This is a genomic window from Phytobacter palmae (assembly GCF_039409775.1).
Taxonomy (GTDB): Bacteria; Pseudomonadota; Gammaproteobacteria; order Enterobacterales; family Enterobacteriaceae; genus Phytobacter; species Phytobacter palmae.
The window spans coordinates 1-50,671 of record NZ_JBCIVJ010000024.1; the positions used below are offsets into that span (position 1 = coordinate 1).

Annotated in this window: 58 protein-coding genes and 2 rRNA genes; 18 read left to right on the forward strand and 42 right to left on the reverse strand. The window is 52.3% G+C overall.

Translation table 11 applies throughout. From position 1 onward, the window contains the following. Window positions 1-132 precede the first annotated feature (132 nt). From AAIG39_RS21585 to AAIG39_RS21715, 28 genes are all read right to left on the reverse strand, one after another. Window positions 133-1,275: a major capsid protein gene (locus AAIG39_RS21585; protein ID WP_343194697.1), complete on the reverse strand. Its 1,143-nt coding sequence runs from the start codon at window positions 1,273-1,275 to the stop codon at window positions 133-135. 90 nt (window positions 1,276-1,365) lie between these two features. Continuing rightward, on the reverse strand, window positions 1,366-2,118 hold the full coding sequence (locus AAIG39_RS21590; protein ID WP_343194698.1) for a DUF6651 domain-containing protein: 753 nt from the start codon (window positions 2,116-2,118) through the stop codon (window positions 1,366-1,368). 167 nt (window positions 2,119-2,285) lie between these two features. Next, entirely contained in the window at window positions 2,286-2,465 is a 180-nt protein-coding gene (locus tag AAIG39_RS21595; protein WP_343194699.1) for a hypothetical protein, read from the reverse strand. A gap of 34 nt (window positions 2,466-2,499) precedes the next feature. Beyond that, window positions 2,500-3,612, reverse strand: coding sequence for a phage minor head protein (locus AAIG39_RS21600; RefSeq protein ID WP_343194700.1), 1,113 nt, complete (start codon window positions 3,610-3,612; stop codon window positions 2,500-2,502). A gap of 17 nt (window positions 3,613-3,629) precedes the next feature. Continuing rightward, entirely contained in the window at window positions 3,630-5,021 is a 1,392-nt protein-coding gene (locus AAIG39_RS21605) for a DUF4055 domain-containing protein (protein ID WP_343194701.1), read from the reverse strand. Window positions 5,022-5,024: 3 nt separating this feature from the next. Continuing rightward, on the reverse strand, window positions 5,025-6,332 hold the full coding sequence (locus AAIG39_RS21610) for a terminase large subunit domain-containing protein (RefSeq protein ID WP_343194702.1): 1,308 nt from the start codon (window positions 6,330-6,332) through the stop codon (window positions 5,025-5,027). Beyond that, entirely contained in the window at window positions 6,307-7,305 is a 999-nt protein-coding gene (locus AAIG39_RS21615; RefSeq protein WP_343194703.1) for a terminase small subunit, read from the reverse strand. The genes AAIG39_RS21610 and AAIG39_RS21615 overlap by 26 nt, the downstream gene beginning before the upstream one ends. 3 nt (window positions 7,306-7,308) lie before the next feature. Next, entirely contained in the window at window positions 7,309-7,809 is a 501-nt protein-coding gene (locus tag AAIG39_RS21620) for a hypothetical protein (RefSeq protein WP_343194704.1), read from the reverse strand. 82 nt (window positions 7,810-7,891) lie between these two features. Further along, window positions 7,892-8,137, reverse strand: coding sequence for a DUF2560 family protein (locus AAIG39_RS21625; protein WP_343194705.1), 246 nt, complete (start codon window positions 8,135-8,137; stop codon window positions 7,892-7,894). A 9-nt stretch (window positions 8,138-8,146) separates the two neighbouring features. Next, window positions 8,147-8,599 carry a lysis protein gene (locus AAIG39_RS21630; protein WP_343194706.1) on the reverse strand — a complete coding sequence of 151 codons (453 nt, stop codon included), beginning with the start codon at window positions 8,597-8,599 and terminating at the stop codon, window positions 8,147-8,149. Then, window positions 8,596-9,132, reverse strand: a complete 537-nt coding sequence (locus AAIG39_RS21635; RefSeq protein WP_343194707.1) for a lysozyme — start codon at window positions 9,130-9,132, stop codon at window positions 8,596-8,598. The genes AAIG39_RS21630 and AAIG39_RS21635 overlap by 4 nt, the downstream gene beginning before the upstream one ends. Beyond that, complete coding sequence (locus tag AAIG39_RS21640; protein WP_343194708.1) at window positions 9,132-9,347, reverse strand: class II holin family protein; 216 nt, start codon at window positions 9,345-9,347, stop codon at window positions 9,132-9,134. Before AAIG39_RS21640 ends, AAIG39_RS21635 begins: the two co-directional genes overlap by 1 nt. 775 nt (window positions 9,348-10,122) lie before the next feature. Continuing rightward, entirely contained in the window at window positions 10,123-10,881 is a 759-nt protein-coding gene (locus AAIG39_RS21645) for an antitermination protein (RefSeq protein ID WP_343194709.1), read from the reverse strand. A gap of 115 nt (window positions 10,882-10,996) precedes the next feature. Next, window positions 10,997-11,194: a Lar family restriction alleviation protein gene (locus AAIG39_RS25770; protein WP_425503342.1), complete on the reverse strand. Its 198-nt coding sequence runs from the start codon at window positions 11,192-11,194 to the stop codon at window positions 10,997-10,999. Continuing rightward, on the reverse strand, window positions 11,191-11,790 hold the full coding sequence (locus tag AAIG39_RS21650; protein ID WP_343194737.1) for a recombination protein NinG: 600 nt from the start codon (window positions 11,788-11,790) through the stop codon (window positions 11,191-11,193). Before AAIG39_RS21650 ends, AAIG39_RS25770 begins: the two co-directional genes overlap by 4 nt. Continuing rightward, on the reverse strand, window positions 11,787-12,206 hold the full coding sequence (locus AAIG39_RS21655) for a hypothetical protein (protein ID WP_343194710.1): 420 nt from the start codon (window positions 12,204-12,206) through the stop codon (window positions 11,787-11,789). Before AAIG39_RS21655 ends, AAIG39_RS21650 begins: the two co-directional genes overlap by 4 nt. A gap of 2 nt (window positions 12,207-12,208) precedes the next feature. Further along, window positions 12,209-12,415: a hypothetical protein gene (locus AAIG39_RS21660; RefSeq protein WP_343194711.1), complete on the reverse strand. Its 207-nt coding sequence runs from the start codon at window positions 12,413-12,415 to the stop codon at window positions 12,209-12,211. Then, the gene (locus AAIG39_RS21665) at window positions 12,415-13,014 is read right to left on the reverse strand and encodes a DUF1367 family protein (protein ID WP_343194712.1); all 600 of its coding nucleotides are present in this window, start codon (window positions 13,012-13,014) and stop codon (window positions 12,415-12,417) included. The genes AAIG39_RS21660 and AAIG39_RS21665 overlap by 1 nt, the downstream gene beginning before the upstream one ends. A 687-nt stretch (window positions 13,015-13,701) precedes the next feature. After that, window positions 13,702-13,956, reverse strand: a complete 255-nt coding sequence (locus tag AAIG39_RS21670; RefSeq protein WP_343194713.1) for a DNA polymerase III subunit theta — start codon at window positions 13,954-13,956, stop codon at window positions 13,702-13,704. 280 nt (window positions 13,957-14,236) lie between these two features. Next, window positions 14,237-16,093: a DNA cytosine methyltransferase gene (locus AAIG39_RS21675; protein WP_343194714.1), complete on the reverse strand. Its 1,857-nt coding sequence runs from the start codon at window positions 16,091-16,093 to the stop codon at window positions 14,237-14,239. Beyond that, window positions 16,090-16,296: a hypothetical protein gene (locus AAIG39_RS21680; RefSeq protein WP_343194738.1), complete on the reverse strand. Its 207-nt coding sequence runs from the start codon at window positions 16,294-16,296 to the stop codon at window positions 16,090-16,092. Before AAIG39_RS21680 ends, AAIG39_RS21675 begins: the two co-directional genes overlap by 4 nt. A 50-nt stretch (window positions 16,297-16,346) precedes the next feature. Beyond that, on the reverse strand, window positions 16,347-16,754 hold the full coding sequence (locus AAIG39_RS21685; protein ID WP_343194715.1) for a hypothetical protein: 408 nt from the start codon (window positions 16,752-16,754) through the stop codon (window positions 16,347-16,349). Continuing rightward, entirely contained in the window at window positions 16,751-17,032 is a 282-nt protein-coding gene (locus tag AAIG39_RS21690) for a protein ren (protein WP_343194716.1), read from the reverse strand. Before AAIG39_RS21690 ends, AAIG39_RS21685 begins: the two co-directional genes overlap by 4 nt. Further along, the gene (locus AAIG39_RS21695) at window positions 17,022-17,573 is read right to left on the reverse strand and encodes an AsnC family protein (RefSeq protein ID WP_343194717.1); all 552 of its coding nucleotides are present in this window, start codon (window positions 17,571-17,573) and stop codon (window positions 17,022-17,024) included. Before AAIG39_RS21695 ends, AAIG39_RS21690 begins: the two co-directional genes overlap by 11 nt. Window positions 17,574-17,580: 7 nt before the next feature. Further along, window positions 17,581-18,321, reverse strand: a complete 741-nt coding sequence (locus tag AAIG39_RS21700; protein ID WP_343194718.1) for an ATP-binding protein — start codon at window positions 18,319-18,321, stop codon at window positions 17,581-17,583. Continuing rightward, the gene (locus AAIG39_RS21705) at window positions 18,305-19,303 is read right to left on the reverse strand and encodes a replication protein (RefSeq protein ID WP_343194739.1); all 999 of its coding nucleotides are present in this window, start codon (window positions 19,301-19,303) and stop codon (window positions 18,305-18,307) included. The genes AAIG39_RS21700 and AAIG39_RS21705 overlap by 17 nt, the downstream gene beginning before the upstream one ends. 78 nt (window positions 19,304-19,381) lie before the next feature. Beyond that, entirely contained in the window at window positions 19,382-19,921 is a 540-nt protein-coding gene (locus AAIG39_RS21710) for a toxin YdaT domain-containing protein (protein ID WP_343194719.1), read from the reverse strand. A gap of 2 nt (window positions 19,922-19,923) precedes the next feature. Continuing rightward, entirely contained in the window at window positions 19,924-20,151 is a 228-nt protein-coding gene (locus AAIG39_RS21715) for a transcriptional regulator (RefSeq protein ID WP_343194720.1), read from the reverse strand. A 106-nt stretch (window positions 20,152-20,257) separates the two neighbouring features. On the opposite strand from AAIG39_RS21715, the gene AAIG39_RS21720 reads away from it, so the two are divergent. From AAIG39_RS21720 to xis, 10 genes are all read left to right on the forward strand, one after another. Next, window positions 20,258-20,677 (forward strand): helix-turn-helix domain-containing protein, encoded by a 420-nt coding sequence (locus tag AAIG39_RS21720; RefSeq protein ID WP_343194721.1) that lies wholly within the window; start codon window positions 20,258-20,260, stop codon window positions 20,675-20,677. 415 nt (window positions 20,678-21,092) lie between these two features. Next, entirely contained in the window at window positions 21,093-21,254 is a 162-nt protein-coding gene (locus tag AAIG39_RS21725; RefSeq protein ID WP_343194740.1) for a YdaE family protein, read from the forward strand. A gap of 126 nt (window positions 21,255-21,380) precedes the next feature. Further along, complete coding sequence (locus AAIG39_RS21730; protein ID WP_343194722.1) at window positions 21,381-24,203, forward strand: RecE family exodeoxyribonuclease; 2,823 nt, start codon at window positions 21,381-21,383, stop codon at window positions 24,201-24,203. Window positions 24,204-24,215: 12 nt separating this feature from the next. After that, window positions 24,216-25,304: a RecT family recombinase gene (locus AAIG39_RS21735; RefSeq protein WP_343194723.1), complete on the forward strand. Its 1,089-nt coding sequence runs from the start codon at window positions 24,216-24,218 to the stop codon at window positions 25,302-25,304. A gap of 34 nt (window positions 25,305-25,338) precedes the next feature. Then, window positions 25,339-25,677: a hypothetical protein gene (locus AAIG39_RS21740; protein ID WP_343194724.1), complete on the forward strand. Its 339-nt coding sequence runs from the start codon at window positions 25,339-25,341 to the stop codon at window positions 25,675-25,677. Further along, window positions 25,670-26,371 (forward strand): hypothetical protein, encoded by a 702-nt coding sequence (locus AAIG39_RS21745; RefSeq protein WP_343194725.1) that lies wholly within the window; start codon window positions 25,670-25,672, stop codon window positions 26,369-26,371. Before AAIG39_RS21740 ends, AAIG39_RS21745 begins: the two co-directional genes overlap by 8 nt. Beyond that, complete coding sequence (locus tag AAIG39_RS21750) at window positions 26,368-26,832, forward strand: hypothetical protein (RefSeq protein WP_343194726.1); 465 nt, start codon at window positions 26,368-26,370, stop codon at window positions 26,830-26,832. Before AAIG39_RS21745 ends, AAIG39_RS21750 begins: the two co-directional genes overlap by 4 nt. Continuing rightward, window positions 26,825-27,109 carry a hypothetical protein gene (locus AAIG39_RS21755; protein WP_343194727.1) on the forward strand — a complete coding sequence of 95 codons (285 nt, stop codon included), beginning with the start codon at window positions 26,825-26,827 and terminating at the stop codon, window positions 27,107-27,109. The genes AAIG39_RS21750 and AAIG39_RS21755 overlap by 8 nt, the downstream gene beginning before the upstream one ends. Then, window positions 27,106-27,324: a TraR/DksA family transcriptional regulator gene (locus tag AAIG39_RS21760; protein WP_343194728.1), complete on the forward strand. Its 219-nt coding sequence runs from the start codon at window positions 27,106-27,108 to the stop codon at window positions 27,322-27,324. The genes AAIG39_RS21755 and AAIG39_RS21760 overlap by 4 nt, the downstream gene beginning before the upstream one ends. 35 nt (window positions 27,325-27,359) lie before the next feature. Next, on the forward strand, window positions 27,360-27,647 hold the full coding sequence (xis, locus tag AAIG39_RS21765; protein ID WP_343194741.1) for an excisionase Xis: 288 nt from the start codon (window positions 27,360-27,362) through the stop codon (window positions 27,645-27,647). Here xis and AAIG39_RS21770 read toward each other — a convergent pair. The 5 genes from AAIG39_RS21770 to rpoE form a co-directional block, all read right to left on the reverse strand. Further along, window positions 27,625-28,854 (reverse strand): tyrosine-type recombinase/integrase, encoded by a 1,230-nt coding sequence (locus tag AAIG39_RS21770; protein WP_343194729.1) that lies wholly within the window; start codon window positions 28,852-28,854, stop codon window positions 27,625-27,627. The two genes, xis and AAIG39_RS21770, sit on opposite strands and share 23 nt — an antisense overlap. A 415-nt stretch (window positions 28,855-29,269) precedes the next feature. Next, a complete protein-coding gene (gene rseC / locus AAIG39_RS21775; protein ID WP_343194730.1) occupies window positions 29,270-29,740 on the reverse strand; it encodes a SoxR-reducing system protein RseC in 471 nt (156 codons plus the stop codon). Beyond that, on the reverse strand, window positions 29,737-30,690 hold the full coding sequence (rseB, locus tag AAIG39_RS21780) for a sigma-E factor regulatory protein RseB (protein WP_090086097.1): 954 nt from the start codon (window positions 30,688-30,690) through the stop codon (window positions 29,737-29,739). The genes rseC and rseB overlap by 4 nt, the downstream gene beginning before the upstream one ends. Continuing rightward, entirely contained in the window at window positions 30,690-31,340 is a 651-nt protein-coding gene (rseA, locus tag AAIG39_RS21785) for an anti-sigma-E factor RseA (protein ID WP_039079564.1), read from the reverse strand. Before rseA ends, rseB begins: the two co-directional genes overlap by 1 nt. A 31-nt stretch (window positions 31,341-31,371) precedes the next feature. Then, window positions 31,372-31,947, reverse strand: a complete 576-nt coding sequence (rpoE, locus tag AAIG39_RS21790) for an RNA polymerase sigma factor RpoE (RefSeq protein ID WP_000003307.1) — start codon at window positions 31,945-31,947, stop codon at window positions 31,372-31,374. Window positions 31,948-32,373: 426 nt separating this feature from the next. Here rpoE and nadB point away from each other — a divergent pair, with 426 nt between their 5' ends. Next, entirely contained in the window at window positions 32,374-33,993 is a 1,620-nt protein-coding gene (gene nadB / locus AAIG39_RS21795) for an L-aspartate oxidase (protein WP_343194731.1), read from the forward strand. On the opposite strand, the gene trmN is transcribed toward nadB, so the two are convergent. Then, the gene (trmN, locus tag AAIG39_RS21800; RefSeq protein WP_343194732.1) at window positions 33,978-34,715 is read right to left on the reverse strand and encodes a tRNA(1)(Val) (adenine(37)-N(6))-methyltransferase TrmN; all 738 of its coding nucleotides are present in this window, start codon (window positions 34,713-34,715) and stop codon (window positions 33,978-33,980) included. The genes nadB and trmN overlap by 16 nt on opposite strands. A gap of 130 nt (window positions 34,716-34,845) precedes the next feature. On the opposite strand from trmN, the gene srmB reads away from it, so the two are divergent. Beyond that, on the forward strand, window positions 34,846-36,180 hold the full coding sequence (srmB, locus tag AAIG39_RS21805) for an ATP-dependent RNA helicase SrmB (protein WP_343194733.1): 1,335 nt from the start codon (window positions 34,846-34,848) through the stop codon (window positions 36,178-36,180). Between the two features lie 47 nt (window positions 36,181-36,227). Here the strand turns inward: srmB and grcA are convergent, their stop codons facing one another. Beyond that, entirely contained in the window at window positions 36,228-36,611 is a 384-nt protein-coding gene (gene grcA, locus AAIG39_RS21810; RefSeq protein ID WP_039079560.1) for an autonomous glycyl radical cofactor GrcA, read from the reverse strand. A gap of 315 nt (window positions 36,612-36,926) precedes the next feature. Between grcA and ung the strand changes: the two genes are divergently transcribed. Then, on the forward strand, window positions 36,927-37,616 hold the full coding sequence (ung, locus tag AAIG39_RS21815) for a uracil-DNA glycosylase (RefSeq protein ID WP_090086090.1): 690 nt from the start codon (window positions 36,927-36,929) through the stop codon (window positions 37,614-37,616). Window positions 37,617-37,664: 48 nt separating this feature from the next. Here ung and AAIG39_RS21820 read toward each other — a convergent pair whose 3' ends face one another. From AAIG39_RS21820 to AAIG39_RS21830, 3 genes are all read right to left on the reverse strand, one after another. Further along, window positions 37,665-38,576 (reverse strand): helix-turn-helix domain-containing protein, encoded by a 912-nt coding sequence (locus AAIG39_RS21820; RefSeq protein ID WP_090086088.1) that lies wholly within the window; start codon window positions 38,574-38,576, stop codon window positions 37,665-37,667. Window positions 38,577-38,701: 125 nt separating this feature from the next. Further along, the gene (locus tag AAIG39_RS21825; RefSeq protein ID WP_343194734.1) at window positions 38,702-38,962 is read right to left on the reverse strand and encodes a hypothetical protein; all 261 of its coding nucleotides are present in this window, start codon (window positions 38,960-38,962) and stop codon (window positions 38,702-38,704) included. 199 nt (window positions 38,963-39,161) lie between these two features. Continuing rightward, complete coding sequence (locus AAIG39_RS21830) at window positions 39,162-40,235, reverse strand: tRNA/rRNA methyltransferase (RefSeq protein ID WP_343194735.1); 1,074 nt, start codon at window positions 40,233-40,235, stop codon at window positions 39,162-39,164. A 203-nt stretch (window positions 40,236-40,438) separates the two neighbouring features. On the opposite strand from AAIG39_RS21830, the gene trxC reads away from it, so the two are divergent. The 5 genes from trxC (at window position 40,439) to AAIG39_RS21855 (ending at window position 46,158) form a co-directional block, all read left to right on the forward strand. Further along, on the forward strand, window positions 40,439-40,858 hold the full coding sequence (gene trxC, locus AAIG39_RS21835; protein ID WP_249569617.1) for a thioredoxin TrxC: 420 nt from the start codon (window positions 40,439-40,441) through the stop codon (window positions 40,856-40,858). A gap of 67 nt (window positions 40,859-40,925) precedes the next feature. Then, window positions 40,926-41,624, forward strand: coding sequence for a tRNA-uridine aminocarboxypropyltransferase (locus AAIG39_RS21840; RefSeq protein WP_090086388.1), 699 nt, complete (start codon window positions 40,926-40,928; stop codon window positions 41,622-41,624). A gap of 32 nt (window positions 41,625-41,656) precedes the next feature. Then, entirely contained in the window at window positions 41,657-44,317 is a 2,661-nt protein-coding gene (locus AAIG39_RS21845; protein ID WP_090086082.1) for a bifunctional acetate--CoA ligase family protein/GNAT family N-acetyltransferase, read from the forward strand. Window positions 44,318-44,431: 114 nt separating this feature from the next. Then, window positions 44,432-45,787, forward strand: coding sequence for a CDP-diacylglycerol--serine O-phosphatidyltransferase (gene pssA / locus AAIG39_RS21850; RefSeq protein WP_249569622.1), 1,356 nt, complete (start codon window positions 44,432-44,434; stop codon window positions 45,785-45,787). A 47-nt stretch (window positions 45,788-45,834) separates the two neighbouring features. Next, window positions 45,835-46,158: a YfiM family lipoprotein gene (locus AAIG39_RS21855; RefSeq protein WP_090086386.1), complete on the forward strand. Its 324-nt coding sequence runs from the start codon at window positions 45,835-45,837 to the stop codon at window positions 46,156-46,158. On the opposite strand, the gene AAIG39_RS21860 is transcribed toward AAIG39_RS21855, so the two are convergent. The 4 genes from AAIG39_RS21860 to AAIG39_RS21875 all read right to left on the reverse strand — a co-directional run. Then, window positions 46,155-47,456 (reverse strand): MFS family transporter, encoded by a 1,302-nt coding sequence (locus tag AAIG39_RS21860; protein ID WP_343194736.1) that lies wholly within the window; start codon window positions 47,454-47,456, stop codon window positions 46,155-46,157. The two genes, AAIG39_RS21855 and AAIG39_RS21860, sit on opposite strands and share 4 nt — an antisense overlap. Before the next feature lie 124 nt (window positions 47,457-47,580). Then, entirely contained in the window at window positions 47,581-48,036 is a 456-nt protein-coding gene (locus tag AAIG39_RS21865) for a DUF4385 domain-containing protein (protein WP_090086077.1), read from the reverse strand. Between the two features lie 158 nt (window positions 48,037-48,194). Then, window positions 48,195-48,310: ribosomal RNA gene (gene rrf, locus AAIG39_RS21870) — 5S ribosomal RNA — on the reverse strand. A 91-nt stretch (window positions 48,311-48,401) separates the two neighbouring features. Then, a 23S ribosomal RNA gene (locus AAIG39_RS21875) occupies window positions 48,402-50,671 on the reverse strand; the annotation flags it as partial.

A 50,671-nucleotide genomic window follows, 5' to 3' on the forward strand; every position in this document is an offset into this window, starting at 1 on the left:
GCAGGAGTGTGTTCCGTACTATTCTGTGCGGCAAGCTTTTCTGCTGCGCGCTGAGCACGCTGCTCTCTGGTTAATCCGGCCATAGGCCCTCCAATAGGAAAAGGGGCCGAAGCCCCTTAGTTTGTGGTTGTGTTAGCCGGCCAGAAGAGCAATATGCTCGCTCTTGATTGCACGGTAGCCCCAGGCCAGCCGGACATGGTAGACAACCTGCAAGAACTGGCGATATACCGCGATTTCGAACGACAACCCGGTAACCGGGTCGGTGATGATCGTGGTGTCGTCGGCAGCATCTCCGCCTTCCGGCTTCGCCGGTGCGCGAGTCGCCAGAACGATTGCAGAGCGAGCAAATGCCACGTTAGGCGTATAGCTGTTACCTACCGTCAACGCTGCTCCATCGGCAGCAGCCAGCAGCAAGCCAGGCTTACCAATAGAGGTGACACCACCAGCAAGCGCAGAATTAACCACGTATTTGTTGGTATCGCCGTTCAGCGTAATGATATCGCCTGCCAGGATTGTGCCGGTGCCGGTATCAATAGCGATACCGGTAGAGCCAGCCGCCGCCGCACCATTAGTGAGGTAACCTGCGCCGGAGCCTTTTGTAACCAGGCTGATCGGGTCGGAATGACGGATTGCCATACCCATGATGCGGTTGGTCATACCGTTACGCAGCATGTCAGAGGAACCCGCCTCGTTGACTTTGAAGAGACCAGACTGCTTACCGCGAAGATTACCGATTGCCGCATGGCCGAGAACCAGTTGCAGATCGGTTTTTGGTGCACCGTTTTCTTCCAGAATGCGCAGAACGCCAGCGAAATCTGACATGTCGGCGGCAGTGCCAAATGGCGTGGTGCCAGCGGTACCATATGCACGGGAGGCGTTTTTATATGCTTCCAGCCACAGGTCATTTTCGATTTCGTTCACCAGCGTACGCATGGCCTGGTAGAAACGATCTGCCTGAATGGTGGAGAAGGTACCGGCATTCATCAGGCCTTTTGTTTCTTCACCGTTCCAGCGCACCGGGACGTGTTTCGATTTGGTGATTGCCACCTGGACATTATCCACCACCGCATCACCGGTATTCGGCGCAGTAACGCCCGGGGTGTTGTCTGCGGATGCAGCAGAATTTGTGACAGGGACAAGAACGTTCTGCCCGATAGCAGCGCGTTCAACATTGCTGTTTCGGCTTACTGCCGGGATAAAACCAGTCATCTCGCGAGAGATAACGTCGAGAGCCTCATACATATCGGGCAGGAGGCCGGTCAGCGTATTCGCCATGGTATTTCCTTCTTAACTGGTTAGGGTTTGTGTTTTGGGTGGCCTTCCAGCCTCTGCGCCGTCACCCATCCGGGAAGCGGCAATAACGGATTATTCGACGATGGTGATCTTGTCTTTCATTGCCTGGGATTTTTCGCCCGGGGAAAGCTGATCAAACGCAGTGCGTTTCATCGTTTTTTGTCCGGCCTGGTGCTGCGACTGGTGTGAACCGCCGCCGCTATTGCCGGACGCTTTGAGGATGTAATCTTTCTGCGGATGCAACTCGACCAGTGCCTCCAGTGCTTCATCAAATCCAGCCAGTTCGCCAGGCTTGGTGCGGGAGAACACTTTATTCCCCTGCCCGTCGTAGGCCACGACCTTGCCATCTTCAATTTTGAAGTTCTTCCCGAAGTGGGAACGCACGAACTCAGCCGGAATTGCCATCTTCTCGGAGATAAACTTCGAGCCGCCGAAGCGACCGCCGATCATCTCGTCATAGAGCTGGGTTTCCAGTTTCTGACTCTTGCCATTCGCTTCGTCCAGTTGCTGCTGGAATGCCTTAGTGATTTCAGCCTTCACCTGGTCAACGGCGCCAGCGTCGATCAGCTTCTTCTGGTCGATTTTGGTCATCATCTCCAGGGCTTCGAGTGCCTTGGTCGGGTCGGTGATGCCTGCGAACTTAGCGAGACTGGCTTCCGCCGCCTCCTTCGCTTCGCGGTGAGTTTTGGCCTCACCGTTCAGGGAGGTGATTTTGGCCATCGCTGCGACCGCATCGAACGGGATTTCTTTGCCGTCATCATGAGTGAATACCGGCATACCGTTTTCAACGACCACATGTCCATTAGCATCGAGTTTGAGTTTCATTGGTTTTGCTCCGGCCTTCCGGCCATTGGTAATAGGTCATCCGACCCGGTCACCGCGTCGCATCCGCTCAGCGGCAGGCATAAAAAAGGCCGCCTTGAGGCAGCCTGTTGTGAATTTCAGATAATAAAAAAGGCCGCCTGAGAGACCTTTAAGCAGTTATCTCAACGTTAATGGCTAATGAACTCTGGGACATCACTCCCTAACGTCGTAACTTCAATCAAATTGCTTTCATCAATTAACGGGATCTTTCTTTGATAACCGCCAATGGATACTTCCACCTGATACGGTACAAAGACATCTTTCCCATCAACAATAATTTTCATTAAATCCGATTGGTTATCGTTCATGTTAGCCTCAAGCGAAGGTGTTTTATGAAGAATATCACATCCCAGCGTCACTAAACGCCCGGTCGTCACGTTCCCGCAATTGATCCAGCGTCAGCCATTCACCTTTGTCGGAATAGAACTCATCCGCTGACATGCCGCCATCACGAATCAGCCTCGCGCGCGTCACGCCGACAATTTGGGACTGCCGCGTGAATGACTGCCGCGAAAACCAGCCCTGATAATCGGTATCCGCAGGAACCTGACCGTCCATGCTGGCGCGGGAGCTATCCGATATTTGTCCGATAGCAATGCCGAGCTCATCAGCGGATTTGAGGATGTAAGTTTCGACGCTGCGGCAACAAAAGTGAATTTTACCCGGTCCTTGCAGATAAGGGATTTTGTGGCCGATAGGTTTGTTGTCCAGGGTGTATTTTAGACGGTCACGAATTCGGCAATCTTTTGATGTCCGGTTATCCAAAGTAGACAGCCACTGCTTACCCTTAAGAATGTCGTCGTTCGCTGTAGCGAAATTCTGCCGCGCCGTCGCCGCGAGGTGTCCCACCGCCGTTTTAGCAATACTGGCGGCGTTGGCCCGACTCATTTGCAGCGCGCCGTCCTGATAGCCTCGGTTAGCGTGACCACGAACCTTGCGGGCTATCTGCTCATGCGTATCACCCAGCAGGAAACCCTGCCGCACCGTATTGCTGATGCGCGCCATACGGTCGGCTTCAAGATTGTCAGCCCATTCAGAAAGCAGCCGCCCCTGAAATGGCCGGGCCATAGCCGCCGCATAAACAGCATCCGGGGAAATGCCCACCAGCGGATGAAGCTCCAGCACGTCATCAGGGATCGCAAACTGAAACAGGCTTAACTGGAAACCAGCTTCACTCTGCGCCAGTCCATGCAACTCAGAGGATAGCCCGGCGTACATCGACTGAACGGCCTCGCGATTCATCGCTCTGACGCTCACAAGCAGTGATTCCAGGCGCGACACGGTGAAACTATTTGCGTCCAGCGTATCAATAGCCACCAACAACCGCGCCGTTAACTCGGCGTCACTGTCGTTAAGCAATTTAACCATGCGATTGGCAACGCCGGTGCTATATCGACTAATCCAGATTGCATGAGCCAGAGACTCATCGCTCAACTGTTCATTCGCCGTTACCATTTACACCACCAGTATTATTAAGGGCCGCCGGAGAGCGTCACCTGCTGATTTCTCAGCTCGTCGATCACTTCGTCTGGGTTCGCGTCCGGGTCGATAAATTTCAGCGCCTGCAGCACCCGCACGGCATCAATCTGACGAATATCGCCCCCCTGGCGTAATGACTGAACTGCCGTAGCGGCCGCAGAGTCGAATGTCTGCGCCGAAACATCCAACTCGGTACGCACATCAACATTACCGCCCTCAGTTTCACCGAGCCATTCCGCCATGATTTGCAGGATGTTATCGAGCGCGTCTTCCAGTGAGCTTGCCATCGTATAAAGAGGTGAATTCTCCTGCATGTGCTCTTCATGCGTCTGGTCATCAGATTTGGTTGAGGTGTTTTCGGCGCGCAACAATTTTGCCCCGGCCTGACGCATCTGGTTTTCCAGGTCTTCCAGTGAGATTTTCCCGGCGCCAATGGCCGCGCCGGTATGCTCAACATATTCCAGACCCTGCCTTTCGCGGTTGTCGAAACGAGTCGCTGTTGATGATCCGATCGTTAACGCTTCACCTTCCGCCAGTCCATAGGCCACCAGCAACGGTACACGGGCGACATGCAGAATGTTGTCCTGCTCACTCTGGCTCTGCCAGTGCTTGATGTTCAGCAATGCCAGGTTCAGCAACGGCGGAGAGCCGCGCATAAATCCTGTTCGCTTCGTGTAGAGCGTCACCAAGGGAATGTCATCACGGCTGGTTTCCCACTCATCGTGAATCGACCATTGGCTTTCGCCGTTTTCACCCTTATTACGGCGATAAATTTCGACTTTGCGGGGCATGATGTGCCGAATCTGCTCAACCTTCGTCTGCCCGTAATCGTTGCCATCGACAACGATCACCTCTTTAATGCGCAGGTCTGTCAGAACCACCTTCCCTTTGACTACTTTCGACTTCCATCCGATAACCTGGCGGGGATTGAGCATCGTGGCATACGGGCGTGAGCCTGCTGCTTTTTCGTCAGCCTTTGTTTTTACCGTCTCGGGGTCAACCTTCGGGAAATCCACCAGCGCATGCACCAGACCGTACTGGAATCCGATGCTGAAAAATTGCTGTGCCCAGACATCGATCCGGTTTCCTTCCATATCAATATCAGGTGCTAACTCCTTTATTGTTTCAGGCGCGCTTTCGCTCAATACCGTAGGCTCAGCAAATACGCGCCCAATGTTCTGTTTAATCGCTTCTTCATAGGCAGGAAGCAAGGTTGCAGCTGCTAATCGTTCTCTGTAGCTGTCAGGATCTTCGTTGGGCCATTTCGGAAGATACAACTTCCCCTGTCGACGCATTTCAAGCGTACCGCCCATCAGCGCATCGTTGATATCCCAGGCCTCAACCATGTCGTTATAGTCGAGGTTGGGTGTTGAAATATCAGGCATGGTTTACATCCGAAGTTGAGTGACTTTGCCAGTCGGTTTGATGATCGGGAATTGTTTAATGATGAAATACCCACCAGCATCGTTTGGGTGGTCATTGTCGGCTTTCTTGTCCGGTTCACCGTTTTCGCCCCATACCTGTTGTTCAAGCGATTCTGTATAAACAGGGCAGCGCTTTACATTCACTTTGTAGCGACGCTCACCGTTGCCGTTGCAGAACATGGCATTCATCGAATTGATGCGGTCTTTTACCGGCGGGTTTGAATCGTTCACAATCACGTTGAAGCCAGCCTGCTTGAGCTGGGCGATATCCGTAGTGCTGGCATGAGCTGATTTACGAGAGTCGCCAGAGGCATCAGGGTAAATGTAGATCTCCCGCACCTTCCGGTAGTCTCGACCGTCATACAACCAGAACCGCTCTTTAATGATGCGGATTATGTCAGGGGTGTCGTACGCCTTGATAATTTCCGTGACGGCGCAGGGAAGCCCAAGACGCAGCACATGAACAATTCCAGCCATTTTCCCGACGTTAAAATCCATACCGATATACAGCGGCTCGCCGGGCTGTTCTTCTTCTTTGCAGTTATTCAGCTTACGGTCGAACTGGTGGTAAATGGTCCCGCTGGTCAGGTTAGTGAACTGACCGCGCAGGTACGCTTTGATAAGCTCAGGCGGATAGCTCGCCAGCAGCGAGGGGATATAGTCATCCGGCAGGTTCTTTTCGTTGTCGAACGTCGAGGCCTGCACCAGCCCGTAAAGGGTTGCCAGCTCCGGCTTATCACGTACGGCTTTGACGAACTGCTGGTAAACAAACTTAAATCCTTCCGGCGTGGTGGTGACGTCAATCCCGTTACGTAGGCCATCAACCTTATAGCGCATACGGGCGATGATTTTACGCCACGCCTGCTGCGCTTTGGCTGCGGGCATCACGTCCAGTTCGTCCACCAGCGCATTGCCGATTTTGAAGCCCACGATGGTAGATGGCTTCTCCATTGAGCGGCAGATAGTGGTTCCGCGGTACTGTCGTCCGGCGTAAAAATGGACCTCTTTGTTGCTCTCGTTGATTTTGACCGTTAATCCCCAGTCAAACGCAACCTCCTCTACTGTCGGGTAGAAAATGTCACGGATCTGCGGATATGTCGGTGCGAAATATCCCTGGTTGATTCTGGGGTGCTCCCACATCCCCTTGCATATGCCGCCGCATCCTACCCACGTCTTACCAGAGCCAAAGCCCGCAACATAGGCTTTGAATTTATGCGGCATCGCCAGAAATTGCGCCTGCGGCACGTTAAGGGTTGGCGATATCCCCGTCATCGTCATTCCTTACGCGCGCATCCGCGATGTTGATATTGATTGCCACGGGCAGCGGTATTTCGTCCTCAGGATCGGCTGCCAGCTCTTTGCGGAGTTTTTCCACCTCCAACTGGCGGCGCTCGATTTCAATCTGCTGCAGGCGTTGCGCGAACTCACTATCAGACAGTCCGAGGCGCTTCATTACCGCCTCATACATTCGCTCCCGGCTGATGGCCGTTATCTCGATGCCATTCTTGCCGAGCTTTACCCCTGAGTAAGCCAGTGCAGCATCAGGGGCCAGTTTACGAGTGTCGGCGAAATATGGCTGACCAATGCCATCACCATTACAGCGAGGGCATCCGGGGTTTGGTTCACGGTTGTGATCATAGCCATAGCCGCCTGGGTCTTCTGGTTGCCTGGCACCCTCTTTGCCCTCAACCTTCGCCAACGCCTCTTCGAACTCAACGGCATCTCGCCACTGATAGTGATGGCCGAAGCCCCAGCAGTAACGACAACTCCCTCGTCGATATTGCGAAAGGTGGTTTGCATCGAAATTGGCAAGCCGCCACATCTGTTCCAGCACTTCATCGGCACTGCCCAGCGTGCGCTCAATGGATGCCTTCTGCTGCTGCGCAATAGCCTGCGCAACGTTAGGATTCGTAATGAGCTGGCGACCATAGTTCGGGTCACTATATCCAGCCCGTTCAGCAGCTGCCGTGGCGTTCTGGTCCTTGAGGTATTCAGCAATAAAGCGCTTTACCTTTGGGCTCAGTTTGGCATCCACCAGTTCTTCTGCGCTTTTTTCCTTTTGCGCAGTGCGCAACTTCTTCTGCGCATTCTTTTGCGCATTTTGCGCAGAAGGCTTTTTTATATGTCGGCGGGCAGTAGCGTAATTCAGTCCCTGCGCTTCACACCAATCCTTAGGTGATACGCCGGTTGCGGCATGATCGGACAGGAACCGTTGCAGGAGCTCGCCCCAGTCCGGTTTTGCCATGGGTTAATCCTGTTTGATGTTTTGGGCTTCTGCACTCGTCGTGAATGACTGAACCCTGCCGCCGCTGTACACATCCATTTCAATGGTTATACGGACGGCTTCAATAGCATTCTTCCCACAGAGCATGGCTGCTCTGGCAATCGTTCCGCCACTACCCATAGCGTACGGGTCCTGCTGGAGGGAGATTGCTGCATGCGTTTTATCGGTGTCTTTGCTGACAATCCACGCACGGCCTTCGCCAGCAACTGCTAGTGCACCAAATGAGCTCTCGGGGTTAAATGTCGATTTGTAGGTAAGGCCTTCGAGCATTAAATCCTGAACCTCAAACTCTGCCCCGCAGTCACCTGCATACCCAACCGCAAGGATCTTCTCACCGTTGACCATCCATATCTCGTTATCGCGAGGGTAGAAAATCTTTTGCTCTCGCAACGTACAGACAGAATCACTCGCCGTCGCCTGGCTATCAGATGCCAGCGTCTTTCCATCCCATGCCACTGTTGTCATGTTTGTTTAGCCTTTAACGGTAAGACATTATCGAAGCCCCTCGATAAAGAGCTTCTGTAATGGCAATTACAAACCGGCCCGATTAACCGCCAGAATCTACATCGAAAAGCAGAAGTGCTTCCTCTGACTCCTTGATTGCTTTTGTTGCCTTGGCTACCAATCCGCTTTCTGTCGTAACCCGGCTAAGCTGGTTAACGAAGATTTGATACTTGAGCGGATCATCACCCACAAACTTAATCGCCTCAGCCGCTGCTGCGGTGTCATAGTTCAGGTTGGCCAGCAGGTTTAAGCGGATTTGCTGGACGCTTGTAACAGTGATTTCAGACATTTTTACTCCTTATTTCAGGCACTGCTCGCGCACATAAGCCTGCAGGCCCGTCAGTTGTTTGGTGACTGTTTCGATTCGCTCTCTGAGGGTGAAATAATCCCGTTCAGCGGCGTCAGTAAGTCGGGGGCCGGTTGCATCATCCAGGCTGGCGGCGCTGGCGGTGTTGCCCTTACTGCAGGTGGCGTTGAGCTGCAGCCCACACTTACCAGTGCTAACGCAACGCTGCAGGTCTTCAAGCTGCTTTTTAGCATCTGCGAGTTCTCCAGTGTATTTCGCATCGAGCGTGGCGACATCACGCTGACGTACTGTCATATCGTCAATGGTTTCCTGACGCTGTTTAGCCAGCGATGTGGCATCGTCGGCCCGCTTTTTCTCACTGTTAATTTGACCAAGCAGGATATAAATCAGAAGGAGCGACAGGAGTAACTCTGCCCCAATTATCAACCAGGCTTTTGGCGTCATTTATCCAGCTCCCAGCACGTCAGTGCGCTTTCCTGATCCCGTCGCTCTACCTGCCCGTAACAGCCGTTCGCCTGGCCTTTTGTCAACCGGCAGTCACGGCCACCGTCTTTAATCCACCAGCGGATAGCCTCACATGCCCCTTTGCGGTCGCCAGCATTGATGCGTTGGTAGAACGTCGAAGGGAAACACTTAGAGGGACCGATGTTGTAAGGGCAGAATGACGCAATACCTACTTTCTGCGGTTCAGTTAGTGGCACTTTGATATTCCGGTCCACCCATGCAAGTGCCTTATCACGCTCGATAGCATTAGCCTTTTTGCACTGTTCCTCTGTAGCACGCTGGCCTTTAATGACAGGCTTGCCATTGATAACCGTTACACCATGACACAGTGACCAAACGCCACCTGGATCGACAACGGCCACCAGCGCGTTACCTTCTTTCTCGCTGATAAACTGATCAAACAGTACCGGCGCTGATGCGCCTGCAGCGATGAGAGACAACATTGCCGCACTAAGCTTTGCCCTGTTTGCCATCACTCACCCCTGGCGGCTTTGCGCCGATCTTCTTTGATTTTGAAATACAGATTGGTCAGATAAGTCAACAGACCAAACAGGACGCTCGCGAGAACACCAATAGCCGCCCATTGTGAGGGCGAGACTTTATCCAGTAGCTGGAGCACCCAGAACCCTCCGTTTGCTCCGGCGAAACCGTAGCTCACACCAGTTGTGATTTTTTCCATTCGATACATACTCCACCTCCGCTTTTGGGAAGTGCTGTGTGGATGAGAGGGAATAAAAAAAGGCCCACTCGCAGGGAGCAGGCCGAAAGAAATAATTAATAAAACAGAGAATACTGTGGTGCCGGGTGCCTCCCGGTGAAATGCTGACTGGTGACAACATTCCGCATATAGCTAATAAGGCTTAACCAGTAATACCCCGCCGCAAAGGGGGATTCACCACAAAAATAATGTAGGGTTACTCTACCGCTTCGTCAACAAGTGGTTCCGGTGAATGAAGAAATCTGGTCTGAGAGTCAGAAACAGAAAGCAACCTGCCGGGCTCAAGAGCAAGTTAAAAAAAGGCCTGCTCGGACGAACAGGCCTAAGAGAAACTATGGACGTATTGTTATACATGCATTGAATGTGGCGCCGGGTGCCTCCCGGTGAGCCTTTAGCATGCCATGCATTGACCCGCGTGTTTTGCGTATTACCTGACAACTTCGCCCCGCCGCATAGGGGGATTCACCACGCCAGGCACTCTAAAGCACAAAATAATGGGATTCAATCCCTAATAATTAGTGATTTACTTCTCATTCTTTATCAGCAAATGCTTCGGTTACCAACATCCTGTATTGGCTATGAGCAGCCGTTGGATGAGACCTATATACGAAAAAGCCCCGGCGAGGTGCCGAGGCTTTGAATTTGTTTGCTTACGAATAGGCATAAAATCCCATCGTTAGGAAAATCCTAACCAGTTTTTTTGAGAATTGCAACCATCATGTCGCTAAAATTCATCAAAATGACTCTAACGTGTGACCTTACGCAGTTGTGCTTCGGCATACGCTTCTTCCTGCCAGCATTTTGTGACCAGCTTATCGATAACCTCTGCGTAGCCGCTGTACCACTGATACTGAGTGAGGTCTGGAACAATCTTTTCCACGATGAAACGCGCCAGACTTGTAGGTACGCGACTGTACCTATGCCCATTGCAGCGGCTACAAATCTTCAAAACTGGCATCCCGTGCAATTTACTTCTCTTCTCATCAAACACTTTTCCCTTCCCTTTGCATCCGCGGCAGGCAGTACTGACCTCCCCCTTCCCATCACAATGCGTGCAAATGTCCTCAACCTGTTCATTTTTAATTTTTGGCCCGACACCCTTCACTCCTGGATGCTTAACAACGTCCATTTTCGAACGGAGGATCCCCTTCCCTTCGCAATGAGGACAGGTCGATTTGCTGGCAGCAGACCGGGAATAGTCGGCGTATGCGAACTGGGCCAAAACAGGCAGTATTTCCGCGCGTGCTTTATCGCTAAGTTTCATAAGCACTGGGTTTCTGAGTGATTGCGCATAACCCATCAGTCCGTCGATTGCGATCTGCGGATCACTAATGCCAACCTTCGCCAGGAACAACGAGAAGCCTAATGGGGCTTTTGACTGCACCATCCCTTGCGCCGCCATAACGTCAGTAATGGTTAATGCATCAGAACTTGTCGCCGGAGTTTGGTCATTGAGCTTCGGTGATTTTGGCGAATAGAATTTCGGCAATGATTCGAGGTTCATGCTGCTGCTCCCGCTGTTTGCTGTGTGTTCGATTTGACTGGTTTGCTGTGGCACTTCACAGCGGGCAGTTTCGCCCGCGCTACGCTTTCGGCCTGGTATTGGATGTATTCTTGTTTCACGATGGTCTCCGGTTCCAGGCGCGAATGGCATCCCGCTTTGTTGGATAGGTGTCAGTGATCGGCTTAATCAGGCATGTGTTGTTGACGCATCCGGCATAAACACCTTCGCCATCAGGAGATAGTTCCGCCACTCCTCCACAGAACGGGCAATTCAAAAGCGTTGCCCAATGCGGCAATTTGAGGTCGTAAATCACGCAGCCTCCTGCTTTTTCAGCTCGCGAAGCTTCGCCCGGTACTTGTCGCGGATCCGGATGTAGTCATCCATGGTCCATTTTGGTAATGCGTGTGGGCCCATCAGAGCGTCAAAGCGCGCCTGGCCGATTTTGGCGATCAGCGCCGGGCGATATGAGGTGAGGTTTCCGGACAAGTGGTTGTTGCAGACTGAGCACTGCTTATGACAGTTGTCTTCATCAAAGCGCAGTTCCGGGTTCGCGCCGGTCGTGCGATAGTGCCCTGCGTGATACTGGCCGTCATGGTGGCGGTCGCAGCTGATGCATGTCAGATGCCGATCCCGGTACCGGATGAAATCGTTAAATGCCTGCTGAGCCTGCTTGATGAAGTAGCTGAGCGGCTTCACCGCCATTCGGCGTTCTGCCTGGCGCTTACGCTCGCTCTTCGCTGCCTTTTTCTGCTGCTGTTTGACCTGCAACTGAGCGGCGGCCTTTGCGGCATCGTTCGCGGCTTTGCCGTGGGCGCTGGCGCATTCGAATGAACAGACAAACTGACCATCACGGGTTGGATGGAACCACTCCCGGCACACGGTGCATTTGCGGCGTGGTTTCTTTTTCAGAATGGCAGGCATTGTTGTCCACCTCCCTGAATTGCGTTCAGTTCCCGGCGATGCTCATTCAGATAACTGTTCCAGTGCGCCTTTCTGATGATTGCGGCCTGCTCTGCCTGTAGAGCTGGTTCACGAATAGCCTTACCTTTTCGGTGCAGGTCTTCACGGATAACGTCACCGCTTACGTGCAGTGCCTGGCAAAGTGGGCAGTAATCGCGGGTTTCCATTCCACCCGCTTTACCTGAAAAGAAGATATTGCCATGCCAGGTTCCGCACTCTGCACACATTGGCGCGTCGCAGGTAAAGATCCCCCGGGCATTGGAAAGGTGATGATTTTCATCCTCGTCAGCATCCCAGCCGATGATCCCATCACAATATAGAGTTGCGGGCTTACCGCAGAAGAGGCACTTCTCTGTCTTTGCCACGCTCACCCCCACATCCGGTTTTGATACTGGCGGTTGGCACGCGGCGGCTTGCTGCTTTCAGGCAGCCGGGCGCTCACTGTCCAGGTGATGTAATCAGGGTTCAGGCTTCGTTCAACCTTGACCCCACGGCGCTGGTATTCAGCCAGGAGGTCATCTGCCTGCTGTGTTGTGCATTCGGGGTAATTAAACCAGGTCTCTTTCATCACCATCACCCCGCAAAGCCCATGAGTTGAGACGCCGCGTTCTCAACTGCGCGCTGGTCTTCGAATGACCGGGACAATATCCAACGCCAGAGAACATCCAGTGCGGCTTTATACAGCTGCTGGAATTCGGTTTCGTCCATGTTGGCGAATGAGATACTGCGGGGATATTTGCGAAGGGTGCCGTCTGGCAACTGAATAGCGTCATAATGCCCGGCTTCAACGATTACCCAGGCACGATATGCGTCGTAGGATTTGCAGAGGCTAATACCGTTCGTGACGCGGCGACTGGCGACCTGATCAAGATATTGCTCAGCGGCATCCAGCAGCGCGGTTTCATTCCCGCCGAACGTCATGAGGTATTTAGCGTACCCTTGCACCAGCTTGCGCTCGTTAGACGAAATTGCGCCGCCCGTAGGCTCCCAATATTCAAACCCGAGATTGAGCAAGGCAAAGAATTTGCGGTGAAAAGCGGGATTTCGGACCTTCGTAAACTCAGCCACCAGCACGGCGCCAAGCTTGATTTTTGTTTGCAGTAATTCGCTGGTCTCCGGCGTAGCGGGGATCAGGATTCCTGATGATTGCTTGATGAGTTGTAACTGCGCCATGGTGTTCTCCGTGGCGCATCGTAGTCAGGCTATCGGTTGTTCAGGCCGATACAAACATTATGCTATTCCGGCACGAAAAAGGTCAATTGTTGGCGGTCAACTCCCTGACAATTTCAACGAGGGAATCACGTGCGATGACGCGTTCGTCTGCCTGGAGATGTTTATGACCAACCTCCATACCATCGCTATTCAGAAGAATGCGATCACCCGGTCGAAGCTTAAACGAACTCGCGACAGTTCCATCGGAACGCCTCACAAGATCGTAGTCCTCTCCCTCATCAGAACACACCTCAGCCACGCTAACCCCCTTTGCACCCCAGACGGCGCTCCACTCTTATTTTTCTCTGGCTATAGCCAACAACTAAGCACTGTTGTTATATACAGTATTTTAAAGGATGGCATTAATCAACACAAAATAAATGAATGATATTTATGATTATTTTATTTTTGCTTTGGCAGACAATTTCGTTTGAAAGAAACCGTTTTTGAGATTAAATGGTTGGTTTTGCGTAATACAGAGGGGGCAAAGCTGGCGAGCGTGATCAACAATTAATCACTTATGCAGATCAATTTTATAATATCGATCGGAATTATCGATCATGCGATTCAAACGGACTGGACCGATGGGCGAACAAGAAAAAGCCCCGCGAATGCGAGGCCTTGTGAGTTAATTGCGAGAAACGAGAGCTACTTCTTATTGGCCTCTGCCATTGCGGTGTATTGCGGGTCGCTTGCGCGAGGAAGTTGCAGGCTCTTCTCACGGTAGAAGCGCACTCGCTCCATGAAATAGTCCCTAAGGTGCTCGGGCTGTTCGCGCGCTACCTGCTCCGCCACAACCGGCTGGTTAAGCCGCTCTTTGTACGCCACGCCGGCAGCCGCCAGGTCAACGTTAACCTTGTCCATCTCGTCCTGCGGTTTTGCAGCTAAATTCCAGTCGCTCATTGGGCCTACTTTTTTGACGGTTACTGACGGTATATATTAACCCAAACCCACATGAACATAACCTACATGATGCGCATAAAGATTTTTAACTTCTTCGCCTGTATAGCAGCTATAACCATTATCTTCTTCGGTGTTGTCATTTATAACCATATATATATTGGAGTATTTCTTACCAACGTAGTTTTCTGGACTGCGGTTGCATCAGCTCTAATCGCTTTTATGTTTAGACCGAAAAAAGATAAATAAAAGCCCCGCAATTGCGAGGCTTGGTTGGAGCGTGTTATGCAGCTTCTTGTTTCGAGACACACAGCTCCGGCAAGTTTGCTCTTACCAGCGCCTCGGCGAACGGGGGCGGCACCGCGTTGCCGCACCGGGCAACCTGCTTGTCTTTTGCGTACTTCACGCCGCGATAGTCGCGGTCGATGATGTACCATTCCGGGAATCCCTGGGCGGCGTACAACTCGCGGGGTTGCAGCATGCGCATGCCGATGTCGACAATACGATAAAGCACACCCTTGATGGTGACGAACTCACTGATGCCGTATTCGCGCAGGAATGCAGCAACCTGATCGGCCCGGCGCTCGTCATAGTCGTTAGCAGCCAGCAACGCGCGCATCTCACCAAAGTGTAGGCCACCGGCCGTTACGGTTTGCAATGGCGTGTCGGTTGGCTGCCCAATATTGGTACCGCGCATTTTGACAATGCTCGAAGTGATCAATGCATGGTGGTCAGTGGTTGTGACCGTGTGCGCCGGTTCATCCAGGCCAATCCCCGCCCCCGTGTAATTCCCGCCAAAATGTTTAACGAGGTTTGCCGCCACCACGGCGAACTTATTGCCACCAGCGGTAACGGTGCCCAGTGGTTTCTCCATCTGGAGGATTCGCGGTGCCTGCCCTACCCGTTCACCGTAACCCATCTGAATCAGCGTTGTTGATACCAATTGAGATTTACCGCCGCCGCCAGCTGTCACGGTTGCGCTCGGCTCATCAACGCGGTGACCGATACTGTTGCCGAACTGCCGGGAAATTATCGGTGCCAGGCGCGGCACGATGATATTTGTCCGGTTCTGCGTAAGCAGTGTGAAAAATGGTTTGTCCACCGGGCGTGGCTTCATCTGGAACGATGAACCCCCAGTGCCAGCAAATATCGGAGCCACTACCGGAGTAGCGATCGCAAAACCGTGCTTTTTGGTAATCGTCTGAGCTGGTTCGTCCAGCGACTGGCCCCGGAAACAGTCGTAATTCGTTTTAGTGCTGGTGTGGTTGCACTTCACGATAAACGGCGAAGCGCTGTTTACCACGAAACGCTCAATACCTCTCGCGATACGGCGCATTGTGTTTGCGGCCAATGGCTTTTTGCGGTCGAAAATTGACGGGCACGGGATTGACCAGTCGATACATTCCGCCGCCGTTCGCCACGGTTTTAGCGCACCGGATTTTACCGCGGCTGTTTTAGGATCCCCATGACTTTGTTCCGGCCAACTGATTGGCTCACCGTCACAGCGCATCACCATGAAAAAGCGTTTGCGGATTGTCGGCGCGCCGTAATCACACGCTCGCAATTCACGATGTTCGACTGCGTAGCCCAGTCCGGCCACCAGCTGCTGCGCCTGCTTGCTGCCTGGCTCGATATTCAGAAACTCGCAGCACTCGGCCAGTGCCGGGTGATCAACACTTATGCCATTGGACAGCATGCTGACGAACGCATTAAACGTCTCGCCTATGCGCTCCGGGTCTGGACGCATTTCCGCCACCAGCAGCGGTCCCCAGGTGCGGAACTCCTCAACGTTTTCCAGCATCATGACGCGGGGGCGCACCGTCAGCGCCCACCTAACCACAATCCAGGCTAAGCCGCGAATCGCTTTTTCTACCGGGGTACCGCCTTTCGCTTTGGAGAAGTGCCTACAATCTGGGCAAAACCATGCCAGCCCCACGGGCATACCTGCGGTAACGACCGGGGGATTTACGTCAAAAACGCTCTCGCAGTAGTGCAGCGTTCCCGGGTGATTTGTCGTATGCATAGCAACAGCGTTCTCATCGTGGTTGATCGCAATATCAACACTTCGGCCAATTGCCATTTCAATTCCGGTTGACGCCCCGCCACCGCCAGCAAAATTATCAACAATGATTTCTCTCACGCGTATTTCTCCATGATGATGGCCAGCGATTTGGCGGCGTCCACGATTGACGGTACGGGCATTTGTTCCAGCCACATGCGATTGATGTGATGGCGTAAACGTTTCTGGTGATGCGCCGGTAGTTCCCCGGCGCGTTCAATCTGCGAATAGACCAGTTTGACCTCGGCAGGCCAGACCGTTTCCTGCACATCCACAAGCAACATTTTTTCCAGCTCAACGATCCGGCGGTAGGCGTACTCGAGTAATGCGTCGCTCACGATTGCACCTCCCCGCCACGGCTTTTACGCATACGTTCACGGTTCTTTGCCTGTCGGTACGCGCGCTGTTCCGGCGTCTCTTTTGCACGAGCGCGAGCATTCGCCTCTCGATTGCGGCGGCGGCGTTCTTCCAGGGGATCTGTTTGCTGCCCGACGGTTTCGCAGTCTTCCAGTTCTGGAAGTACTTCACCCCAAGTGGCGATGTTGCCGTTCTTGTGCCAGCCCGCGATGCCGTCAGAATGTGCGGCCACGGCGCGAACAGACTCGATTACAGCGAGTTGTGCAGCGTTCACCGCCTGCAACCGGCGAACAGCATTAGCCAGCCCGGTAATCAGTTCTGCCGTTGCCGTCGGCACGTAACGGGATGCGGGTTCTGCTGCATCAAGTAGTTGCTGAATGTTCATACTCTCACCCCGTAAACTGACAGAACGCGCTGCATAGCGGCGCTGCTGCGGCATTCTTCGAAAATGAAGTTCTTATTCATCCGGTCGAAGTCGGTCGTGGCGCGATACGTCACAGTGCGCCAGTTTCGGCTGTCGATAACCAACTCACCTGCCCGGCACATGTGGAACGCTGCCGAGCAAAGAGTTTTCGTTGAAATCCCGGTAGCAGCAGAAACCTCAGCCGAAGTGAAGGTGGCATGGTTAGCCAGGTATTTTTTAATTGCAGTTTTAGCGCTCATTGGACCTCCCGATGTGCACAGCATCCTCAGCGGCCAGGCGTCGGTGATAGACCCAACTGATCATCTGACGGGATACCTCGAATTTTTCAGCGATAACACTCGGGCGCATACCGTCGTCGCGTAATGCACGAATCAGCGCGGCATCCTCGTCCGGGCAAGTAGTACTCCAGTGAGCGTTGCCGCACTTGGCCAGGCTCACGCCAAGCAGAAATGCACGGCGGTATACGTTCTGCGCCGAACGTCCGGGCAAATGAGTCGCAATTTCTTTCGCGGTCATGGTGCTGGCGTTGCGCCGGATAAAATCATCTTCCACCTGCGAAAATGCTTTTTTCTTCACAGTCGGCAGCAGCCCGGATTCACGCAGTTTGTGGATGCGAAAACGTATCGCCGGGATGCCGCGATTTAACAGGCTGGCCAGCTCTTCGCAGGTCGTCGTCGGGTACAGCGTGATCAGCTGGTTTTGCTCGTCAGTGGTCCACGGGCGATTATGTGCCGGGCAGCGGCCAGGCGCGCCAAACTGATTGAATATGAAATTTTTCATGGATGCCTCACTTCACGGCTCTGAGATGACGAACGTTTTTACGGTGACTATCCCAGTCGAAATTCACCCACATCCCGCCGTCCATTTGCAGACGGTCCATCACGCGCTCGCCCAGGGTGGCGCTAAGCTCCGGGTGATTGAGGTTCGTCAGAATGCCCACCGGGCGCAGGGATGACAGACGGCGGTCAATGACCTGATTGATGATGACTTTTTCCCCGGTGCTGCCGCGCTGAATGCCGACTTCGTCCAGCACCAGCAGATCGACTTTGCACAGGTCATCCAGTAGCGCAGCTTCGGACTGGTCACCGTCGTAGCACGCCCGAACGCGCAGCATCAGGTCTGGAATGGTCACCACCAGCACGGTATGTCCGTGATGAAGCAGATAATTCCCGACGGCAGCGGCCAGATGATTTTTGCCAGTGCCTGGATTGCCGCTGAAAATGAAGCTGGTAAAACCGGTACCGAAGTTGTGCGCGTAGCTTTTCGCCATGCTCATGGCTTTTCGCTGGCCGGCGTTGTCGACCTGGTAGTTCGAGAACGAGCAGTGCTTGTGCAGATCCTGAATTCCGGCACGACCGAAAATTTTCTCTGATCGGGCACGCTGGTTTTGTTTCTCAAGTTCTGCTGTGCGTTTGCGTCCCTCTTCCTGTTGCCAGGCCATTAACTCTTCGGCGCTTTTGAACATTGGCTGAACGCCCGCAGGCATAAGGCGCTGAATACGGCTGAGTAAATCATTGGTCGTTTTCATCGTGCCCCCTGAATCCATATGGGATTTTTTTGTCAGGCTGTGAAATGTGATTAGGGTCCCGAACAACGGTGCTCTTGAGCCCGTACTTGGGCTTGAATAAGCCCTGATACCCATTGGCAATGCTTGTGTTAATCACGTCCACAGGGTCATGACCGGCATCCAGGCAATCTCTCAGGAGCTTGAAAGCTTTGGTTACGGTCAACTCGGTCTTGATCGGCTTTCCGGATTGATGGCGATAAGCAACCCACTCACCCCATGCGCTGACATCAAGCCATTCAGGGGAAGGGATACTCAGCGGATCAAATTTCACTTTCCCCTTTGGGGGATTAAAGGGGGTATTAGGTTTTATATTTGTATTTGAAAGAATGTCTTTGGTGGTCCCTGTTTTCGGGGATACCTCTCCCTGTTTTCGGGGATAGCTATCCCCCTTTTCAGGGATAGTTGATGGTTGATTTTCACTATCCCCATTTTCAGGGATAACCATCCCTGTTTTCGGAGGTAGCTCTCCCTGTTTTCGGGGATAGTATTCCCCGGTTTCAGGGATGGTGATTACCCATGTAGCGATCTCCCTGACTGGGAAATCAATCGGGCAATTTGAGCATTTTGGCTTTGCGTACGCCCATTGTTCCAGGCTGGTATTAATCCCGATGTATCTCGTTTGCCCTATGCGACGCAACTTGATGATGTTGCGATAGGCCAGGCTGAGGACGGCTTCTGATACGTGCTTAGCTTTGAGCGTGGTCTTGTCCGCAATTAGGCTATTGGCAATGCGATCTGACTTTTTTGACCAGCCATAAGTCAGGCGAACAATGGCGTTCAGAACGCGGAACTCTCGCCCTGATAACTCAACGATACATAAGGCATCCTGGATCTGATTGGCTAAACGGAGATAGCCATTTTCCAGATCAGCCATTCGAGTCTCCTGTTGCGCCATGGATGGCGTAGGGAATTTGTATAATTCAGCGGTTTTTGACATACTCATCTCCGCAATTACGCTCAGTTTTTGCATCTGAAAGCCGTTGGTGTTCGAGCACCGCGGCTTTCGCCCTTTCTAAATCCTTCATATCCCCCCCAGCATTGACGTGACGATTGTCATTAGCGGCCCAACCAGCTCTGGTTCCATGTGGAACATCGCCACTATCCCCTCGCTCATCTCTTTGAGTTTCTGATGGTGCGGCGCGTTAAGCAGAACTGCCTGCTTCGCTTCGCTAAGCTCCTTCTCCATCGCTGCGAAACGCGTCATGAAGCAATCCTGCCCGATAAGACGACCGCGAAACTGGAGCGGCAAAACAGCCAGGATCGCAGGCGTCAGTTGACGAACGTTCTCGCTGTACTGTTCGGAATCGAACCGGTTATCCAGAAAGCGAAACAGCTTCTGCCGCTGTCGCGATATGTCTGCCGGGAAGTCGATGCCCTCGCCGCCGCGTTGCCGCCATTCCTCGACGATGAGAGCGGCAACGACGTCCTGCCCTTCACTGGCAGCCCAGGAACGAACCGCATCCCGGATTGAATCGCAGCTGATGTCCTGTTTTTGTTGAGCGCGATTTATCAACATCGCCGGGGCGAACCCATTACCCTGTTGATATGTAAGTGATTGCATGGCTATGCCTCCTGCCGTGGTAAGCCGTCGGTTGGATTTGGGTAGATATCACTGCGAATTTCATGAGGCGTGATTTTCCACTCGAGCAATTTGCAGATTGGTAGTACTCGATGGGCGGGTACCTCATGGTTTAACCAGAGGCTCACCGCCTGGGATGTGGTACCAAGATTTTTTGCGATTTCCGTTTGCGTCATTACAGAGCAAACACGTTGTTTGATTGATTTTGTCATATCAGGCCCTCAGTCAATGAAAATTAAGATTACAATATGAAAATTTAATTTTCAATTGAAGATGAAAATAATTTTTGCAATGCGGAATGAAAGGCTACCTTGTAGAATGGAAGGCATGAAAACAGCACCTCATGAAGCGTTCGCCCACCGACTACAGCTTGTAAGAGATGAGTTCGGCTGGAATCTGTCAGACATAGCCAGGAGAGCGATGGTAACTCCCCAGGCGGTTCAGCAATGGGCAAAAGGAGAATCGGCGCCCAGAGGAGAAAGGTTAAAACGTCTCGCAGCAGCTACTGGCAAACCTGAGCACTGGTTTTTTATCCCTCTCGATGCAGAAGACGACGCCCCAGTTCCCCACGAAGCCCCAAGGCAACTGGATGAAAAGGAAACTGCGCTGTTGGCATTATTCAATCAAATGCCTGAGGCTGAAAAATTGCGTCTTATAGTTCATGCCAAAGCAACCCTTAAAGAGCTCGACCTGCTCAAGGGTGATGTTCTCAGCATTATTCAAGATATTCACAAGTAATCCTCCCGTTTTTTTCAAGGCAGCCAATTCACAGGCTGCATTTGAACGCTCACGATTGAAATTTATTTTTTCATCCCTCTTGCTAATTACAATTCTTATTTGTATCTTTTCTCCATCGACAACAAACGCATCGTTGTCAGGTTAAGAAATGTTCCGCCAGCCTGGCGACAAGGGCAAACGAGAGGGAATCACCATGATTCATCAGCACTACGGCACCCAAACGGTAAACCGCGGCGCAGTTCTGCCCGGCATGCTCGTTAAGCACAAAGAAGGAACCTGGACTGCATCAGCCAACAAGCGCGGCAAGCTCTATCTGCATCGCGGCATTGAGCGCACGTACACCACCGAGCTGTTGGTCGAGATTTTCCTGAACGGCATGGGTAATGGCCTGAGCCATTCATTAACGGAGGGAGTCATGCAAACGAAGAAATGCGCGTACTGCCGCAAACCAATTGCTCAAGGGAAGGAAGTTAAAAAGGAACTGCGCTACGTCCACGGCGCCCAACTGGCGCGCAAAGAAAACGACTATTGCTCAAAGCAATGCGCCGAGCATGACCAGATGGCGCACGAATCGTAAAACCCGCCGAAGCGGGCTGTACGTCCGGTGACACCGACCAAAGCACACCGGAATTTTTAACACCAATAAACCGCAGGCGGCTTATTCAGCGCCGGGGATTCTATTACCCAAAGGAGTTACAACGCAATGAACACATACGCGTTTCTCGTTAAGGCTAAAGCAAAATCTGACTTAAAAAGTCTCTTTTGCTGGTTCTCTGCAAAATCTGATTCTCGTGCAGAACGCGAGATTCTTAACAAACTCGATGACGCTGAAATTGAAGTTGGCCGTGGCGCTGATTACCAGTTACCAGTTCGCACAAACCTGCATGTCGTCGATGACCTGCCTGCCGAGGGCGTCCTCGATAACACCTGGTGCGATCGCTATGAGCTTGGCGACGACGGACTTACCTGGCAGAAAATCGCCACGGTATCACCTGTGGTAATAGAAGAACCTGCGGCACCAGTGGAAACCAACGCCGGCGCCATTGATCAAAAAGTTGATGACGCCATGCAATGGCCCGTCGCGCAGATGCCGATGCGTTCTCTTTTGCTTTCTCAGTTCATCAGTGAAGAATTCACTCACCATGCAACCGCAGAGCAGCGCAAACAGATTGCTGCGCTGGAAATGGACACGGATAACAGCTACGTCCAGAACATGCTGCTGGCTGTCGAAAATGCCGATGGGTTTAAAAGCCTCTCCACTCACGACGTCTGGAAATACACCCAGGCCGTTAAGACAGTATTCGCACAGGATAAACGTCACGAGCTCGGCGCTGTGGTTACTTTCACCAAAGCATGGGTTTCTACTCCGCATATCGATCGTGGTCTGCTCGTTAAAGAGTGGGCCAGCGGCAAGCGCGTCACCGAGATTAATCGTACCCCGTCCGGTGCAAATGCCGGTGGCGGGATCACTGCCGACCGAAAATCCCCCCAGACTATTTTAAACCTGGAGTATGAAATTGCTCTTGGTCTGCTGGCTCGCCGCCGAGATTTCAATATTTATAACGTCCCTGTAGATATCGAGATTCAGGCTAACGGTATCATGAACAAGATGGATAATCCTGAATGGCTGGCAACGCGCGAACTGTTCGTATCAACGCCAGGCAGCCTGGATTATTCACGCGCCTGCATCATCGCCACCGTCAAAACCACTCCGGAAAATCTGTGGGAATCACCATTCCGCCACCGTGAATATCTGAACAAAGTGATGACGGAATCCGACCATGCAAACCCGGACCCGCTGATTATTGAAATCGCCTGCGGCACTTCATCCCAGCCTATGCCGATGCAGGTAAAAAATGACGAGGACAGTGAGGCGGACTCTGTTGTATCCGACATTACCAATGCTTATGTGGACGAGCAATTAGCTATCGACAGAGGCGAATTCGTGCCGGATATCAGTGACCCGGCAGATCCGAAATGGGACCACACAACGGAAACAACCATCCATTTTGAAGAGGCTGCCGACGATGTGCAGATGGAAACGACTGTCACGGTCGAAAGCAAAACTGATAGCGAAGTATCAACAAGCCAGAGCACTGATGACACTGGTGCGCCAGCAGTTACCCTGACCAATGCTCAAATTCTGGCGAGCGCGGCGCCGGAACTGGCAAAAGCGTTTTCTGAATCAGCAGATACGGAAGCTACCGATGAGTCCGCGCCGGAATATCCGGCCTATTTCGAACCGGGCCGCTATGAAGGTCTGCCAAACAACGTTTACCACGCAGCGAACGGCATCAGCAGCACGCAGGTTAAAGACGCGCGCGTTTCGCTGATGTACTTCAATGCGCGGCACGTTGCCAAAACCATTGCGCGCGAACAGTCCAAAGTGCTGGATATGGGGAACCTGGTGCATGCGCTGGCGCTCCAGCCGGACAATCTGGAAGCTGAATTCAGCATCGAACCGGTTATTCCGGAGGGCGCATTTACCACCACGGCAACGCTCCGGGCTTTTATCGACGAGTACAACGCAGCGCTGCCGCCGCAGCTCAGTGCTGACGATATCAAAGCACTGCTGGAAGCCCACAACGCCACCCTGCCCGCTCAGGTGTCTTTAGGCGGCGACAAGGATGCAATTGGCATTGCGTATCTTGAGTTGCCAGATGAATTTAAACGCATTGTTGGTGACGACAAGAGTTTCACCGCAGCAGCCATGAAGGCCTGCATCAAAGAGTACAACGCCACCCTGCCCGCTCAGGTGAAAACCAGTGGCAGCCGTGATGCCCTGATCGAGCAACTGGCCATTATCAATCCTGACCTTGTTGCACAGGAATCGCAGAAGCCCGCGCCGCTGAAAGTGTCCGGTACCAAAGCAGAAATGATCCAGGTCGTTAAAAGCGTCAAACCCGATGCGGTGTTTGCTGACGAACTGCTGGACGCCTGGAGGGAAAACCCGGATGACAAAATCCTGGTTACCCGAGCGCAGCTTGCGACCGCAACGGCGATTCAGTCAGCACTCCTTGCTCACCCTACCGCTGGCAAGTTCCTGACACACCCCAGCCGCGCCGTAGAAGTGAGTTACTTCGGGTTTGACGATGAGACCGGGCTGGAAATTCGTGTACGTCCCGATCTTGAAATCGACATGAGCGGGATCCGTATCGGTTTTGACCTGAAAACCATCAGCATGTTTAACGTCAAACAGCCAGCTTTGCGGGCAAAACTGCACCGGGAAATTATCGACCGCGATTACCACCTGAGCGCGGCGATGTACATGAATACGGCATCGCTTGACCAGTTCTTCTGGATTTTCGTTAACAAGGACGAGGGCTACCACTGGATCGCAATCGTTGAAGCCAGCCCCGAATTGCTCGAGCTGGGCGCACTGGAATACCAGACAACCATGCGTGCTATTGCCAACGCTTTCGACACTGGCGAATGGCCGGCACCGATTGTCGACGATTATGCCGACGAACTGAACGATTTCGATATGCGCCGCCTTGAAGCGCTGCGCGCACTGGCAAACGCATAAGGGGAAATGACTATGTCCACAGCAATTTCAACCAGCGAAAACAAAACACAGATGATCGACAACATTTCCATTCTTACCAATGGTGAGTTATTCGACCGTCTACGGACATTATCAACGGTGATGGCAAACAGCGGCGCATTTGTTCCCGAACATTTTCGCGGTAAACCTGATGCCTGCATGGCAGTGGTAATGCAGGCAGCACGATGGGGCATGGATCCGTTCGCCGTCGCCCAGAAAACTCACATTGTTGGTAATAGCGGTGTGCTGGGTTACGAAGCGCAACTGGTAAACGCCGTCGTAACCAACATGTCACCAACAAAAGACCGCCTGCATTACGAATGGTTTGGAGCATGGGAAAACATCGTTGGTCGTTTCGTAGAGAAAACCAGTTCTAAGGGCAATAAGTACATTGCCCCAGGCTGGGATTTAAAAGATGAAGCAGGTGTAGGGATCCGTGTCTGGGCAACAATGAAGGGCGAGGACGAACCACGTGAACTGGTTTTGATGTTGTCTCAGGCTCAGGTGCGTAATTCAACCCTGTGGGCCAGCGACCCTCGTCAGCAGCTTGCTTATCTCGCTGTAAAACGCTGGGCGCGTTTGTATTGCCCGGATGTGATTTTAGGTGTTTACAGCCCTGATGAGGTTGAAGAACGAACGGAGAAAGAAATTAATCCGGTCTCTGGGGCGAGAAAGACCGTGCAGGAGATCACTTCCGAGGTGGAAACAACCACCAGCGTGCAGGATTCCACGCATTCCATTGACTCGCTGGCCGATGATTTCCGTGACCGCATTGAAGCGTCTGAGGACGTCGACAGCGCCAAAGCCGTGCGCGCTGATATCGAATCGAAGAAAGCGGTGCTGGGCTCTGCCCTGTTCACCGAACTGAAAAACAAGGCGGTCAAACGCTATTACCTGGTGGATGCTCGCAACAAAGTGGAAGCGGCGATCAATTCCCTGCCACAACCGGATGAATCAGACGCCGAAGTGCGATTCCAGGAGGTTGAGAAATTACTGGCAGCGGCCAAGCGGCACCTCGGCGATGAACTGTATGAACGGTACAGCGTAACGCTGCTGGACATGAAACCGGAATACGTGGGCTAAGGGAGGCGGGAGGCTTCGGCCTCCCGGTATTGATATGAGTAAATCACTGAATGCACGCTGCATCCGCCGCTGGGAAGTTGAGTTTAAACCGCTCTGCGATTCAAAGGTAAATCCGTACTGGCGTAAACGTCACCTCCGTGGCTACATCCGCGACTGCGCGTTAACTACTGCTGATTGCATGGTTGAACGCATGGCCGAGGAAAACGCCCGCGTAGATTTTGGAATAATCGGATGGTCTCCAGAGTTTGCCGACTGGTATCGCGAACGCCGCGAGCAATACCGCAAAGAGGCACTGGATCACCTCAACGAAGATGCCACAACCGATGAAATCGATGAGGAGATACAGAACGAGCTGGAGGCCTGGAATGACTGAACGTGGAATGATTTTCAACGAATATCAGGTCCGTGCGCTGATAGATGGGCGCATGACGCAGACGCGGCGGATTATGAGTCCACAACCTGAAAAAATTGGTCCGGAAGATGAATGCGGCACGCCTGGTTACTGGATCCCTTTTCATGCTGGAAGAACAATGGTGCGCAACGAAGACATGACAATTGCTTGCCCGTTCGGCTGTACAGGCGATCGCATCTGGGTGCGGGAGGCATGCCAGGCTGTTGAACTTGAATCAGGTTTAGATGTTGTTCGTTACTCTGCCGGCGGCAAAGATATTCCTGTTAATGCACACCCTCTCGACTCAGGGTTATGGATTGACCTTTACCGTTATCGCAACGGAGAGGGAAATATTGTCCCATCAATCCACATGCCGCACTGGGCTTCCCGCATAACGCTGGAGATTACTGGCGTACGCGTGCAGCGCCTCAAGGATGCCGACGAAGGTCATTTGCTGGATGACCTCGGAGACATGCTCGAGTACGAACACACCCCAGCAGGCCGCGCATTCAACCACGCAGAGCATTACGCAATAGCGGGTGTACCGGTTGGAACAAGTCCTGAAATGCATGGCTTCAAAGCTTGGTGGGACAAGACGAACGGCGCCGGCAGCTTTGACGCCAATCCATGGGTATGGGTAATCGACTTTAAATGCGTCGAAGGCGGTGCCGCATGAGCTTCGAATACGTGAACTTCCATTATGGCGTGAATGCCTGCGTCGGTCGCCGCGTCGTGGCCTACGGCGAACCGGGCACCATCGTTAAAGATTTCGGCCATTACATCGGCGTGGTGCTTGATACCGCGCCTCACCATTCGCCGGAACGCTATCACCCAATCGACGGCATTGTTTATGGCGAAGTAGTGGATTACGAACCGCCAAAAATTAGCGCGCGCAAGTATGAGGCAAAACGCAACTACCAGGAATATCTCGATGCCGAGTGCGGCAATTATTTCCACGAATGGCTGGGCATCAACAAGCCATGCGTGAGGTACGACAGCAACGGGAATTGCCAGATGTACCGTATCGGGAATTACCGCGATGTGAGCATTTACGGTGAATGGCGCAAAACCAAGAAAGAGGCCAAAGCCAGTTACAAAGCAGCGTTACACGCCAGCAAAGGAGCTAACCATGAATAATGCAATCGACGCGCATTTGACTGATGAAGTCATTAACAAGGCGTTTGAAGGCACCAATTTTGGGCGCACTGACTTTCGCACCATCCTGGCTGAGACCGTCATGAAACGTGCCGCTGGTTATCACTCTGGCTGGACTGCAACCACAATCTGCTTTCGCCTCGGGCTGCTTGGTGGGCACGAACGCCCAACTAAATTAGGGCTGACCTTCGCCTTTCATCACTACTACAAACCATGCGTCCGTGACGCACTGATGCCTAAACAGGAGCGTGCAGCATGAAGCCAGACACCATAGACACAGCGAACGAGTTGGCTCAACTGCACGTAGACCAGGCAGTGGCTAACATGCGCATCAACCGCAACGCAGTATCGGCTACCCACTGTGACGAATGCGGGGATGAAATCGAAGATGCGCGGCGCCGGGCAGCACCAGGCTGCCGGATGTGTGCGAGTTGCCAGGCTGACGCAGAAAAACGCGGTAAGCATCAACGTTGAATTTGACGGCCCCGGAAGGGGCCATAGGTGTGAAAATGAGCAAAAAACATAGCGAAAAATTCGAATGGATGAGCACCAGGGAGATCTGCGTTCACCTGAGCATTTCATCACGTACCCTGGACCGTTACAGAAAACGACCTGATGGCAGCAACCCATTCCCTGAGCCTGATTGTTCATTTATGGGCGGTTCCAATAAATGGCTTACGACCAGGGTTACCGAATGGCAAATCAGGGAAATGTCCAGGCAGACTCGTCGCCCGATGTCACACCTGAACGTGGCACGTGACAGCAAAGGCCGCATCATACGGCCTGACGCGGCGTGAACTCCAGAACGTCGGGCTCGATGATGCTCATCAGTCGGGCCCACCACTTACCGTATGCAACCCTCATCTCATCAAGATAGGTGTGCTTGTCGTACACCGACCAGACACCGGGCAATTTATGGCCCAGCATTATTTCAGCAATATGCGGTTCGGTCAGCTCAGAAAAATTGGTACGCGCAGTCCGGCGCAGATCGTGAATGGTAAAATGCGGAACCTGTTGGTTATAGGCTTTCAGCATGAACTTTACCAGGTTGCTACTGATGCTCATGTGGAAACCTTCGCTCATCGGCTTATCGGCGAAACGGGAAAAAACATATTGCCCTGGCGCCAGTTCAATAGCGCGCCTGATTAGCGGGACAACCTCCGGGATGATGGGGCGCACCAGTGGCTTTTTAGTGTTGCGGCCCGTTTTATGGTTTTCCCACGGAATTGTCCAGATGCCCTCTTCAAAATCGAAATGGGATATTTCCGCCTGGCGTAACTCGCCCACCCTGCACGCCCAGAACAGCGACAACTTGTAGAGGATCTTGTTTCTCTCAATCAGTCGCGAATCTTCAATGGCGCGCCAGACCAGCGCCAGTTCTTTCCGGTCCAGCGTTCGCTCACCCATTTGCTTCTTGATGCCGAAGTCATGGCCAGACATTTCAGAAAGCGGGTTAACTTCCAGCAGTTGCCGCTTCACCGCCCATGAATAGCACTGGCGGCCGTTACTAATGACCCGGCGGGTTATCTCACTGTATCCCTGAGCCAGCCGGTCAAGAACGGTGAGCCAGTTATGCAGCGTCAACTGGTGCGCCGGGTACTTACCTATTTTTGGAAAGACGTGAAGCTCAAACGTGCGCAGGATCTGCCCGGCAGTTTCTTTCTGAATGCAGACCATGGAATACCATTCCCGGAACAACTCTTCGAAGGTGTACTGGCTGTTTATTTTTGCTTTATCGAGGCTCTGCCTGATGCGGGGGTTTTCTCCCCTGGCAAGGATAGCGGCCCATTTAGCCACTTCGTCGCGGGCAGCCTTGAGGCTGAACTCCGGGTAACTGCCGATTGTCATCTTGTCCTGTTTGCCAAGAAATCTGAACCGGTAGAAAAACGTTACCGCCCCTTTCAGGGAAATGCGAACCCATAGGCCATCACGATCTGCTTTTTCTTCAACTTTTTCGCGCTCGCGCCCAAGGCACGACTTTAGATAACTGTCTGAAATAGCCATGTTTTCAACCTGCACGTGTCCATCAGAATGTTCGATTCTGTGTCCATCATAGGATATGGACTCGCTGATGGACACAAAAACCGTGTCTTATGGTGTCGTAGGCTGACTGTACATGCAACCAGTATATTTTTTATGGTGGCTTATTTTAGAAGGTTCTGGAGGGGGATTTGTCGGAGGTTTGCGGAGGGTGTCGGGGTATCAATTATCGATGTGAGCAATGATCGAAAAGTTACGTATATTCTTCATATAGGGAGATTTTTTGCCTTACGAATTACTAAGAGGCCGCGGTTCGGAGCCTGACGTCAAAAGTCTGAAACGCCGCATTCTACACTACAACCACAATGCGGGGAAATGCTCATACTGGCAACAAACCAGGCTGCACATTTCCCCCGGTAAGACAGGAAAATCACAGGCATTATTCGGCAGGTGAATTGTCGATGCGGACCAGATCAGGAGGAAGGCCAACGCTGATAATCACGGGCTGCCATTCGGAACGATTCGCCAGTTTTGGTGAAAGACTCTTCGCCAGTAAAAAGCCGCCAACCCCACCCAGGATTGCGCCACACAATGTAGCCAGATCCCGGTTGAAAAGCGTCTGAAACAGTGCCGACATCAGGAAAAGGCCAACCAGCGGAGACATATACACCAGTAGCGCTGAGGTCAACAAACTGGCTTCACCAATTCCCAGTTCCACTTTTTGCCCGGCAACCAGTGGCTGCTCACACGACACGGACAGGGTATGGGTCATCTGCGGCCCAAGCTTGTTCAGTACGCGGCTCCCGCATCCATTACGCGAAGCACAGCTGCTGCAGGAGGCTTTAACGTCGCACTCTACCAGCGCTTCACCGTTTTTCCATGAGACGACAGTCGCCCACTCTTTAATCATTGTGCAGCCCTGAATTTGACGCTGTCCGCAATGCGCTTAGCCGTTTGTGGGGGTAATTCACCCACAATGGTAATTTCAGCGTTATCACGGATGGTTGTACTCACGGTCCGGCGTCCCGTACGCAACATCTGATCGGCACTGTTCTGATTAGCACGGTTTACATTCACCGAGAAACTAAACAGGCCATCGGAATAAAGACGGGACTCTACAGGCATGTCGACGGTAGGGAGCTGACGGCGACTGCTGGAAACTTCACTAAAACCTTGTGGTAGCCAGGCGGGCATCCAGTTAAAGACCACATTGTCGCCCTGCGGAACAGAAAGCAACGGCGGCAAATTGGCTTTTGCCAGCGTCTGCATCGTGCTGGCGACCTGTCCGTTTACGGTATAGGCAATCACGCGGAATTGTTCCAGCGTTTCACCATCTCTGTCGAGCAGATCCACACGCATTGGCAGGCGCGTTTCCGCATCCATCCAGACAATGTAGCTGTAGCGCGTTCCGTCACGGGCAACAACCCGGATCACTTCACACAAGCGATCGGCAATTCGCGTACGTCCGACAGAAATAAAATCGTAATAAGGCGAAAGGCGTTTGAAATCGGTATATACCAGCGAAGGGAGCGAATCGACAATGTAGTCGCCATTCAGCGTAAAGGGCTCAAGACCCGGCTCAAAGTAGCTGATCTCATTGCCACGCTGTACCACTTCCCGCCGCGGGCCGTCCATTTGCAAAAGCTGAGCGAGAGGCTGATTGTTTACACGCGCGTGGCGGTAACGCAGAGACTCTACCCCTTGCTTACTGATGCTGATAAAGGACAGTTCATAGTTGAGTGACTGGCTCGCCACGTTCATCTGCTGCAACAACGCCCCGGACGAGGTATCTGCCGAGGCGTTGCTGGAGAAGAACAGGCCTGCTGCCACAAAAGACATGGCACACCAAAGTTGCTTCATTACTGCGATTGGGTTCCTAACGTTTGATTTCCTGGCACTTGCACAGCAGCCTGCTGCGTTTGTGCCTGCTCAAACTTAAGCTGTTCGGAGTGCAGACGACGTTGCAGTTCGTAATCCTGCAACATGGCGTTAATACGACGACGCTGTTCCTGCACCTGCTGTTGCTGACCGACATCCGCCGTTGCATCAGCCGGAACACCCAGACTTACCGGGCTGGCTTTGCCCATCATCGGCAGTGTATTAAACACGGGTGCTTCTGGCTGCTGGGTGGATTCAGACTGGCCATTATAGTGCTGGACACCCACAATAACTGCAAGCGATACACATGCAGCCACGCCCATTTGCGTCAATTGACTTGCCCACGGACGGACTTTCGTCCAGAACGGCATTTTCTGCCACTGATGTGGCGCAGGCTGGGCCTCGGGAATCAATGGTGTTGTCGGTTGAACAGATTCATTTTCAATCGCGGCCATAACTTGGGCTGAGATATCGAAGTGGAGAACATCAGCCGTATCACCACGCATTGCGTCGCGAATGAGATGGTAGCTCTCCCAGGTTTTCTGCATTTCAGGATCGCGAGACAGCTCAGAGAGCAGCTCCCTATCCAGGGTTTCACCGTCCATTAAAGCGGAAAGTTGTTCTTTCTGCATGCCTAATACCTTTTCCAGTATCCCGCTATCGTCAACGCCTGATAAGCGGTTGAACTTTATTATCAATAGCTTCCCGCGCTCGGAAGATACGTGATCGCACTGTACCTACCGGGCAATCCATGATAGCGGCTATCTCTTCATAGCTCAGACCATCCAACTCCCGTAACGTAATTGCCATGCGTAAATCTTCCGGGAGCGACTCAATAGTACGGAAAACTATTTGTCTCAGTTCTTCTGACAACATTAAGTTCTCAGGGTTCGAAATTTCTTTCAGCGCACCGCCACTTTCGAAGTTTTCTGCTTCTATCGCATCGACATCACTTGATGGTGGCCTGCGTCCCTGAGCAACCAGATAATTTTTAGCTGTATTCACCGCGATACGGTATAGCCAGGTATAAAAAGCACTATCTCCCCGGAACGAGTCCAGCGCGCGATAAGCCTTAATAAATGACTCTTGTACGACATCAGGCACATCGCCAGAAGGCACATAGCGGGAAACCAGACTCGCCACTTTATGCTGGTAGCGCACCACCAGTAAGTTAAACGCCTTCTGATCTCCTTTCTGGACCCTCTCAACAAGGACCTGATCCGTTAACTGCTCGCTCATCCGAGGTAAAATCTCCCCAAAACCTATTTCCACGCGTAAATGAAACGCCACTCCAAAACTGCACTATATGAGCAAGCAGCCATTTAGAGCGAAGGTTCAGTAAAAAGTTCCGTTACGCCTTTGTTTTTGTGAATCGTTCTGCAGACTTTTCATTATGACTCATTATAAGTCCACAAACTCTGTATCGGGTATTTTGAACATGAAAAGACCCGAGGACCGCCAGAGAGTAACGCAACACAGCCTTTTTTTCATCACCTAATCCATATCAGCTAACAATCTGCCAGATAACGATTTTCTTCCGCACACCGCCTTTATGCGCCCCTCCTGTGTTTAGCCGTTAGTACAAATTATTAAAAAATGGCTACGTTATGGCGCAACACGGTGCTATGCTGCCCCAACATTGTTTAGTAAATTAAACACACCATCATGAAAACAACCCCCGAACTTTCTTGCGATGTGCTGGTTATTGGCAGCGGTGCCGCAGGCCTGTCTGTTGCTCTGCGCCTCGCTGAACGCCACAAGGTTATCGTGTTAAGCAAAGGGCCGGTTAGTGAAGGCTCAACATTTTATGCGCAGGGCGGTATTGCCGCCGTGTTTGATGAAACCGACAGCGTTGAGTCTCACGTCGAAGATACGCTGATTGCCGGAGCAGGTATTGTTGAACGTCAGGCGGCAGAGTTTGTTGCCAGTAACGCCCGTCAGTGCGTGCAGTGGCTGATCGACCAGGGCGTGGCGTTCGATACTCAGGTTGATGCGCAAGGAAGCGAAAGCTATCACCTGACCCGAGAAGGCGGCCATAGTCACCGCCGCATTCTGCATGCCGCTGATGCCACCGGCAAAGAGGTCGAAAATACGCTGGTCAGCAAAGCGTTGAATCATCGAAACATTCATATTATTGAACGCAGTAACGCGGTTGATTTAATTGTTTCCGATAAAATCGGCCTGCCCGGCACGCGTCGCGTCGTGGGCGCATGGTTCTGGAACCGTAATAAAGAGGTTGTGGAGACCTGCCATGCAAAAGCCGTCGTGCTGGCAACAGGTGGCGCATCGAAAGTGTACCAGTACACCACCAACCCGGATATCGCGTCTGGCGATGGTATCGCCATGGCCTGGCGCGCCGGATGTCGCGTGGCAAATCTGGAGTTTAATCAGTTTCACCCAACGGCGCTGTATCATCCACAGGCGCGCAACTTCCTGTTAACCGAAGCCCTGCGCGGTGAAGGCGCTCATCTTAAACGCCCGGACGGCACGCGTTTCATGCCGGATTTCGACCCTCGCGGCGAACTGGCGCCGCGCGATGTTGTGGCCCGCGCCATTGACCATGAGATGAAACGTCTGGGAGTTGACTGTATGTATCTCGACATCAGCCACAAGCCTGAGGCTTTCATCCGCCACCATTTCCCGATGATCTATGAAAAATTGCTGGGGCTGGGTATCGATTTAACCAAAGATCAGGTTCCGATTGTGCCTGCGGCGCATTATACCTGCGGCGGCGTCATGGTGGACGAACACGGCCGGGCTGATGTTGATGGACTCTATGCGATTGGCGAAGTCAGCTATACGGGCCTGCATGGTGCCAACCGAATGGCGTCCAACTCGCTGCTCGAATGTCTGGTTTACGGCTGGTCAGCGGCAGAAGATATTGATCGCCGACTGGGCATAACCCGCCCTGCCCCGGCGCTTCCCGCCTGGGACGAAAGCCGCGTCGATGATGCCGATGAACGGGTGATTTTGCAGCATAACTGGCATGAGCTGCGCTTGTTTATGTGGGATTACGTCGGCATTGTGCGAACCACCAAACGTCTGGAACGTGCGTTACGACGTATTACCTTGCTCCAGCAGGAAATTGATGAGTATTACGCCAATTTCCGCGTGTCGAACAATTTGCTGGAGTTGCGTAACCTGGTGCAGGTGGCCGAGCTTATCGTGCGCTGCGCCATGGCGCGCAAGGAAAGCCGTGGCTTGCACTATACGCTGGATTATCCGGACCAGTTGCCTGAATCCGGCCCAACGGTTTTGTCGCCACGCACTTACATGAATAAATAGAAAGCCTGAGTGAGCGCAGTGTAACTTTCAGAGTAATGCTGATCGGCACCGCGGATCGCCAGCCAGTCGGTGAAGCATTCACCGGGCGTTGGCGAAAATGCCATTAATACGCGATGTGGCGGGCGATTTTCATACTCCGCCACATCCGTACGTAACCGCAGGTGCCAGCCAATGCCCTGCGCTTTTTGGGCAAAGGCTTCGCTCACATCTACGGGAAGTATTACGCAAAAGAAGCCGTCTTCTGTGATAAGCGATACCGCACATTCCAGTAGTACCGCGTGATCGAGAGTCGTGGTATATCGCGCCTGCTCACGCTCCGGCGTGGCGCATTGCACACCCTGCGCAAAAAAAGGCGGATTGCTGACAATCAAATCGTAGCGTGCGGTTTGCCCCGCACACCATTCGCGAATATCCGCATGATGGACGTGAAAACGATCGGACCAGGGTGTCGCCTGCCCATTCTCCTGCGCCTGTATGGCCGCCTGCTCATCGAGTTCCACCGCATCGATGATGACCGCATCGGTTGTTCTCTGCGCCAGCATCAGCGCCACCAGCCCACTGCCAGTGCCAATATCCAGCACCCTTTTCGCTTGTGAAACAGGTGACCAGGCACCGAGTAAGATGCCGTCTGTGCCGACTTTCATGGCGCAACGATCATGTGCAACAAAAAACGCTTTAAATGTGAAACCATCGCGGCGCAACTGCGCCTTCTGGTGGGGCATCTTTACAACCTCTATACGGAAACAGACGTAGCATAGGTGAAAGCAAAGCGCCGGAAAAGTAATAAGCTTACAAACAGATGAAGATTGCAGCCGTAACGTCTATAATCAGCGCCCCACACAGAGGTAGATCATGACTGTAACGACTTTTTCCGAACTCGAACTCGACGACAGCCTACTGGACGCGCTCCAGGAGAAAGGTTTCACACGCCCGACCGCCATCCAGGCCGCCGCCATTCCGCCTGCGCTTGAAGGGCGTGATGTACTTGGCTCAGCGCCGACCGGTACGGGTAAAACGGCGGCTTATTTGCTGCCAGCGTTGCAGCACCTGCTGGACTTCCCGCGTAAGAAATCTGGCCCGCCACGCATTCTCATCCTGACGCCGACCCGTGAACTGGCGATGCAGGTGGCCGACCACGCCCGCGAGCTGGCAAAAAATACCCATCTGGATATCGCTACCATCACTGGCGGTGTGGCCTATATGAACCATGCCGAAGTGTTCAGCGAAAACCAGGATATCGTGGTCGCAACCACAGGCCGCCTGCTGCAATACATTAAAGAAGAGAATTTTGACTGCCGTGCGGTCGAAACGCTGATTCTCGACGAAGCGGATCGTATGCTGGATCTGGGTTTTGCACAGGATATCGAGCATATTTCAGGCGAAACGCGCTGGCGCAAACAGACCATGCTTTTCTCTGCAACGCTGGAAGGTGAAGCGATCAAAGATTTTGCCGAACGTCTGCTGGAAGATCCGGTTGAAGTCTCTGCGACACCCTCTACCCGGGAACGTAAAAAGATCCACCAGTGGTACTACCGTGCGGACAACTACGAACACAAGCTGGAATTGCTTAAGCATTTGCTCAAGCAGGAGGGCGTAACCCGTTCTATCGTCTTCGTACGTAAACGCGAGCGCGTACACGAACTGGCGGAACAGTTGCGTTCAGCGGGTATTAACAACTGCTATCTTGAAGGTGAGATGGCACAGGCAAAACGCGTTGAAGGCATCAAGCGTCTGACTGATGGTCGCGTCAATGTGCTGGTTGCAACCGATGTCGCCGCCCGTGGTATCGATATTCCTGACGTGAGCCACGTGTTTAACTTTGATATGCCGCGCAGTGGTGATACCTATCTGCACCGCATTGGCCGTACCGGTCGCGCGGGGCGCAAAGGTACCGCGATTTCACTGGTCGAAACCCACGATCATCTGCTGTTGCAGAAAATTGGTCGCTACGTTGAAGAGCCGCTGAAAATGCGCGTGATTGATGAACTGCGTCCCACTACGCGCGCACCGAGCGAAAAAATGACTGGCAAGCCGTCGAAGAAAGTGCTGGCTAAGCGTGCAGAGAAGAAAAAAGAGAAAGAAAAAGAGAAGCCACGCGTTAAGCTTCGCCACCGTGATACCAAAAATATTGGTAAGCGCCGTAAGCCAAGCGCTGCGCCGGCAGAACATCAAAATAAAGAAGAGTAAAAAAAACGCCGGGATAGCCCGGCGTTTTTATTTCTGCAGCCTGAGAGTTACAGGCTTTCAGTAAAGGTACGAGCGATAACGTCGCGCTGCTGTTCCGGCGTCAGAGAATTGAAACGTACGGCATAGCCAGAAACACGGATGGTCAGCTGCGGATATTTTTCCGGATGTTCGACAGCATCAAGAAGCGTTTCGCGACGCAACACGTTTACGTTCAGGTGCTGACCGCCTTCCACGCGCACTTCCGGTTTCACTTCCATCGGAATTTCGCGGTATTCAATGTCACCCAGTTTGCTCACGGCAACCACTTCATCTTCGGAATAACCGGCTTTTGCACAAACACAGCGCGCTTCACCTTTTTCGCTGTCGAGTAACCAGAATGAGTTCAACAGATCATCGTTTGCAGCTTTAGTAATCTGGATACCAGTAATCATGATGTGCCTCCCTTAGGCATTATTTTTGATTTGATCGGCCTTATGGCGGCCAATTGGTAAAACCATTGTTGCTTGAGTGTATATATACCCTCCGCACACCCCTGATTCTTTGATTAAAATCAATAAAAACCACACCATAAAAAAGGTAATAGCTGGAATTTATTGTTTTACATCAAGTTAGCAACTTTCACCCTCTTAAAATTTTTGTAAATATTCAAATTTTTTTAAGTGTTTAACTTTCTGTTTTGCGTGTCGATTTTGCGCCAGCGGAAGAAGCAGTTAAGCTACAGTCACTGGAATTGGCAGGAGAGCGGGATGACCACCTCATTAACATGGCACGATGTGCTGGCAGAAGAGAAACAAAAGCCTTACTTTATCAATACCCTCAGCGCGGTAGCGACAGAACGGCAGTCCGGCGTCACCATCTACCCGCCGCAAAAAGATGTCTTTAATGCGTTTCGTTTTACTGAGCTGGGTAACGTCAAAGTTGTGATCCTTGGACAGGATCCCTACCACGGCCCGGGTCAGGCTCATGGGCTGGCATTTTCGGTGCGTCCCGGCATCGCCATCCCGCCATCATTACTTAATATGTATAAAGAGCTTGAGCAGTCGGTGCCCGGATTCGTTCGCCCGACGCATGGTTATCTGGAAAGTTGGGCACACCAGGGGGTGCTCCTTCTCAATACCGTCTTAACGGTACGTGCCGGGCAGGCGCATTCCCATGCCAGCCTTGGCTGGGAGACGTTTACCGATAAAGTTATCAGCCTGATAAATGAACACCGTGAAGGCGTGGTGTTTTTACTTTGGGGATCGCATGCACAGAAGAAAGGGGCGATTATCGACGGTAAACGCCACCATGTATTGAAAGCGCCCCACCCGTCACCGTTATCAGCACACAGAGGCTTCTTTGGCTGTAAGCACTTTGTTCTGGCAAATGAGTGGCTGGAAAAGCACGGCGAGACACCAATTGACTGGATGCCCGTGTTACCCGCAGAAAGTGAATAAATATCGCAGTTCACATCCCGCAGCTATGGCGGGATGTGTCGAACGCATTCAAAGGTACTCTTCTCCCATCGCAATTTCCCGCACGGCCCGTTCCCGGAACTGACTGGGACTCACGCCAGTATGTTTGTGAAAGAAACGGGTAAAATATGCTTCATCGTTAAATCCCAGAAAGGCGGCAAGTTGTTTGATGGTCTTCGAGGTATATACCAGCTCGCGCTGTGCTTCCTGAATAACCCGCATATTAATCACATCCAGGCTCGACATCCCCAGCGTTAAACGGCACAGCCGCGAGAGATGCCCGGGCGACATTCCCATTTCACAGGAATAATCATTTACCGTCAGCCGCTGGCGAAATTTCTGGTCGACGATGGCGAGGAATTTGTTGATCTGCGATGCCTTGCGCGACGAATTATCCATCTGCTGATCGCCGACACCGGGCTCGGTAATCCGCGAGAGATGAACAAACATGGAGATAAACAGTGACGCGCACATTGCTGTCTGATTAATCATTGGCACGCGTAATTCATTGAGCATGGAATAATAAAATTCCCAGATAACGTCCTTCTCTTCGGGGAAATATTCCAGCGAAATAATGCACGGTTTGTGCACCAGTTTGAGGATATCCGGTGCCAGCACGCCCATAACCGACTCCAGCGGTCGCTGCGAAGCGGTAATGGCGAGTCCTTCGGTATCTGGCGTGTAGTGAAAACCATGAACAGTCTGGGCGGGAACAAGGATCAGGCAAGGGGCTTTGGCCAGTTGTCGCGAGCAGTTCATCAGCGCTTCGACCTGCCCTCTCTGGATAAAGAGCACCTGGATCAGCGAATCATGTACATGTGGACTTGCCCGCCAGTTCAGATCCTTTGAACGCAAAGAGATCATCTCAACGTTGAAAAAATTCTCCCAGCTTAGCCCAGACTGCTCACCGTATAATGCATAAGTAGGAATAGTGGTTGCCATCAATGCTCCTCTACTCTTCTCAGTGCTGCTGCACGGCATGGCTGGCCTGTCGTGAACAGTGAACCGGAATATCGCTGTTCAGCACTCGAAGACCAGCACAGCAAATGATTTAAATAATGAAATCATCAGACGGGTAAAATGACTGCGCCCTCCTGATGTAACATGTCGATATCCTTAGTTGAGTATCCATATTCAGTCAGAATTTGTTGTGAGTGGTGTCCCAGTCGCCGGGACGGTTTTATCTGCGATTCTCCCATGCCCAGAAGCGAAACAGGCGGTGTTATCAGCACCCTTTTATTTCCCGTAGAGTACTCAACGTTACGCAGGCAGTCGGTTGCCCATGCCTGCTCATCTTCCAGAATCTCGTCCGGCCGAAAACGATGCATACGTTTACTGCGATCGTCCGGTTTGCAAAGGTAGCCAATGCAAATTTAACTGCAAACGAGGGTTTACCGCATACAGTTGGTGCAACCAGCATGGGTTATGGAAGCATTCATTTTGATGAATTTCATCAGGGGATAAAAGCGAACAGACACAGGAGAGAAGAGATCAGCATGCTATACAGACATGCTGATCTGGATTTTATCAGGCTTTGTTTTGACGCCACCATTCGGCCAGCAACACACCCGTTGCCACCGACACGTTCAGGCTCTCAACATTGTTAGTGCCGTTTATCGAGATACTCAGATCCGCGTTATCAAGCGCAGCATCGGAAAGACCATCACGTTCCTGACCCAGCACCAGCACCATTTTCTTCGGCAATGTTGCACTAAACAGCGGCGTACCTTTATGGCTGGATGTAGTCACGATGGCGTAACCGGCTTTACGGAAAGCGTCCAGCGCCTCAAGGAAGCTATCGCCCGTAATGGCCTGTACGTGCTCCGCACCGCCTTCCGCCGTACGAACTGCCGCACCGGACTCGATAACAGCCGCATCCTGCAACAGAACGCCTTTCACGCCGAAATGCGCGCAGCTGCGCATCATCGCACCCAGATTATGTGGGTTGCCCACATCTTCCAGCGCCAGAACACAATCCTCAGCATCGGCCTGAGCAACCCACTGCTTAACGCTGGTGCCATTACGTTTTTTAATCAGGAAGCAGACGCCGCCGTGGTGTTCGGTGCCGGACGCTTTTGCCAGCTCAGCTTCATCAACTACGTGGTAGGCTTTGCGGTTAGCGGCCATCCAGCGCAGTGCTTCTTTAAAGCGCGGGGTCACGCTCTGAACAAACCAGGCGCGTACAATGCAGTCAGGACGGCTGGCAAACAGCGCCTGGCAGGCATTCTCACCATAGACGCGGGTCTCTTCCGCACGCTGACGGCGCAGTACCTCAGGATCGATAAAGCTTTTACCGCTGATCCCACCGTGATCCGGCTTTGCCGGCGTGTCGTCACCCGGCGCGCGCGAAACGGTACGCCACGGGGAATCACTCTGTGGGCGGTCACGGCCGCGGTCACTGCTTCGCTCCTCGCGAGCAGGACGGCGGCCACTGTTTTTCTCTTCGCGAGCGGGGCGACGGCCAGCGTCGGCACGAGACGATCCGCTACGCCCTGGCCCTTTCCCGGTACGCGGGTTTTGGCTGCGTTTATCGGAATCATCGTCACTGCGGACATACATCACTTTGACTTTGCCGCTTTTGTTTTTCAGTTCATCGTTCATGCTTTTCTCCACCAGCGCTGCGCGAGCGCGCAGATTACCTGATGTGTCGGCGCTTAGCCATTAATTCATTCAAAAGCTATCGACTATTATATTCATTGAATAAATCGCATTGTCGTTTAAAACCACTTCATCAATAATATGTAACATATTAGAAACATATCGGCCTTGTGCCACTCTGTACCATTGTCCTCCTGAGGTTAGTTATGAATACCGTATGTGCAAGCTGTCAGGCGCTTAACCGCATTCCCGAAGCGCGCATTAACGATGTCGCAAAATGTGGACGCTGTGGACATGAGCTGTTCGACGGCGATGTGATTAACGCCACTGGCGAAACGCTGGATAAGTTGCTGAAAGATGACCTGCCGGTCGTTGTCGATTTCTGGGCACCCTGGTGTGGTCCGTGCCGTAGCTTCGCGCCAATTTTTGAAGATATTGCGGAAGAGCGTAGCGGCAAAGTCCGCTTCGTCAAAGTGAACACCGAAGCAGAACGTGAACTCAGCGCCCGCTTTCGTATCCGCAGCATCCCAACCATCATGTTGTTCAAAAATGGCGAGGTAGTGGACATTTTAAGCGGTGCCGTTCCAAAAGCCCCTTTTAATAGCTGGCTTAACGAATCTCTCTAATCCTGGCGGGGCACATCTTGTGCCCCGTTTTCAGCTCTGCGACAATGGCGTTTTTCACGCGATTCTCATGACTGAAAACGCCGTACTTAAGCTCCGGGCAATGCGTATTGCTCGTTCTACCCGCCCCTTCCTTGCCCGAGGCAATCGCGTTATTCGTTGCCAGCGTTGCCTGCTGCCCAAACAACAGTGCCTGTGCGACACGTTACAACCCGGTACGGCCCGTAGTCGGTTTTGTCTGGTAATGTTCGATACTGAGCCCATGAAGCCCAGTAATACAGGTAGGCTTATCGCCGATATTCTGCCTGACACAACGGCATTTCTCTGGTCAAGGACTGATCCGCCCCAGGCGCTTATTGATTTATGTGCCAGCGAAGAATACCAGCCAATGGTCGTCTTTCCCGCATCCTATGCAGGAAGCGAACGACAGGTATTATCCGCACCGCCATCAGGAAAACCGCCGCTTTTTATCATGCTGGACGGTACCTGGACCGAAGCGCGCAAAATGTTCCGCAAAAGTCCTTACCTGGACGCTCTGCCGGTGATCTCCGTCGATCTGTCACGGGTATCAGCCTATCGTCTGCGTGAGTCGCATGCCGAGGATCAGTACTGCACCGCCGAAGTCGCGATTGCGCTTCTGGATTTAGCGGGCGATCAACCTGCCGCAAAAAGCCTCGGAGCACATTTCTCCCTCTTTCGCGAACGTTACCTGGCAGGTAAAGCCAATCATCAGCGTAGTGTCACAGCAAAAGAACCAGAAAACGTTTAAAATCATCGGGTCACTCTTTTCTGGAGGCCGGTATGAGCCAACGTGGGCTGGAAGCGTTGTTACGTCCCAAGTCGATCGCCGTGATCGGGGCATCAATGAAACCGGATCGCGCCGGTTTCCTGATGATGCGCAATCTTCTGGCTGGCGGTTTTGCCGGCCCGGTTTTGCCGGTGACGCCCGCGTACAAAGCCGTACTTGGGGTACTGGCATGGCCGGATATCGCCAGCCTGCCCTATGTGCCGGACCTCGCCGTACTCTGCACCAATGCAAAACGTAATCTGCCTTTGCTGGAAGAGCTTGGTAAGAAGGGCTGTAAAACCTGCATCATTCTTTCTGCAACCCCTGAGCAACATGCCGACCTGCTGAGCTGTGCAGGGCGTTACCAGATGCGCCTGCTCGGGCCAAACAGTATGGGGTTACTCGCGCCCTGGCAGGGTCTTAATGCCAGTTTCTCTCCGGTACCAATTACCCGTGGCAAACTTGCATTTATCTCGCAATCCGCCGCCGTCTCCAACACCATTCTGGACTGGGCTCAACAACGCGAGATGGGATTTTCCTATTTTATTGCGCTGGGTGACAGCCTGGATATCGATGTCGATGAACTGCTGGACTTCCTGGCACGCGATACCAAAACCAGCGCCATTCTGCTCTATCTCGAACATTTAAGTGATGCGCGTCGTTTCGTCTCGGCGGCTCGCAGCGCTTCGCGCAATAAACCGATTCTGGTTATCAAGAGTGGCCGTAGCCCCGAAGCCCAGCGACTTCTGCAGACGCGGGCCGGCCTGGATCCAGCCTGGGACGCGGCCATACAGCGCGCCGGGTTGCTGCGTGTGCAGGATACGCATGAACTGTTTTCCGCAGTTGAAACACTCAGTCATATGCGTCCGCTTCGCGGCGAGCGTCTGATGATCATCAGTAACGGTGCCGCCCCTGCCGCGCTGGCGCTCGATCAGCTGTGGTCACGTAATGGCAAACTGGCAAAGTTGAGTGACGATACGCTGGCACGCCTTCGGGATGGATTGCCCGATTATGTCAATGTGGGTAATCCGCTGGATTTACGCGATGATGCCAGCAACGATCGCTACATCACCGCACTTGATATCCTGCTCGATAGCCAGGATTTTGATGCATTGATGATTATCCATTCTCCGAGCGCCGCTGCCCCCGGCAAAGAGAGCGCGCTGGCGCTCATTGAGGCGTTGAAAAAACATCCGCGCGGCAAATACGTTACGATACTTACAAACTGGTGTGGCGAATACTCTTCCCAGGAAGCCCGACGGTTGTTCAGTGAAGCAAGCCTGCCGACCTACCGTACGCCCGAAGGGACGATCACTGCATTTATGCATATGGTCGAGTACCGACGTAACCAGAAGCAATTACGTGAAACGCCCGCCCTGCCCACTCACCTGACGGCCAATACAGCCGAAGCTCATCAGTTGCTCCAGCAGGCTATCGCGGAAGGGGCAACCACGCTTGATACCCATGAAGTGCAGCCGATACTTAGCGCCTGGGGTATTCAGACACTGCCGACCTGGATCGCCGGCGATAGCGCCGAAGCCGTACATATTGCTGAACAGATCGGTTACCCCGTAGCGCTAAAATTACGCTCACCGGATATTCCGCATAAATCTGAGGTTCAGGGTGTCATGCTCTATCTGCGTACTGCGACAGAGGTTCAGCAGGCCGCAGATGCGATTATCGACCGCGTGAAAATGAACTGGCCGCAGGCGCGTATCCATGGTTTGCAGGTACAAAGCATGGCAAACCGTGCCGGTGCACAGGAACTGCGTGTGGTTGTCGAATCCGACCCGGTCTTTGGTCCATTGATCATGTTGGGAGAAGGCGGCGTTGAGTGGCGCGCGCAGGAGCAGGCTGCCGTTGCGCTACCACCGCTGAATATGAATCTGGCGCGTTATCTGGTTATCCAGGCCATTAAAAATAAAAAGATCCGCGGGCGTAGTGCCCTGCGCACGCTGGATATTGCCGGTCTGAGTCAGTTTCTGGTTCAGGTATCGAATCTTATTGTGCACTGCCCCGAAATTCAGCGTCTGGACATTCATCCTCTGCTTGCATCCGGCAATGAATTCACCGCGCTGGATGTCAGCCTCACGGTCGAGGCTTTTAGTGGCAACGGCGAAAGTCGCCTCGCAGTTCGCCCTTATCCGCAACAGCTGGAAGAGACCGTGGTATTAAAAAACGGCGAGACCTCGCTTTTCCGCCCTATTCTTCCTGAGGATGAACCGCAGCTACAGGAATTCATCGCCAGGGTCACAAAGGAAGATTTGTATTACCGCTATTTCAGCGAGATCAACGAATTTACCCATGACGATTTAGCGAATATGACGCAGATCGACTACGATCGGGAAATGGCATTTGTTGCTGTACGTCAGGTAGAAGGAAAGGATGAGATCCTTGGCGTAACCCGCGCCATCTCTGACCCGGATAACATTGATGCCGAATTTGCAGTGTTGGTTCGTTCCGATTTGAAAGGATTGGGTCTTGGGCGACGTCTACTGGAAAAGCTCATCAGTTACACTCGGGATCACGGACTTAAGCGTTTGAATGGTATTACCATGCCAAACAATCGCGGCATGGTAACTCTGGCGCGTAAACTGGGATTTGAGGTCGACATTCAGCTTGAGGATGGGATCGTTGGATTGTCCCTTAATCTGAGGCAGACCGGTGAATCCTGAGTAAGGTACTGGAAATGTTGACCACTTTCACAGGTACTGGTGTTATCATTGTCCGCTTCTGTCGGGGTTATCGGACAGAAGCCCTTTCAATAAACAGAGAAGAAACGCACTGTGATGTTGTCAAAATTTAAGCGTAATAAACATCAACAACACCTTGCCCAACTACCCAAGCTTTCCCAATCAGTTGATGATGTAGAGTTTTTCTACTCTCCCGCTTCTTTCAGGGAGACATTGCTGGAGAAAATTGCCAGCGCAACGCGCCGTATCTGCATCGTCGCTCTTTACCTTGAGCAGGATGATGGCGGTAAAGGTATCCTGAACGCCCTCTATGACGCCAAACGTCAGCGCCCTGAACTTGAAATCTGCGTGCTTGTCGACTGGCACCGGGCACAGCGTGGTCGTATCGGTGCGGCAGCATCCAACACCAACGCCGACTGGTATTGCCGTATGGCGCAAGAAAATCCAGGCATTGATATTCCGGTTTACGGCGTGCCAGTAAATACCCGTGAAGCGCTTGGCGTACTGCATTTTAAAGGCTTTATCATCGACGACAGTGTGCTGTATAGCGGCGCGAGTCTGAACGATGTCTATCTCCATCAACACGACAAATACCGCTACGATCGCTACCAGCTAATCCGCAACCCAAAAATGGCGGATATCATGCTGGGGTGGGTCAGACAGAACCTGATTGAAGGACGCGGTGTAAACCGTCTCGATAACGCACAGCGCCCGAAAAGCCCTGAAATCAAGAATGATATTCGTCTGTATCGTCAGGAATTACGCGATGCGGCCTATCATTTTCAGGGCGATGCCGACAACGATCAGCTATCCGTTACGCCACTGGTTGGACTTGGAAAAACCAGTTTGCTGAATAAGACCATTTTTCATCTGATGCCCTGCGCGGAAGAAAAGCTGGTCATCTGTACGCCTTATTTTAACCTGCCAGCGGTGCTGGTACGTAATATTATTCAGCTCCTGCGCGAAGGCAAAAAAGTCGAAATTATCGTTGGTGATAAAACGGCTAATGACTTTTTTATTCCCGAAGATCAGCCCTTTAAAATTATTGGCGCACTGCCTTATCTGTATGAAATTAACCTGCGCCGTTTCCTGAGTCGTCTGCAGTATTACGTCAATACCGATCAACTGGTCGTGCGTTTGTGGAAAGACGAAGACAATAGCTATCACCTCAAAGGAATGTGGGTTGATAATGAGTGGATACTGCTGACGGGGAATAACCTTAATCCGCGCGCCTGGCGTCTGGATCTGGAAAATGCCATTTTGATCCATGACCCGAAACATCAATTAGCCGCTCAGCGGGACAAAGAGCTGGAGCTTATCCGTACCCATACCACGGTGGTTAACCATTATCGCGATCTGCAAAGTATCGCCGATTATCCGGTAAAAGTACGTAAGCTCATTCGCCGCTTGCGTCGCATTCGTATCGATAAACTTATTAGCCGCATTCTGTAATATCAGGCCCCGTCATTTGATGGGGCTTTTTTCCAGGTTTCTCTATGATGCGTTGTTTAATGTTGACGTGTGCATTCTGGTTGACCGGGTGCGCACATATGGCAAATGACCAATGGAGCGGACAGGATAAAGCGCAGCATTTTATTGCTTCCGCCATGCTCTCCGCTGCGGCCAATGAATATGCACAACATCAGGGATATAGCCGCGATCGTAGCGCAACGTACGGCCTGATGTTTTCCGTAAGCCTTGGAGCATCAAAAGAACTATGGGATAGCCGCCCCACAGGAAGCGGCTGGAGCTGGAAAGATTTTGCCTGGGATGTTGCAGGCGCAACAACGGGTTACGCAGTGTGGCAACTGGCCAACCATTAAAGACGAATACCTTTACCTTTTCGGTGCAACATCAACGAAACGATGAATGCCAGTGCGCAAAACGCGGTGACATACCAGAAAAAGATGGTCTCGATGCCTGCCGATTTCAGCGACAGTGCGACATACTCAGCGGAACCGCCGAACAAGGCATTGGCAACAGCGTAAGATAATCCCACGCCCAGCGCACGGACCTGTGCCGGGAACATTTCGGCTTTCAGGATACCGCTTATAGAGGTATAGAAGCTCACGATAATCAACGCCACCATCACCAGTGCAAAAGCGGCATAAGGCGATGAAACATACTGTAGTGCACTTAAAATGGGTAAAGTGAAGAGCGTTCCCAGCCCACCGAAGCAGAGCATGGAAGCACGGCGGCCAATACGATCAGATAAGGCGCCTATCAGGGGCTGAATAAGCATGAAAACAAATAACGCCACGGTCATCACGATACTGGCCACACTGGCGGGCATGCCGGTCGTATTAACCAAATATTTTTGCATATACGTCGTGAAAGTGTAGAAACACAACGAGCCGCCTGCGGTAAAGCCGAGCACCATAATAAACGCCCGGCGGTTACGCCATAACCCTTTGAGCGACCCCGCTTCTTTTAATACCCGCACCTCTTTTTTCGACGTTTCATCCAGTTGGCGACGCAACCAGAGCGCCACAACGGCAAGTGCAGCACCGATTGCAAAGGGAATACGCCAGCCCCATGCACGTAGCTCAGCATCATCAAAGATCTGCTGAAGAACCACTACTACCAGAAGTGCCAACAGTTGACCACCAATCAAGGTCACGTACTGGAAAGAGGCATAGAATCCTTTGCGACCTTCAATGGCAATTTCGCTCATGTAAGTTGCACTGGTGCCGTATTCACCACCAACGGATAATCCCTGCAACAACCTTGCCAGTAATAGCAATGCCGGAGCCCATGTACCAATGCGGTCATAACCCGGTAAGCAAGCGATCATTAGTGATCCCAGACACATCAGGCATACTGAAATCAGCATGGAGGTTTTGCGCCCATGTCTGTCAGCAATACGCCCAAACAGCCAGCCGCCAATTGGTCGCATAAGAAATCCGGCAGCGAAAACGCCTGCGGTCTGAAGTAGCTGGGTCGTTGTATTTCCGGCGGGGAAAAAGATGTGAGCAAAGTAGAGCGAGCAGAATGAATAAACATAAAAATCAAACCACTCCACCAAGTTTCCCGATGAGGCACTAACAATTGCCCATACTCTGCGGCGTACGTCAGTCAAATCGGTTGTTTTATGCTCAGGACGAATGGTGACGCCTGCCATATTTTCCCCCTCTGATCGGACATCATTGATTTGTTATATAAATCAGATTACGCCGGGGTAAAAAGTAAATATAGTGTTAATAGTTTGCCTGCTATCATTTCAGAATGATAGCCTAAGAATATACCTATCCCCAGCGCATGATATGTTTGCGTTTACGCTGGAGATAGTCTTCATCCTGGCGAATTTTATCCCACCATTTTTTAAAAATTGCCGCAGCGGCGGCTTTTACCGGATCGTTTCCCCTTTGGTGAAGACCACCACCCTCAGCATATTTTTTACCCCCTTTATAGTTGGCGTAACGCCGGGCACGGGTATACCCCATTTGTATAAATTTACGGGCCATATCCATACCAACAAAGTCATCCTGCTGCCGATAGGTTTCGAATAGCTGGTAAATTTTTTCAGCTGATTTCCTGGCAGATTCAGGATCTTTGTAACGCCACCAGGGCAGGATTTCACTCTTATAGGGCTCAACCAGCAAAACACCTTGTTCACCACGCCCCACCTGATAACGCTCAGGATGATCGCGGAAATTAATGCTGGCGAAATCTTGCTCGTAATTGAAGGAATGACTGGTCAAATAACGTCTCCTTAAACATCCTGAAAGGATAAGGATAGGCTATTTAAAATGAAATATTATGCAGGCTGGAGACAAGGCAAAAATGTCGGAAAGCTATTTTTTAGTTGACAAAAACGCAAAAAGGCCATCCTTGCGGATGGCCTCTTCACTTGTTTGATGCCTGGCAGTTCCCTACTCTCGCATGGGGAGACCCCACACTACCATCGGCGCTACGGCGTTTCACTTCTGAGTTCGGCATGGGGTCAGGTGGGACCACCGCGCTAAAGCCGCCAGGCAAATTCTGTTGTCAGACCGTTCATCACGCTCTGACTGTATCTGTATCAGGCTGAAAATCGTCTCTCACGCCAAAACATCTTCGGCGTTGTAAGGTTAAGCCTCACGGTTCATTAGTACCGGTTAGCTCAACGCATCGCTGCGCTTACACACCCGGCCTATCAACGTCGTCGTCTTCAACGTTCCTTCAGGACTCTTAAAGAGTCAGGGAGAACTCATCTCGGGGCAAGTTTCGTGCTTAGATGCTTTCAGCACTTATCTCTTCCGCATGTAGCTACCGGGCAGTGCCATTGGCATGACAACCCGAACACCAGTGATGCGTCCACTCCGGTCCTCTCGTACTAGGAGCAGCCCCCCTCAATTCTCCAGCGCCCACGGCAGATAGGGACCGAACTGTCTCACGACGTTCTAAACCCAGCTCGCGTACCACTTTAAATGGCGAACAGCCATACCCTTGGGACCTACTTCAGCCCCAGGATGTGATGAGCCGACATCGAGGTGCCAAACACCGCCGTCGATATGAACTCTTGGGCGGTATCAGCCTGTTATCCCCGGAGTACCTTTTATCCGTTGAGCGATGGCCCTTCCATTCAGAACCACCGGATCACTATGACCTGCTTTCGCACCTGCTCGCGCCGTCACGCTCGCAGTCAAGCTGGCTTATGCCATTGCACTAACCTCCTGATGTCCGACCAGGATTAGCCAACCTTCGTGCTCCTCCGTTACTCTTTGGGAGGAGACCGCCCCAGTCAAACTACCCACCAGACACTGTCCGCAACCCGGATTACGGGTCCACGTTAGAACACCAGCCATTAAAGGGTGGTATTTCAAGGTTGGCTCCACGCAGACTGGCGTCCACGCTTCAAAGCCTCCCACCTATCCTACACATCAAGGACCAGTGTTCAGTGTCAAGCTATAGTAAAGGTTCACGGGGTCTTTCCGTCTTGCCGCGGGTACACTGCATCTTCACAGCGAGTTCAATTTCACTGAGTCTCGGGTGGAGACAGCCTGGCCATCATTACGCCATTCGTGCAGGTCGGAACTTACCCGACAAGGAATTTCGCTACCTTAGGACCGTTATAGTTACGGCCGCCGTTTACCGGGGCTTCGATCAAGAGCTTCTCCTTACGGATAACCCCATCAATTAACCTTCCGGCACCGGGCAGGCGTCACACCGTATACGTCCACTTTCGTGTTTGCACAGTGCTGTGTTTTTAATAAACAGTTGCAGCCAGCTGGTATCTTCGACTGGTCTCAGCTCCGTCCGCAGGGACTTCACCTACACACCAGCGTGCCTTCTCCCGAAGTTACGGCACCATTTTGCCTAGTTCCTTCACCCGAGTTCTCTCAAGCGCCTTGGTATTCTCTACCTGACCACCTGTGTCGGTTTGGGGTACGATTTCGTGTTACCTGATGCTTAGAGGCTTTTCCTGGAAGCAGGGCATTTGTTACTTCATCACCGTAGTGACTCGTCATCACACCTCAGCCTTGATTATCCGGATTTGCCTGGACAACCAGCCTACATGCTTAAACCGGGACAACCGTCGCCCGGCTAACATAGCCTTCTCCGTCCCCCCTTCGCAGTAACACCAAGTACAGGAATATTAACCTGTTTCCCATCGACTACGCCTTTCGGCCTCGCCTTAGGGGTCGACTCACCCTGCCCCGATTAACGTTGGACAGGAACCCTTGGTCTTCCGGCGAGCGGGCTTTTCACCCGCTTTATCGTTACTTATGTCAGCATTCGCACTTCTGATACCTCCAGCATGCCTCACAGCACACCTTCGCAGGCTTACAGAACGCTCCCCTACCCAACAACACATAGTGTCGCTGCCGCAGCTTCGGTGCATGGTTTAGCCCCGTTACATCTTCCGCGCAGGCCGACTCGACCAGTGAGCTATTACGCTTTCTTTAAATGATGGCTGCTTCTAAGCCAACATCCTGGCTGTCTGTGCCTTCCCACATCGTTTCCCACTTAACCATGACTTTGGGACCTTAGCTGGCGGTCTGGGTTGTTTCCCTCTTCACGACGGACGTTAGCACCCGCCGTGTGTCTCCCGTGATAACATTCTCCGGTATTCGTAGTTTGCATCGGGTTGGTAAGCCGGGATGGCCCCCTAGCCGAAACAGTGCTCTACCCCCGGAGATGAATTCACGAGGCGCTACCTAAATAGCTTTCGGGGAGAACCAGCTATCTCCCGGTTTGATTGGCCTTTCACCCCCAGCCACAGGTCATCCGCTAATTTTTCAACATTAGTCGGTTCGGTCCTCCAGTTAGTGTTACCCAACCTTCAACCTGCCCATGGCTAGATCACCGGGTTTCGGGTCTATACCCTGCAACTTAACGCCCAGTTAAGACTCG

Bases quoted from the DNA above. Each gene is read 5' to 3' on its own strand.
- AAIG39_RS21635 (WP_343194707.1), bottom strand. From the start codon at position 9,132: ATGGCAAACAGGGCAAAGCTTAGTGCGGCAATGTTGTCTCTCATCGCT.
- trxC (WP_249569617.1), top strand. From the start codon at position 40,439: ATGAATACCGTATGTGCAAGCTGTCAGGCGCTTAACCGCATTCCCGAA.
- AAIG39_RS21610 (WP_343194702.1), bottom strand. From the start codon at position 6,332: ATGACGGGGATATCGCCAACCCTTAACGTGCCGCAGGCGCAATTTCTG.
- AAIG39_RS21770 (WP_343194729.1), bottom strand. From the start codon at position 28,854: ATGGCTATTTCAGACAGTTATCTAAAGTCGTGCCTTGGGCGCGAGCGC.
- AAIG39_RS21605 (WP_343194701.1), bottom strand. From the start codon at position 5,021: ATGCCTGATATTTCAACACCCAACCTCGACTATAACGACATGGTTGAG.
- AAIG39_RS21730 (WP_343194722.1), top strand. From the start codon at position 21,381: ATGAACACATACGCGTTTCTCGTTAAGGCTAAAGCAAAATCTGACTTA.
- AAIG39_RS21590 (WP_343194698.1), bottom strand. From the start codon at position 2,118: ATGAAACTCAAACTCGATGCTAATGGACATGTGGTCGTTGAAAACGGT.
- AAIG39_RS21855 (WP_090086386.1), top strand. From the start codon at position 45,835: ATGCGTTGTTTAATGTTGACGTGTGCATTCTGGTTGACCGGGTGCGCA.
- AAIG39_RS21705 (WP_343194739.1), bottom strand. From the start codon at position 19,303: ATGAGTATGTCAAAAACCGCTGAATTATACAAATTCCCTACGCCATCC.
- AAIG39_RS21735 (WP_343194723.1), top strand. From the start codon at position 24,216: ATGTCCACAGCAATTTCAACCAGCGAAAACAAAACACAGATGATCGAC.
- AAIG39_RS21715 (WP_343194720.1), bottom strand. From the start codon at position 20,151: ATGACAAAATCAATCAAACAACGTGTTTGCTCTGTAATGACGCAAACG.
- AAIG39_RS21640 (WP_343194708.1), bottom strand. From the start codon at position 9,347: ATGTATCGAATGGAAAAAATCACAACTGGTGTGAGCTACGGTTTCGCC.
- AAIG39_RS21725 (WP_343194740.1), top strand. From the start codon at position 21,093: ATGCAAACGAAGAAATGCGCGTACTGCCGCAAACCAATTGCTCAAGGG.
- AAIG39_RS21840 (WP_090086388.1), top strand. From the start codon at position 40,926: ATGACTGAAAACGCCGTACTTAAGCTCCGGGCAATGCGTATTGCTCGT.
- AAIG39_RS21620 (WP_343194704.1), bottom strand. From the start codon at position 7,809: ATGACAACAGTGGCATGGGATGGAAAGACGCTGGCATCTGATAGCCAG.
- AAIG39_RS21720 (WP_343194721.1), top strand. From the start codon at position 20,258: ATGGAAGGCATGAAAACAGCACCTCATGAAGCGTTCGCCCACCGACTA.
- AAIG39_RS21760 (WP_343194728.1), top strand. From the start codon at position 27,106: ATGAAGCCAGACACCATAGACACAGCGAACGAGTTGGCTCAACTGCAC.
- rpoE (WP_000003307.1), bottom strand. From the start codon at position 31,947: ATGAGCGAGCAGTTAACGGATCAGGTCCTTGTTGAGAGGGTCCAGAAA.
- rseB (WP_090086097.1), bottom strand. From the start codon at position 30,690: ATGAAGCAACTTTGGTGTGCCATGTCTTTTGTGGCAGCAGGCCTGTTC.
- AAIG39_RS21600 (WP_343194700.1), bottom strand. From the start codon at position 3,612: ATGGTAACGGCGAATGAACAGTTGAGCGATGAGTCTCTGGCTCATGCA.
- AAIG39_RS21585 (WP_343194697.1), bottom strand. From the start codon at position 1,275: ATGGCGAATACGCTGACCGGCCTCCTGCCCGATATGTATGAGGCTCTC.
- AAIG39_RS21680 (WP_343194738.1), bottom strand. From the start codon at position 16,296: ATGTTGCTTGTGGATGTGCAGGAAACGGTCTGGCCTGCCGAGGTCAAA.
- AAIG39_RS21695 (WP_343194717.1), bottom strand. From the start codon at position 17,573: ATGAAAAATTTCATATTCAATCAGTTTGGCGCGCCTGGCCGCTGCCCG.
- AAIG39_RS21595 (WP_343194699.1), bottom strand. From the start codon at position 2,465: ATGAACGATAACCAATCGGATTTAATGAAAATTATTGTTGATGGGAAA.
- AAIG39_RS21755 (WP_343194727.1), top strand. From the start codon at position 26,825: ATGAATAATGCAATCGACGCGCATTTGACTGATGAAGTCATTAACAAG.
- AAIG39_RS21860 (WP_343194736.1), bottom strand. From the start codon at position 47,456: ATGGCAGGCGTCACCATTCGTCCTGAGCATAAAACAACCGATTTGACT.
- AAIG39_RS21700 (WP_343194718.1), bottom strand. From the start codon at position 18,321: ATGAAAACGACCAATGATTTACTCAGCCGTATTCAGCGCCTTATGCCT.
- ung (WP_090086090.1), top strand. From the start codon at position 36,927: ATGACCACCTCATTAACATGGCACGATGTGCTGGCAGAAGAGAAACAA.
- AAIG39_RS21685 (WP_343194715.1), bottom strand. From the start codon at position 16,754: ATGAACATTCAGCAACTACTTGATGCAGCAGAACCCGCATCCCGTTAC.
- grcA (WP_039079560.1), bottom strand. From the start codon at position 36,611: ATGATTACTGGTATCCAGATTACTAAAGCTGCAAACGATGATCTGTTG.
- rseC (WP_343194730.1), bottom strand. From the start codon at position 29,740: ATGATTAAAGAGTGGGCGACTGTCGTCTCATGGAAAAACGGTGAAGCG.
- AAIG39_RS21740 (WP_343194724.1), top strand. From the start codon at position 25,339: ATGAGTAAATCACTGAATGCACGCTGCATCCGCCGCTGGGAAGTTGAG.
- pssA (WP_249569622.1), top strand. From the start codon at position 44,432: ATGTTGTCAAAATTTAAGCGTAATAAACATCAACAACACCTTGCCCAA.
- AAIG39_RS21665 (WP_343194712.1), bottom strand. From the start codon at position 13,014: ATGGCGCAGTTACAACTCATCAAGCAATCATCAGGAATCCTGATCCCC.
- xis (WP_343194741.1), top strand. From the start codon at position 27,360: ATGAGCAAAAAACATAGCGAAAAATTCGAATGGATGAGCACCAGGGAG.
- AAIG39_RS21845 (WP_090086082.1), top strand. From the start codon at position 41,657: ATGAGCCAACGTGGGCTGGAAGCGTTGTTACGTCCCAAGTCGATCGCC.
- srmB (WP_343194733.1), top strand. From the start codon at position 34,846: ATGACTGTAACGACTTTTTCCGAACTCGAACTCGACGACAGCCTACTG.
- AAIG39_RS21625 (WP_343194705.1), bottom strand. From the start codon at position 8,137: ATGTCTGAAATCACTGTTACAAGCGTCCAGCAAATCCGCTTAAACCTG.
- AAIG39_RS21670 (WP_343194713.1), bottom strand. From the start codon at position 13,956: ATGAGCGACTGGAATTTAGCTGCAAAACCGCAGGACGAGATGGACAAG.
- AAIG39_RS21745 (WP_343194725.1), top strand. From the start codon at position 25,670: ATGACTGAACGTGGAATGATTTTCAACGAATATCAGGTCCGTGCGCTG.
- AAIG39_RS21615 (WP_343194703.1), bottom strand. From the start codon at position 7,305: ATGGCAAAACCGGACTGGGGCGAGCTCCTGCAACGGTTCCTGTCCGAT.
- nadB (WP_343194731.1), top strand. From the start codon at position 32,374: ATGAAAACAACCCCCGAACTTTCTTGCGATGTGCTGGTTATTGGCAGC.
- trmN (WP_343194732.1), bottom strand. From the start codon at position 34,715: ATGCCCCACCAGAAGGCGCAGTTGCGCCGCGATGGTTTCACATTTAAA.
- AAIG39_RS21660 (WP_343194711.1), bottom strand. From the start codon at position 12,415: ATGGTGATGAAAGAGACCTGGTTTAATTACCCCGAATGCACAACACAG.
- AAIG39_RS21830 (WP_343194735.1), bottom strand. From the start codon at position 40,235: ATGAACGATGAACTGAAAAACAAAAGCGGCAAAGTCAAAGTGATGTAT.
- AAIG39_RS21690 (WP_343194716.1), bottom strand. From the start codon at position 17,032: ATGAGCGCTAAAACTGCAATTAAAAAATACCTGGCTAACCATGCCACC.
- AAIG39_RS21710 (WP_343194719.1), bottom strand. From the start codon at position 19,921: ATGCAATCACTTACATATCAACAGGGTAATGGGTTCGCCCCGGCGATG.
- rseA (WP_039079564.1), bottom strand. From the start codon at position 31,340: ATGCAGAAAGAACAACTTTCCGCTTTAATGGACGGTGAAACCCTGGAT.
- AAIG39_RS21645 (WP_343194709.1), bottom strand. From the start codon at position 10,881: ATGAACCTCGAATCATTGCCGAAATTCTATTCGCCAAAATCACCGAAG.
- AAIG39_RS21820 (WP_090086088.1), bottom strand. From the start codon at position 38,576: ATGGCAACCACTATTCCTACTTATGCATTATACGGTGAGCAGTCTGGG.
- AAIG39_RS21630 (WP_343194706.1), bottom strand. From the start codon at position 8,599: ATGACGCCAAAAGCCTGGTTGATAATTGGGGCAGAGTTACTCCTGTCG.
- AAIG39_RS21750 (WP_343194726.1), top strand. From the start codon at position 26,368: ATGAGCTTCGAATACGTGAACTTCCATTATGGCGTGAATGCCTGCGTC.
- AAIG39_RS21825 (WP_343194734.1), bottom strand. From the start codon at position 38,962: ATGCATCGTTTTCGGCCGGACGAGATTCTGGAAGATGAGCAGGCATGG.